The following is a 57,671-nucleotide window of genomic DNA, read 5'->3' as shown; positions in this document are numbered from 1 at the left end:
CAACTAAGTCGGTTTGGCGTACTAAAAATGCAGGGATTTGTAAAACATCTACATATTGTGCGGCTAAAGCAGCATCGGATATTTCATGAATATCGGTTACAGTAGGCACATCGAATTTTTCTGATACTTTTGCTAAAATTTCTAGCGCTTTCTCGTCGCCTATACCCGTAAAGCTATCAATTCTACTACGGTTTGCTTTTTTAAAACTACCTTTAAATATGTAAGGGATTTCTAATTTATTAGTAATGGTAATTACTTTTTCGGCAATACGCATAGCCATATCCTCGCCTTCTATAGCGCAAGGGCCACAAAGAAGAAAGAAATTGTTTGAATTAGCGTGCTTTATTTTTGGAATATCTTGAAGTATCATCGACTTAAATTTAGGCGACAAAGATAATCAAATTAAAAACGACTTCTAAGGCTGTTTTTTATTATCCACATGGCCATTATAAAGTTTGTAACCACAAATAACCCGGCAGTAAGCATTACACTATTTGAATTGAAGGCTAAATGACTGAAATCGATAATTTTAGACAAGTAAGCAATAATTAAATAGGATGATAAACAGACGAATGTGATGCCTAGGGCGAAATTTAATTTTTTATTAGGCTTTATGATTTGCCATAAAAAAGGAATTCCGAAGAGTAAAATAGGGTATGCCGTTAAGCCTTCGGTACGGTTAATTGTAGTGAACCAATACGCGGAAATGGCAATAAAATATAGGTAAGGGATGCTTTTAGTGATTCTATTAATTATGTGCATAGCAATTTGTTTTTGATGTTTATTTTGAGAGAATATTTCTTATAAAAATAACGAAAACAGGCATTTAAAATTATATTTGATTTTAATTATAACAAATTTTTAACTATATATGAAAATAACCCGTACCTTTGCAGGCTTAAAATAAGGCACTATAATATGGCTACTATTAAAAACATTGCAATTATTGCACACGTTGACCACGGTAAAACTACGTTGGTTGATAAAATTATGTATCACTGTCAATTGTTTCGTGAAAACGAAAATACAGGTGATCTAATTCTTGATAATAACGATTTAGAGCGTGAAAGAGGTATTACAATTACTTCTAAGAACGTTTCGGTTGTATATAAAGGCACAAAAATCAATATAATTGATACACCTGGTCACGCCGATTTCGGAGGTGAAGTAGAGCGTGTATTAAATATGGCTGATGGTGTTGTATTATTAGTTGATGCATTTGAAGGGCCAATGCCACAAACTCGTTTTGTATTACAAAAAGCTATCGATTTAGGTTTAAAACCATGTGTGGTTGTAAACAAAGTTGATAAAGAAAACTGTACTCCTGATGAAGTACATGAAAAAGTTTTCGATTTAATGTTTGAACTAGGTGCTGAAGAATGGCAGTTAGATTTTCCAACAGTTTACGGTTCGGCTAAGAATAACTGGATGAGTGACGATTGGAGAAATGAAACTGATAACATTGAACCATTATTAGATATGGTTATCGAGCATGTTCCTGCTCCTGTATTTCCAGAAGGAACAACTCAAATGTTAATTACATCTTTAGATTTCTCTTCTTTTACAGGTCGTATCGCGATTGGTAGAGTGCAAAGAGGAAACATTGTGGAAGGACAACAAATCGCTTTAGTAAAAAGAGATGGTACTATTACAAAAAGTAAAATTAAAGAGGTATTTATATTCGAAGGTTTAGGACGTAAACGTGTAGAGAGCGTTCAAACTGGTGATATTTGTGCTCTTGTTGGTGTAGAAGGTTTTGAAATTGGAGATACTGTTTCTGATTTAGAAAATCCTGAAGGATTAAAATCTATCGCTATCGATGAGCCTACAATGAGTATGTTGTTTACTATTAACGATTCTCCTTTCTTCGGGAAAGATGGAAAGTATGTAACATCTCGTCATATCAAAGATCGTTTAGAAAAAGAATTAGAGAAAAACTTAGCACTTAAACTAGGTGAAACTGGAAGTGCAGATAAATTCATGGTTTTTGGTCGTGGTGTATTACACTTATCGGTTTTAATTGAAACTATGCGTCGTGAAGGTTACGAGCTTCAAATTGGACAACCACAAGTAATCATTAGAGAAATCGATGGTGTTAAATGTGAGCCAATTGAAGAGTTAACTATTGACCTTCCAGAAACTGTTTCTGGTAGAGCTGTAGAGTTTGTAACTTTACGTAAAGGTGAAATGTTAAGTATGGAAGCTAAAGGAGATCGTATGGTTTGCGAATTCTTAATTCCTTCTCGTGGTATTATTGGTTTACGTAACCAATTATTAACTGCAACTGCTGGTGAGGCTATTATGGCACACCGTTTTAAAGAATACCAACCATTAAAAGGTGCAATTCCAGGACGTATTTCAGGATCTTTAGTGTCTATGGAAAACGGAACAGCAATTCCTTATTCTATTGATAAATTACAAGATAGAGGTAAGTTTTTCGTAGAGCCAGGTGAGAATATATATGAAGGCCAAGTAATTGGAGAAAACTCTCGTCAGGATGATATGAATATTAACATTACTAAAGCTAAAAAGCAAAGTAATGTACGTTCTTCTGGAGCAGATGATAAAGCGAAAATTGTGCCAGCAATTAAATTCTCTTTAGAAGAAGCTTTAGAATATATCCAAAAAGATGAATACGTAGAGGTTACACCAAACCACTTACGTTTACGTAAAATTTGGTTATCTGAAGTAGATCGTAAGAGAAACAAATCTATATAACATAAATGGAATTCTTAGGAATTTCAATTACAGATTGGGTAGGGTATGCCGCTATGGCTACTGTTTTAATATCCTTCTTAATGACGTCTGTAAATAAATTACGAATAGTAAACTCCGCAGGGTGTTTACTATTCGTGTTTTATGGCATTATGTTAATGCCATTGTCAAAGCCTATTGTTATTACAAATGGTGCTATTATTTGTGTTAATTTATTTTATCTATTAAAAGCTAAAAAATAATATTGTATTAGTGCTTAGCGAATTAACGATGGTAAATTAAATGATTTTGTATATTTGAAATGTTTTGCAAGAATAGCTAGCGTGAATAAGCATTAATACTTCAAAATATAACACCACAAAATTCATATTAATTGAAGAAATTAATAGATTACATTAAAAAGCATGTTTTAATTAAATTAATGTCGTTAAAAACGGTATTAGTGTTTGTTAAAGTTCTTGCTGGTATATTAACCTCTAAAGCTATTGCTTTAATTATTGGTCCTGTAGGGTTTGCTTTAATAGGTAATTTAGAAAATTTTGTAAGTGCGTTTCATAATATTTCCGTTTTAGGTTCTTACAATACTGTTGTAAAATATGTAGCACTATATAAAGAAGATACAAAGTCGTTAAGTAAAACACTTTCTACCGTGTTTTATGTAGGGTTTGTTAGCACGGTTATAGTTTCTATGTTGTGTTATTTAAATGCCGAAACTATCAATGATTTTATATTTCCGAAGTACAATAACTACGCAGATATAATTAAAATATTTGCAATAGCATTGCCCTTTTATGCTATAAATATGTATTCCTTTTCTATCATGAATGGTTTTGGGAAATACAAAAACATGTGCCAAATTAATATTATAGGTCAGCTTTTAAGCGTTGCGATTGCCTTAGTTTTAATTTATCAAAGTAAAATTGATGGAGCATTAATATCTGTAGTGATATCAGAATCCTTAATATTTTTAATCACACTTGTTGGTATTTTTAATAGGCGTAGTTTGGCAAACCTTGTTCAGGTAAAAAATATAAGTTTCAGTTTTTTTAAAAAAACCTGGCCTATATCCATTATGGCATTGTTTTCAGCGGTTCTTATGCCGCTTGTTGCTATTTGTATCCGTTCTTATATAATCGAGGGGTTAGGTTATAAGGAAGCGGGTTTATGGGAAGCCATGAATAGAATATCTAGATATTATTTAATGTTTGTAACCTCTATAGTCGGGATGTCTATTTTACCTCGATTGTCTAAAATTAACAATGTTAAAAAATTCAGGAAAGAGATTTCTAGCTATTACAAAATATTAGTTCCTATTTTGATTGGCGGTTTTTTAGTGATTTATGCATTGAAATCGCCTATTATAAGTCTTGTGTTTACCAATGAGTTTAGATCTGTTGAAGATTTGTTTTTATGGCAGTTACTTGGTGATTTTATTAAAATTCTTGCTGTAATTATTGCCTATCAATTTTTGGCGAAAAAAATGTTTTGGCATTATATTTTAACAGAGCTTTTCTTGGTTGTAATATTATACATTACAAGTGTTTATTTTATAGGTATATTCGATGGAGTAAAAGGTGCTGTATTTGCGCATTTTGTTAGTTATCTTATGTACTTTGGTATTGTTATTCTTTTGTTATGGAGTTCTTTATTTGGTCTTGATTCTAATGAGATTTCTTTAAGGAAAAAATAAAGAACTAATAACCTATGTAAATCTTAAGGATATTTTTTTTAATGACCGATATTAATATTGTTAGATATAACGTCTCAAATTATAGAGCATGGAATCAATTTGTAGCTAAAGCAAAAAATGCTACTTTTTTATTTCAAAGAGATTTTATGGATTATCATAAAGATCGATTTCAAGATTTTTCCTTACTCATTTACAAAAAAAATAAACTAGTAGCTGTTTTACCGGCAAATACGTTGGGTGATGAGATTTATTCGCATCAAGGCTTAACTTACGGTGGTCTTGTTTTTCAAAAGGAAATTAAATTTGAAAATGTACTTGCTATTTTTAAGGAACTTCTAAAGTATTTGAATTCAATTGGTTTTAAAAGCTTAGTTCTAAAACAAATGCCGGCTATATATACCGGTGTTTTTACTGAAGAAATAGATTATTTAATGTTTGTTTTGAAAGCCGAATTATTAAGGAAAGATACCTTGTCGGTTATTAATTTAAAAGGAGAACAATTAAAAATCTCGAATAATCGATTAGAGGGGTACAGAAGAGGTGTTAAACATCATTTAGATGTTAAGGAAGAAGACGATTTTGAGCTGTTTTGGAATTCAATTCTTATTAAAAATTTAAAAGATAAACACCATACTAAACCTGTTCATGGTTTAGAAGAAATTAGACTGTTAAAAAAACGTTTTCCGAAGAATATAAGGCAATTTAATGTTTATGATGATGAACAAATTGTAGCAGGAACTACTGTCTTTGAAACTGAGTTTGTGGCGCATTCTCAATACATCTCGGGTAATGAAAATAAAAATACGCAAGGCCACTTAGATTTTTTACATCATCATTTAATTAAAAACGTATTTAAAGATAAAGCGTATTTCGATTTTGGAACATCAAACGAGAATAATGGTTTGCATATTAATAAAGGCCTTCAATTTTGGAAAGAAGGGTTTGGGGCCAGAACGGTAACGCAAGATTTTTATAAAGTAAGCGTTATTAATTACTCCTTACTTAATAACGTTTTTATATGATTAAGTTTTTAGATTTAAAATTAATTAATAAGAATTTTGAAAAAGAATTCAAAGCACGATTTGACGCATTTTTAAATTCAGGACAATACATTTTAGGTGAAGAAGTTTTAAAGTTTGAAGAGCAATTTGCTGCCTATTGTGGAGTAAAGCATTGTATAGGTGTTAGTTCCGGTCTTGATGCACTTCAACTTATTTTTGAAGCGTATAAATTGCTAGGTAAATTAAAAGAAGGTGATGAAGTTATAGTGCCAGCAAACACATATATAGCAACTATTTTAGCTATTTCAAATACCAGGTTAGTGCCAGTTTTAGTAGAGCCTAATATTGATACTTATAATATAGATGTTAGTAAAATAGAGTCTGCTATTACAGAGAAAACAAAAGCTATTTTAGGTGTTCATCTATACGGGCAATTGTATAATGTAGAGCGTTTAGAAGAAGTTTGTAAAATAAATAATTTATTATTAATTGAAGATGCAGCGCAAGCACATGGTGCGCAATATATAGATGGTAGAAGAGCAGGGAATGTTTCTGATGCTGGAGCTTTTAGTTTTTATCCAACTAAAAACCTAGGTGCTTTAGGAGATGCTGGCGCAGTAACTACCAATGACACGGAATTAGCTGAAGCTATATTCAAACTTAGAAACTATGGCAGAACATCAACATACAGAAATGATATTAAAGGTTTTAATTGCAGGTTAGATGAGTTGCAAGCCACATTTTTAAGTGTTAAGCTGAAACATTTAGATAGTGATAATTTAAAGCGAAATAAACTGGCTAACTTGTACTTAAACAACATTAATAATTCTAAAATTACTTTACCTTATTTTTCAGGTGAAAAAGATCATGTTTTTCATCAATTTGTTGTTCGGTGTGAGGAAAGGGGAAAGTTTGTAGACTACACAAAGAATTGTGATATCCAAACTTCGGTACATTATCCTATTCCTCCTCATAAACAAAAAGCATTCTATGGTTATAACACGCTATCTCTTAGAGTAACAGAAAAAATGCATAAAACGGTAGTTAGTTTACCGTTACATCCTGCTTTGAAAATAAAGGAAATTAATAAAATAGTTAAAGCTGTAAATAAGTTTTAATTTAAAACAGTATCTATTTTATGACAGATAACCAAAAAGCATACAGACAAGTATTCAAGGGTGCGTCTTTGTTTGGAGGTGTTCAAATCATAAATATATTAGCAGGAATACTAAGGTCTAAATTTGCTGCAATATTTTTAGGTCCTGCTGGAGTAGGTATTATGGGAGTTTTGAATTCTACGATACACTTAATTACTAGCATCTTTAAATTGGGTTTAGATACAAGTTCTATTAAGGAAATAGCATTTGCAAATAAATTAGAAGATAAAAGAAACGTATCTAATGTTATTTATAATCTAAAACGATTATTATGGGTTACAGGTGTTTTGGGAACGGTCGTAACTTCAATATTATCTCCTTTTTTAAGTGAGATTGCTTTCCAAAGTAAATCTTTTACGTTTTCATTTATTTGGATTTCCGTAGCTGTCTTATTTAAACAATTGACATTTGGTAATATGGCTATATTACAGGGCTTACGGAAACTAAAGAAATTAGCTATGGTTAATTTATATAGTAGCGTATGTTCTGTTTTTATAGTAGTGCCTTTGTATTATTTTTTTGGTTTAGAAGCTATTATTCCAACTATTATTTTAACAACGTTTTTAGGATATTTAATATCAAAGTATTTTACGTTGTCGGTAGAAATTGAATCGGATCATAAATCATTGAAAAATGTATTTCATGAAGGAAAACCAATGATTAAACTTGGTGTAACATTAAGTGTTGGTAGCATCATTACTTTATTTGTAGCGTATTTAATTCAGGTATATATTACAAATGTAGGAGGTTTAACGGAAGTAGGGTATTATAATGTCGGTATGATAATTATAAATTCTTATGTGGGACTCATTTTTGAGTCTATGAGTAAAGATTATTTTCCTAGGCTATCTGAAATTATAAATGATATTAAAAGTGTTCAAAGAACGGTGACACAACAGACAATGGTAGTGGTGTTGTTAATTACTCCTGTAATTATTTTATTTTTAACCTTTGCAGAATATTTTATAGTAATTCTTTATTCGAAAGCTTTTCTACCAGTTTTATTATTTATAAATATAGCAATTATGGGTACTTTATTTAAAGCAGTTTCTTGGTCTTTGGGCTACGTTATTATTGCAAATGGTGACTCAAGTGTTTTTATAAAAACAGCAATAGGTTTTAATGTTTTACTTCTAGTAATAAATATTTTTGGATACTCAAACTATGGTTTGTTAGGATTGGGAGTTAGTTATATAATTTATTATTTTTTGCACCTTGTTATTATTTCTTTAATAATGAAATTTAGGTATAAATTTGTTTTTATTTCAGAGTTTATAAAGGTTTATTTTGTTTGCTTATTATTGGTGTTTTCTACTTTTTGCATTACTTACATAGGAGATGTGCTACTTAAAAGCTTTTTATTAGTTTTTCTAATTTTGATATCTAGTGTTTTTACGATATATAATTTAAACAAAAAATTAGATGTTAAATCTTTTATAAAAGAGAAATTTAATAAGTAATTATAAAATTGGTAGGGCCGGGTAATTCATGTTTAAATATTTACAGAAATGATTGGTAAAATAGTTTTTAGATTAGATAATTGGATTAAACGACTTATTTATAAGCAATACAGTAATAATCCAAATATACATGGTGATTACGAATCATTTCAGCCGATAGTTTTTAAGGGAAAAGGAGAGGTTAGAATGGGCGATAATGTTAAATTTGGAGTTGTTAACTCTCCTTTTTTTCATAATACATATGCATACGTTGAGGCTAGAACTAGTGTTTCTGAAATTACTATAGGGAGCAATACCCGCATGAATAATGCCGTTTCAATTATTGCAGAAAAAAAAATTATAATCGGTAGTAATGTGCTTATCGGTTATAATTGTAGTATTATGGATAGTAATTTTCACAATCTAGCTCCTGAAAAACGACATGAAAGTGATCCTAGACCTGAATCGGTTATAATTCATGATAATGTTTTTATCGGGAACGATGTAACAATTTTGAAAGGCGTTTGTTTAGAGGAAAATGTGGTTGTTGCCGCACGATCAGTAGTCACAAAAAGTTTTCCTAAAAATTCCGTTATTGGTGGTTGCCCTGCAGTAATTATTGGAAAGGTTTAGTTTTTTTGTGATTAGAGGTGATTATTTAATTTCTTAAAGTATTTTAACTTTATTTTCTAAATTTTAATTTGAGTAATAAAATATAATATTTTGCAATTAATAAAATGTTTAGAACTTTCCAGTTTTGTTTTACCTCCAAGTTTATTTTTTGAATAGAAGCTAAATCTTCCTCTTTGGTTAAATTCATTTTTAGCGTCTTTTTTACAATTAGGTAGGTAGAGTATTTAAATTGTAGCGCCTTTTTGTTAAATCTTTGGAAATTTATGTTTCCTAGAGAAGTCTTTAACTTTATTCTTTCTACTAAAACTTTATCTACGTATAGTATGCTGTATTTTCGTGCTACTCTCAGCCATAAGTCATAATCTTCATAAGCTAGATTTTCATCATAGCCTCCTAGTTTTTTAAATAAAGCAGTGTTGATTAAAGCGCTTACCGAGCAAATAGTGTTTGAGTGGTTGAGTATTTCTTTATAAATAAAACCATCTGTAGGTGAGGTTGTTTTTTTACTTTGAAAAAACTTATCATAATATATATATGATGTATTGTTGATTGTGTCCGTTACTTTTGCATTACCATAAACAATACCAATTTTATCTTGAGAATAAGCGTTGTATATTGATATTTGAGTTTCTATGCAGTGAGGTAGTAATACGTCGTCTCCAGCTAAATCTATAAAATATGTGCCTTCAACATTTTTGAAAGCAGAATTTACAGATTTTGTAAGGCCAAAGTTTTTTGCGTTTTTAATGAATAAGCCTGTTTTGTTTTTTAAGATCCACTTATCAATTATTTCAATAGAATTATCATTGCTACAATCATCAATTATTATCAATTGAATGTTTTTATAGGTTTGATTTATAACGGAATTTAATGCTTTTTCAATATAATCACTATGATTGTAGCAAGAACAGATTACAGTTACTAAAGAATTAAGGTTTAACATAGCACTGATTTATAATCAAAAAGACTAATTTTTTATTTTGTTTAATTTTAATTTAGTAAACTTACAAATATACTATGAGTTTTAGAGTTATAATTATATTTGTTAGCAAATTTGCAATACTAGAAAATGACCAAAAGTAAGATAAAGAGCGTATGCATTCTTGTAGATTGCTTAACAGGTGGAGGAGCAGAAAAAGCAGCTTCATTGGTGTCAAAATCTTTTCATGAAGCAAATTTTGATGTTTCTATTATTGCCATGCAAGGCGAGATAGATTATGATTTCAAAGGCGAACTTTACGATTTAAGTGGTATTATTCATAAAATCCCATTTTTTAAATCTCTAAAAAAAATGGTTGTTCTTAAAAAAACATGGAATAAAATAAATGCAGATTTCTATTTAGATTTCAGAATTAAAAGCAATTCTTTTAGAGAGCTTATGTTTCATTTTTTTATCTATGATATAAAAAAAACAGTTCTAACAATTCATTCTTCTAGAATTCATAATTATATGCCTAGGCATATTTTATTTTACAAATTATATAATAGAGCTAAGGCGGTAGTTACAGTTTCTGAAGGGATTTATGGAGCAACTAAGCAGTTGTTTGATTTTAAGAATTTGGTCTATATACCAAATTTTTACGATACAGATATTATTCTTAAAAGTAAAGAAAGGATTCAGCCATTAGACGGTAAATATATTGTCGCGGTTGGACGATTAAAAAATGAAGTAAAACAGTTCGATAAACTCATACTAGCCTATAAAGATTCATTGCCTGCAAAAAACGGTATTCCTCTTTTTATTTTAGGTAGAGGTAAGGATAAAGAAATGTTAGAGGGAATTATTTTAAAGAATAACTTAAGTAATATGGTTAAATTATTAGGCTTTAAAAACAATCCTTATCCATATATCAAGTCGAGTCAATTTCTATTGTTGTCGAGTAAATTAGAGGGTTTTGGAATTGTTTTAATTGAAGCATTAGCTTTAGGTGTTCCTGTAATTTCTTTTGATTGTAAAGTAGGGCCTTCAGAAATTATTCAAAATAAAAAAAACGGAATTTTAGTTAAAGATCAAGACTTTATCGCGCTTAAAAGAGCAATTGATAATATGTATTCTGATAAAGAACTGTATGCGATTTGTAAAGAGAACAGCAAGTCTTCAGTAGGAAAATATTCTGATAAAGAGGTGCTCAAGACTTGGGTGAAATTATTAAACAGTTCTTCAAAGAAATAAGATATTTTGGATAAAAAGAAAATTTGTGTTGTTGTAAACTCATTAGGAGGTGGAGGGGCTGAACGCTCTTCTGCCTTACTAACTAAAATGTTAGATAATTTGGGTTATAATGTGCACATTGTTTCTGTTTTAAAAGATGTTGATTACGAATATGCCGGATCATTATTAAATCTTGGTGAATTAAAAGAAAAAGATAACTCTATCAAAGGTAGGTTAAATCGGTTTTTTATTTTTAAAAATTATTTAAAAGAAAATCAATTCGATTTTATCATAGATAACAGGGTTAGACAGTCTATAATCATTGAGTTTTTTACTCGAAGAATTCTGTATAAAAATAAAAATATAATATATGTAATTCGGAGTAGAAAAATCACAAAATATTTTACTAAAAGTATGTTTTGGGGTAAGAGAATCTTTAGAAACGCTTATGCTTATGTTGGAGTTTCCGAAGAAATTAGAGATGAAATTAGTAACTCTTATAAGTTTAAAAATGTTATAAAAATTAATAACCCTGTAGAAATCGATGACAATAATTCTTCGACTGAAGAGGGAATAGATTTTACAGAAGATTATATTCTGTTTTATGGCAGGTTAAGTGACGAAGTTAAAAATGTTTCTTTATTGATAGATGCTTACAAAATATCTCAATTACCAGAGGAAAATATTAAGCTTTTAATCTTGGGGGACGGAAAAGATAAAGATATGCTTAAGTATAAAGCAAATAGTGACAATATAAATTTTAAGCCGTTTACTAATAATCCATTTCCGTATGTTAAACATGCTAGGTTTTGTTGTTTAACGAGTAGATATGAAGGTTTTCCAAGAGTATTAATAGAATCACTATCGGTAGGAACCCCTGTTTTATCTGTTGAATGTTCAGGAGTGTCTGAAATAGTTGTAAATGAATATAACGGGTTAATAGTTGAAAACTATAATAAACAAGCCTTGGCAGGAGCTATGAATAAATTTGTTTTGAATAAAGATTTATATACAACATGTAAACAAAACTCTAGGTTAAGCATAGAACACTTGAGTCTGTTAAAGGTAGGTGAAGAATGGAGTAATTTATTAAATGAAAAACGATGATTAATAAAACGATAAAAGATATTCGAATTATAGATATTCCTAAAATCACAGACCCAAGAGGTAATATTTCTGTAATAGAAAAAAGCACACTTCCTTTTGATATTAAGCGTGTTTATTATTTGTATGATGTACCATGTGATGCTAGTAGAGGAGGACACGCTCATAAACTACAGTTGGAAGCCCTTATTGCGCTAAGTGGCAGTTTTGAGGTGAAATTGAACGATGGTGAAAATGTTAAAACCATTATGCTTAACAAACCTAATAAAGGCTTGTTAATTCCTGTGGGTGTATGGAGAGAGCTAGAGAACTTTTCATCAGGTTCTGTGTGTTTAGTGATGGCATCAGATGTGTTTGATGAAGACGATTATATAAGAGATTATAACGATTTTAAATTATTTAAAAGAGGAAATATATAGTTTGTTTTTTAAAAGGAAAAAGTAAAATTTCTTCATTAAGATTGCTGAAAATCGTGGTGTTCTTAGTAGTGTTTTTTGCTTTAAGTTTAAAGGCTTTAAGTCAATCTCAGAGATTAATTTTTTGTAAAGCGCTTTGTTTCCTATTAGTTTGCACTGCATAGCAAGTGCGTAACGGTTTAGGTTTAAATATTTATTTAACGAAGCGTTTTGCGCTTCTTCGTCTTTAAAACTATTAACAATAGTGTATCTAATTTCTTGATATTTTTTTTTAGATAAACTGTTTTTTACAGTTTTATTGTAACAGCATGTTACTGTAGGATTAAAAACGATTGTTTTTCTTAGAGCAAACCGTATTAATAAATCTAAATCTTGTCCAGAAGTAAATTCGGGTACAAACTCACCAACATCATAAAAATCTTTTTTATTAAAACAAATGGCAGAAGTCCAGCCAATAGCATCTATTAAGCTTGCTTTAAAGTAATCTTTAATAATATGAGGGTGATCAACCTGTTCTATATTATAAGTTGCTTTTATTATGTAGTTGTCTGATGATTTTATATCATAAGCATTACAGAACAAAGCTCCATTGGGGAATTGTTTAATGGTTTTATAAAATAGTTCCAAATGGTTTGGTTTCCATTCATCATCTGCATCCAATAAAGTTATATAATCGCCTTTAGCATTTTTTATGCCGTTATTTCTCGCTATTGAGACACCTTGATTTTTTTGTTGAATGGTAATTATTCGATGATCTTTTATTGATTGTAGTTCTTTTAAACTATTGTCTGTACTACCATCATTAACAACAATAATCTCAAAATCTGTAAAAGTTTGATTAAGAACACTTTTTATAGTGTCTGCAATAAAATCTTCTTTGTTATACAGTGGTATTATGATTGAAAAGTAAGGCGTCATTAATTTTATCCGGTTTTAACAAAAATAAGGTATTTTGCATACTCAGTTTCTAAGCATATTGATTTAAATTTGTCTTTATGCATGGAAAAGCCATTCAAATAGTTTCATTTGATAATCCTTATCCTCCGAATTTTGGTGGAGTTATAGACGTTTTTTATAAAATTAAAGCGCTTAGTCAGTTAGGTGTTAAGGTCTATTTACATGCTTATTATGATGATAGAACAGATGTTTCCGGTTTAAAACCTTATTGTGAAAGTATTACATTTTACAAAAGGAATAAATCGTTTATTAAATTTATTTCAATACTTCCATATGCTGTAAATACGAGGTTGTCTAAAGACTTAGTTTTTAATTTGAAAAAACAAAATGCACCTATTTTGTTCGAAACAATAAAAACAACTGGAATACTAAAAAATAATGTTTTTAGAAACAAAGTAGCTGTTAGATGCCATAATATAGAACATAATTACAGTTGGGGCTTAGGTTATAGTGAAACTAATCTTATAAAAAAGATAGCTTTTTTTATTGAAGGGCTTAAGTTTAAACGATTTGAACCTATTCTAGAAAAAGCGGATGTTCTTTTTTCTTTGTCGATAGACGAATTTGAGTATTACAGTGCGAATTTTAAAAATGAATCTGTTTTTTTACCAGTATTTCAAGGAAATACAGAGGTGCTCGGGGAGGATGGATTTGGCAAATATGCCTTATATCATGGAGATTTAACAACATCGGATAATGTTAAATCGGCTTTATTCATAATTAATGTTTTTAAAGAATTAAGTCATCCTCTTATAATTGCAAGTTCGGTTTCTAATAAAATGCTTGTTAAGGAAGTGAGTAATTATAAAAACATATCATTTCAATTAATTGACGCAGGAGATGATTTGGATGTATTAATTAAAAATGCTCATGTAAACACTTTGTTTTCTTATCAAAAATCCGGGACTAAGCTTAAAGTTTTTAACGCTTTGTTTAAAGGCAAGCATTGCATCGTAAATAATAAAATGATTGATGAAATAAGTGTTCTTAGATTATGTGAAGTAGCAGAGAGTAAAGCTCAATATAAGGATGTAGTTAATAAAATATTTAAAATCCCATATACTAAAACAGAAAATCGAATTAGTGTGTTAAAAAATTACAATGCAAGCATTGTAGTCAGAGAATTAGTAAGTACTTTGTTTTGATACTAACTAAACTTTTTAATAACTATATTTACTTTTGATAGAACGGAATTATGTAAGTAACAGTACTGTTAATATGGATAGAAGAGAAATTTCAGAAATAATATTTAATCAAATTACATTTAAAAAAAAAGAGCTGATAAACCAGTATCAAAGCTCAAAAAATGAAATAGGGTATTTTTTTATTGATAATCTTTTGCCAGAAAAATTAGCGAATCAATGTTTTGATGCTTTTCCTGATAAATCTGAAATGCGTTGCTTAAACAGTATACGAGAATTTAAGCATGTTTCTGCGCAAATGGACAAACATAATCCTCTTTTAGAAAAAGTTTTGTACGCTTTTCAAGATGAAAGAATAATCGATTTAATTGGAGATATTTGTGATATTAAATCTTTATATGCAGACGATTCATTGTATGCTGGAGGTTTATCACTAATGGCTAAAGATAATTTTCTGCACCCACATTTAGATAATTCACATGATGCTAGTCGTGAGCGTTGGCGAGTTTTAAATCTATTATATTATGTAACCCCAAATTGGGAAAAAGAAAATGGAGGCCATTTAGAGCTTTGGCCAAATGGACCTAGAAAAGACCCGGTTTTAATAGAAAGTAAGTTTAATAGGTTAGTTATTATGGCTACACACGATCTCTCTTGGCATTCTGTAAATAAGGTGCAAATTGATAATAGTAGGTGCTGTATTTCTAACTATTATTTTAGTGATAATGCTTTAAAGTCTTCTGATAAGTTTCATGTAACTAAATACAGAGGACGCCCAGAAAGCACATTTACCAATCTAATCTTAGATTGTGACGCGAGTTTAAGGATGCTAATTAGAAAAGTGTTTAAGAAAGGGATTCGTAAAAACCCACACGTCTACAAAAAAAGGAATTAACTCTTACGTTGTACCACCTCGTAAACCGCATTCTCATCACATTTAAGTGTTTTGCTGGGGTATTTTAAAAGTAAAGCATAATCGTGCGTTGCCATTAAAATGGTGTTACCATTTTTGTTAATGTCTTGTAAAACTTCCATAACCTCAATACTCGTTTGTGGATCTAAATTACCGGTAGGCTCATCGGCCAAAATAAGTTCAGGGTTATTAAGTAAAGCCCGTGCAATTGCAACACGTTGTTGCTCGCCACCAGAAAGCTCATGCGGATATTTAAAACCTTTAGTTTTCATGTCTACTTTATTCAAAACCTCTTCGACACGAGTATTCATTTCAGCTTTTACTTTCCATCCTGTAGCCTTTAAAACAAATATCAAGTTGTCGTTTATAGTTCTATCTGGAAGTAATTTAAAATCCTGAAAAACCACACCTAATTTTCGGCGTAAAAACGGGATTTCTTTTTCCTTTAAAGTTTTCAAGTTGAAGTCAACAATATGGCCTTCACCTTTGGTAAGCGGTAAATCGCCATAAAGTGTTTTCATAAAACTACTTTTTCCGGTACCCGTTTTACCAATTAAATACACAAATTCCCCTTTGTTAATTTCAACATTAACATCAGAAAGCACTAAGCTTTCTCCCTGAAAAATAGACGCGTTTTTTAATTCTAAAATGGCATTCGACATAAAAGTAGATTTTTAAAGTGCTGTAAATGTATTATTAAAAACTGAAAAGTTGAAAAGTTAAGCACGAAAAATTTGAGAGACGTTTTTACCAGCGAACTTTAATTTTAATTTCTAGATAGATTGTTGGTAGGTTTTTTGAATTTTTAACACCTCTAATTATAATTATGGCACGATTATTTCGTTATAGATTTAATATTCAATTATCTTTGATTTTAAATTAAAAAACGAATTGTTAATGATTAAAAATAATATTTTTTCACTGCTGGTTGTCATTGGTTTTAGTTGTCAGGTTATGGCACAAAAATCGGCTGTTTACACTAGTAATTTGGTAGAGTATCAAAAAGCATTATCACTTTATAATAATCAACAATATCTAGCTGCTAAATCGCTGTTTACTAATGTTGAAAAAACGGCAGAAGAAGATGTTTTACAGTCCGACTGTGCCTATTATATAGCCAATTGTGCGGTAAGATTAAATCAGCAAAACGCCGATCAACTTATTGAGGATTTTGTAGACGATTATCCAACAAGTACCAAAAGAAACACCGCTTTCGTAGATGTGGCCGATTATTATTTCGTTAACGGAAAATACTCCTACGCTCAAAAGTGGTATCAAAAAGTAGATGTAAATGCTTTAGGTAAATCTGAAAAAGAAAAGTTTTACTTCAATAATGGTTATACCGCTTTTACAACAAAGCAATTTAAAGAAGCCAAAAAGTATTTAACTAAAGTAGAAAACTCTAAAGAGTATGGGTCGCAGGCCAAATATTACATTGGTTTTATGGCTTATGAAGGTGATGATTACGATAAGGCAAATGAATATTTTGAACAAGTAAACGACCAAGAGCGTTACAAAGAAAAATTATCATACTATCAAGCAGACTTACATTTTAAACTAGGTAAGTTTGAAGAGGCTATTAAATTAGCCAAAGCTCAATTAAGTAAAAGTGATGCAGATGAAGTGTCTGAGCTTTCTAAAATTATTGGTGAAAGTTATTTCAACCTAGAAAATTATGCAGAGGCTATTCCTTATTTAACGGCATATCAAGGAAAAAAAGGACAAAGAGATCGCGTAGGGAAGTGGAGTAATACCGATTATTACCAATTAGGTTATGCGTATTACAAGCAAGGTGATTTTGAAAATGCAGTGTCGGAATTCAATAAAATTATTGGAGGTAAAAACTCAATTGCTCAAAATGCATATTATCATTTAGGTGAAAGTTATATTAATTTAGGAAAAAAGCAAGAGGCTTTAAATGCTTTTAAAAATGCTTCGGAAATGGATTTCGATTTAAAAATCCAAGAAGATGCTTGGCTTAATTATGCTAAAATTAGTTACGAAATAGGAAACTCTTACCAATCGGCACCACAAGTATTAGCTGGTTATTTAGAGAAATACCCAAATACAAGTTATAAAGAAGAAGTGGAAACGCTTTTAATAGATTCTTACATTACATCAAAAAATTATACAGAAGCGCTTAAGTTATTAGAGGGGAAACGTAGTTTCGAAAACAAGGTAGCTTATCAAAAAGTAGCATTTTACCGTGGTTTAGAATTGTATAATGAAAATAAATTTAAAGAAGCGTCGGCGCTTTTTAATGGTTCATTAAAAGAACAACAAGACCAAAGATTTACAGCTAGAGCAACCTTTTGGAAAGCCGAAACCGATTATAATTTAACAAATTATGACGATGCTTTAATTGGTTTTAAACAATTTCAGCAACAAAACGAAGCGACATCTACTCCTGAGTTTGAAAACTTAGATTATAATTTAGCTTACACTTACTTCAAGCTTAAAAATTATGAACAAGCTACAAAGTACTTCAATCAATTTATTTCAAGTAAAAAAGATGATAAAGTAAGGTTGAATGATGCGTATTTACGTTTAGGTGATGGGCATTTTGTTTCAAGTCAATATAGCAGTGCTATAGATGCTTATAAGAATGCTATTAGATTAAATGAAATAGAATCTGATTATGCCTTTTTTCAAAAAGCAATAAGTACCGGTTATGCCGGAAATGCTTCTGGAAAAATAAGTGAGTTAGGTAATTTTATTTCAAAATATCCAAAATCTAAACTTCGTGATGATGCTATGTTCGAGCTAGGTAATTCATATGTAAAAGCGAATGAAACTGATAAAGCTATGCCGATTTACGATAGATTGGCAAACGAGTACCCAATGAGTTCGTTTGTGCCAAAAGGATTGTTACGTCAAGGTTTGGTGTATTATAACTCTAGTCAAAACGAGCAGGCTCTAGTCAAGTTTAAAAAAGTAGCAAACGATTATGCTGGTACTCCAGAAGCTGTGCAAGCGGTTGCAACGGCAAGATTAATTTATATCGATTTAGGTCGAGTAAACGAATATGCAGTTTGGGTTAAACAATTAGATTTTGTAGAAGTTACCGATGCCGATTTAGATAATGCCACTTACGAGGCGGCTGAAAAACAATATTTAGATAATAATACAGATAAAGCCATCACACAGTTTAATAAGTATTTAAGCGAATTTCCACGTGGATTACATGCTTTACAAGCACATTTTTATGTGGCACAACTTTATACAAAAAACAATTTGTTAGAGAATGCTGCTCCACATTATAAATATGTTGTAGATGCTTCTCGAAGTGAATACACAGAGGAGGCTTTAATGAAGTTGTCTCAGTTTTATTTAAGTTCTAAAAACTGGAACAAAGCGATGCCTATTTTAGCAAGATTAGAGAGTGAAGCGAATTTTCCTCAAAACGTCGTGTTTGCGCAATCTAATTTAATGAAAGCGAATTACGAATTGAATAATTATAACGAAGCCGTGTCTTATGCCGAAAAAGTGCTTAAGAATCCTAAAATCGATAATAAAATTCAAGCAGATGCTCAAGTTATAATTGCACGTTCGGCTATTAAAACAAATAATGAAGATTTAGCAAAAACGGCATACACTCAAGTAGAAAAAGTAGCTACAGGCGAAACTGCTGCCGAGGCTTTATATTACAACGCTTATTTTAAAAATAAGGAAGGTAAGCACGAAGCATCTAATGTTACGGTGCAGCAATTAGCTAAAAACTACTCGGGTTACAAATATTATAGTGCGAAAGGCTTAGTGCTAATGGCTAAGAATTTTTATGCTCTAAAAGATGCTTTTCAGGCCACATATATTTTAGAAAGTGTTATTACAAATTTTAAAGAATTTGATGATGTTGTAGCAGAAGCTAAAGCTGAATTAAGCAAAATTAAAAAAGAGGAATCTAAAACCAATTCATCTATTTTACCAGAAGATTAGTTTTATTCAAAAGCCATTTTAAGTAGGTTAGAATTTGAATCTTAGAATTTAATTAAGAAATAAAAATTATAAAATATGCGTAAGCACATCAATAGAATATTAACCGTTGCAACAACATGTATAGCAACACTTGGGTATGCACAAAGCAAACAGAATGATACTTTAAATACAGGTGTTATAGACGTTGTTAAACCATACGCGCCATCAATTTCCGATGCGTTTAAAGTAAAAGAAGCACCAACTTTAGACGATGCGACTACCGAAACTAAAAAAGAAATTAAATATAATATTTTTTCTTTTCCAGTAGCGTCAACCTTTACACCTTCAAAAGGTAAGGCGGCAGTTGTAGAAAAAGCAAAACCTGTAAAATTGTTTGATAATTACGCAACACTTGGTGTGGGTAGTTATACTACTATTTTAGGTGAAGTATATTTAAATCATGCCATAAGTCGAAATGAAAGTGTTGGTGGCTATGTAAGTCATCATTCTTCTGGAGGAAATATCGAGGGTGTAGAATTTGATGATGGATTTTCAGATTCAAAAATAAACGTGAATTATGCGAGTCGTATGCGCGATATGGCCTGGAATGTAGAAGGGGGTTTTCAATACTCAAACTACAATTGGTATGGTGTTCCAAACTCTCAAGTGGTTTTTGCGCAAGACGATAATATAAATGTTGGTCACGCATTTTATAATGCACATGTGGGAGGAGATATTAGTTTTGAAGATACTTACATCAACTCTGGAAGTGTATTGTTTAGACGTTTTGCTGATAATCAAAGTTCAGGAGAAAATCGTTTTATAGCAAAAGGGAAAGTAGATGTTCCTGTTAATGGAGAAGAGATTTCTACGGAAGTAAAAATTGATTATTTAGGTGGTGGTTTTAGTAACCTATATTCTGGTTTAGAAAGTATCGATTATGGTAATTTTCAGGTTGGTATTATGCCAAGCTACCAACTTATTAGAGACGATTTAACATTAAATCTTGGAGTTTCGGCCTATTATTTAAATGATACTGAAAGCGGATCAAACAACTTCTATATCTATCCAAATATTACAGCAACCTATAGAGTGGTTAGCGATGTGGTAATTGCTTATGGAGGTATTCAAGGTGATTTAGAGCAGAATTCTTATTACGATTTTGCTACCGAAAACCCATTTGTTTCTCCAACATTATTCATTACACCAACAGATAAACAATACAATGCGTATGTTGGTTTAAAAGGAAAACTTTCTAGTACTATGAGTTATAACGTTAACGGAAGTTATGAATCGAGCCAAAACAGAGCCTTATTTATATCTAACGAAATTACACGTTCTGGTGACGATTATACCTATGGAAACTCGTTTGGAGTTGTTTACGATGATATTAATACTTTTGGAGTTTCAGGTGAAATAAATGTTGATATTAACCGAAACTTTAACTTAGGTTTAAAAGCCGAATATTTTAGCTATTCTAGCGATACCGAAGCCGAAGCATGGAATTTACCAGATGTAAAAGGATCTATGTTTTTAGATTATCAAATTAATCAAAACTGGTTTGCAGGAGCTAATTTATTTTACACAGGCGAACGTAAAGATCAATTTTTCTTAACGACATCAACACCACAAACTGTTACTTTAGATAGTTATTTTGATGCTAACGCGCATGTTGGTTATCACGTAACAGAGCAAATTTCGGTATTTGCCAAAGCAAACAATATAGCCAATAATAATTACGAACGTTGGCAAAATACACCCGTTCAGGCTATTCAGTTTTTAGCAGGAGCAACATTTAAATTCGATTTTTAATATCCATTTTTGATGTTTCCGCGAAAGTGCGAAATGTTTTAAAACTATAATATTTAGAAAAGCTAAGGTTTCATTTTTGGAATTTTAGCTTTTTTTTATTGAATAAAAAGCAGATGTTAAAGTTTACGAGGTCGATTGTGATACGTTCTAATGTCGCTATGACAAAAACATTTAAAGAAGCATAATCGTTAGTCATTTCGACGTAAGGAGAAATCATATAAAGCTCAATGTTAGAATAGGCTTATGTGGTTTAAAATATTGAGTTAAACAACACCATAACTATTCAAAATGCGTCAATTGAGCCAAATAATCAAAATGTTCACCTTCTTTTATAATCTCGCATTTAAGGCCAACCGTTTCACAAGCCAATTTTAAAGTTTCAAAATCTAGGTATAACCATTTCATTGGGATTTCTTCCTCATTTTTATAAGATAGAAAATAATCTAATTCACCATAGTAGTTCGAGTTAGTATCCATCCAATAACCACCATCTTCATCTTGATACATGTATTTGATATCCGATGAATCCATTAAAATTTGTCCACCAGAATTAAGCAACCCTTTCAGGTGAGTTAAGTATTTTGAAACTTGAGATAACTCTTGAAAAATTCCGGTACCATTCATTAATAATAAAATGGTATCAAACGTTTCAGTTTCATCTAAAATATTTTTTATTTCAGCATTTACAACACCACGAAGTTTAGCAACTTCAATGGCGCCTTTAGAAACGTCGATAGCTTTAACTTTTTTATTGTTTTTTTGTAAATACAAACTATGGCTTCCTGAGCCACAACCAACATCTAAAATGTCTCCTTTTGCTAGTTTTAAAGCTTTTTGCTCTAGCTTCGGCATTTCTTCGAATTGGCGAAATAGATAAGGAATTGGCAAGGCATCATCATCAGAAATACTTGTAGATGTTATAATGTCTTCAGTATAGTTTCCGTTTTGGTAATCTAATAAGGCTTGTCCGAAAAGGTCTTTCATAAATAATACTTTGTTTATTCCTTTGAAAAAAAGGAAATCTCATTTTATTTCTACGCAAGTATAAATCTCGTAAATTATACTATTTTTGCGCCATGCAAGACATTATTAACAATCTTCCAAAGCAGGCCAAAGATAAGCATAACGAGAATAAAAAATTCTTCACAAAGCTAAAAAAGAAGCCGCCTAAAAATTTAGATTACGTTATGCAGGATTTGCATGAACAAGAGTTTAAACGTACCGATTGTTTGGGGTGCGCTAACTGTTGTAAAACCACTGGGCCGTTATTTACAGATAAAGATGTAGATAGAATTGCTAAGCATTTTAGAATGAAAACACAGCAATTTATATCGAAGTTTTTACGTGTAGATGATGAGAATGATTATGTTTTACAAAGTGTGCCGTGTACCTTTTTAGGAGCCGATAATTATTGCTCTATTTACGATGTGCGTCCAAAAGCGTGCCGTGAGTTTCCACATACAGATAGAAGTAAGTTTCAACAAATTTCGCATCTTACTTTAAAAAACGTGGCTATTTGTCCGGCTGCATTTAATATTGTAGAAGAAATGAAAAAGCGCATTAAGGTTTAGTTTTGAAGTCTGGTTGCTATTTTACTAGGCTTGGTATAATAACTTTTTTACTATATTGTAAAACAAAAACAACCACTCTTGCAAACATTTCTAAACTATTTCGAGACCATACCATCATCACACCGCAGTATAATTTTAGTTGGAGGCTTGGCCTTTTTCTGGCTTTTAGAAGGTGCGGTACCATTATTTAAATTCAATTATAAAAAGTGGGAGCATGCAGCTCCAAATATTTTTTTTACTTTAACTACAGTCGTTATTAATTTTGCCTTAGCTTTTTTACTGCTAAACTCGGCCGACTGGGTAATGGCTAACGATTTTGGAATTTTAAACTGGTTACCAGAAATGCCGCTATGGTTGTACATTATTCTAGGTGTATTTCTAATGGACTTTTTTGGAGCCTATTTAGCGCATTTTGTAGAGCATAAAGTACCTATGTTATGGATGGTGCATTTGGTGCATCATTCCGATCATAAAGTCGATACAACTACGGCTAATAGACACCATCCTTTGGAAAGTGTTATTCGTTTTATGTTCACGCTATTGGGGGTTTTTGTTATTGGTGCTCCAATTGGTATTGTTATGTTGTATCAATCGATGTCTTTGGTGGCTACGCAGTTTACACATGCTAATATTAAGTTACCCAAAAGTGTCGATAAAATAATGAGTTATGTATTGGTGTCGCCCGATATGCATAAGGTGCACCACCACTATATGTTGCCTTATACGGACTCTAATTACGGAAATATATTTTCGGTTTGGGATAGATTATTAGGTACTTATATGGATTTTGATCGTGAGAAGTTAATTTATGGCGTTGATGTTTTTCCAGATGAAAAAGCTAACGGAAACATAAAAGAACTCTTAAAACAGCCTTTTAAAAAATATGAAAGACCAACTATAATTTCTGAGAAAGACTAATCCTTTTTTATGTTGAAACATTTCAAGATTGATATTCAGGGGCATCGTGGTTGTCGCGGTTTGTTACCCGAAAATAGTATGCCGGCATTTTTTAAAGCATTAGATTTAGGTGTGGACACTTTAGAGTTGGATGTGGCAGTTTCTAAAGATAAAATAGTTGTTGTTAGTCATGAGCCTTATATGAATCCTGTGATTTGTTTAGACACTAAAGGTGACACTATTTTAGATGAAGACGCTAAGAAGTATAATTTGTATCAAATGACTTTAAATGATATTCAACAATTTGATTGTGGTTCTAAATATCATCCTAAATTCCCAAATCAGGAAAAAGTAAAAACATACAAACCATCTTTATCTGAAGTTTTAAAAGAAACTAAAATAATAAACCCGGCAATAAAATTCAATATTGAAATAAAATCAGATGCGGAGTATTATGACGTTTTTACTCCAAAACCTAAAGAATTTGTAGCATTAGTTTTAGATGTTCTAAATGAAAACAACGCTTGTAACGAAACCAATTTGCAAAGTTTCGATTTACAGATTTTAGAAGAAATAAAAATTCAATCTCCTAAAATGGAGGTTGCCCTTTTGGTAGAAGACAATGAAATTATTATAGAGAAACTTAATAAAATGAGTTATTCGCCAGCTATTATAAGCCCGTATTACAAGTTGCTAAATAAAGAAATAGTTAGTGATTTAAAAATTAGAGGTTTTAAAGTGATACCATGGACGGTTAACACCGAAAAGGATATAAAGCTCATGATAGACTATAATGTAAACGGAATTATTACCGATTACCCTGATAGGCTCATCAACATATTAAAACAATAGGTTTAAGGTTTACTCGTACATTAAATACTTCGAACGTGTTTTAGCAAAGGCATCTAAACCTGTTTTCCAAGTTGCTTTAATTTGATTAGCGCTTAATCCAGATTCAATTTGTTGTTGTAATTTTTTTGTTCCGGCGAGTTTCGTGAAAAACGAATTGAAGAACTCTGCCTTATTTCCCGTATTGTTGTAAGCTTTTATCAGCCAATTTAAATTAAGAGTATTTTGGTTTTCGGCTTCGGTTAAGTTTTTCCCATAACATAATTTATTTTCATATTTTGGATGCTTAGCACCATGATTGGGTTGCGGTGTAAACTGAAAAGAAAACTGAGTTTTATTTAAAAACGGACTCCCAAAAATCTGAAATTGCGTTTCCGTTCCACGACCAGCACTTACGTTTGTGCCTTCAAAAAAGCAAAGGCTAGGGTAAAGGTTTATCGATTTGTCGTTTGGTAAATTCGGGCTAGGTTTTATAGGTAAACTATATTCTAGGTTATGGTTATAGTTTTTCACGGGAATAACGTGTAAATCACAAGTGATACTTTGGTTTAGCCATTTTTCACCGTTAATCATTTTTGCATATTCTCCAATCGTCATGCCATGTACAGTTGGAATAGGATGCATCCCCACGAAACTTTTATGAGCTGTTTCTAAAATAGGGCCATCAAAATAATGTCCGTTAGGGTTCGGTCTATCTAAAATTAAAACAGGGATGTTCTGTTCAGCACAAGCTTCCATTACATAATGTAAGCTCGAAATGTAAGTATAAAAACGAGCACCAACATCTTGAATGTCAAAAATAACTAGGTCTAAGTTTTTTAATTGTTCTACCGAAGGTTTTTTGTTTTTTCCGTAGAGGGAAACTATAGGTAAGTTGGTTTTTATATCTATACCATCTTTAATAACCTCGCCGGCATCTGCTGTGCCTCTAAAGCCATGTTCTGGTGCAAAAACCGTTTTAATGTCAACGTTTAAGGCAAGTAGGGAATCTACTAAATGTGTATTGGTTTCTCCTTTAAAAATAACACTAGTTTGGTTGGCAACAATACCAACACGTTTGTCTTGGAGTATAGGTAAATAAAGAGCCGTTTGGTTGGCACCAACAGTGATGTTTTTTTTTGTTTCAGTTTGTTTTGGGCTCTCCTTATCTAAAAGCGTTAAGCTTTTCGACTTCGATTTCGTGACATTCCCACAAGAAATCATTACTAAAACAAATAATAAAACAGTATTTTTGAAAACATTTAATAGCATAATAAATTTTGAATTACGAGTTTTTTTTAGCCAAACGCATTATTGGTAGTAAAGCGTATAAAAGTAGTGTATCGGCACCAATAATAAAAATTGGTATTGCCGCTATTGCTATTGGTATTGTGGTCATGATGATTGCGATTGCTACAGGTATTGGTTTACAACAAAAAATTCGTGATAAAGTGGTTGCTTTCAATGGCCATGTTACCATTAGTAATTTCGATAGTAACAACTCACAAGAAAGTATCGTGCCAATCTCTAAAAATCAGGAGTTTTATCCAGAGTTTAAAGAGGTTGATGGTATAAAGCACGTACAAGCCGTAGCAACAAAATTCGGAATCATTAGAACAGAAACCGATTTCGAAGGTGCTGTTTTTAAAGGTGTCGGTCAAGATTTCGATTGGAGCTACTTTCAAGAATTTCTTATAGAAGGCAAACTACCAAGTTTTACCAAAAAATGGAGTGAAGAGGTTTTAATCTCACAATACTTAGCCGATAGATTAGGATTTAAAGTAGGTGAAAAGTTTCAAATGGTTTTCGCAAAAAACGATACTGAAAAAGCACCAAATATTATAACATTCAATATCGTGGGTATTTATAATTCCGGTTTTCAAGAATTAGACCAACAATACTTAATAGGGAATATTCGCCACATACAACGTATTAATAATTGGGAAGAAGATCAAATAGGGAACTTCGAAGTTTTTATTTCCGATTATTCACAACTCGATCAAAAAGGAATCGAAATTTATCAAAACACACCATCTACGCTCAACACTATCACGGTAAGCAATAAATACAGTTCCATTTTTGAGTGGATAAAAATATTCGACAAAAATATTTACGGCATTATCGGGATCATGATTCTAGTAGCAGGTATAAACATGATTACTGCGCTACTGGTTTTAATACTCGAGCGCACACAAATGATAGGGATTTTAAAAGCCCTAGGAAGTAACAATTGGAGCATCCGTAAACTTTTTCTATACAATGCATCTTACCTTATTTTACTTGGTTTATTCTGGGGTAATTTACTCGGTTTAGGGCTGCTGTTTGCACAAAAATATTTTAAACTGTTTCCGCTCGATCCAAGTGTGTATTACGTTTCCGAAGCCCCAGTATATATAAGTTTAAGTTATATAGTTGCTCTTAATATTGGTACGCTTATTTTATGTTTACTCATGCTTTTAATACCATCGTATATTATCACGAAAATATCGCCGGTAAAAGCCATTCGATTCCAATAAAATTTAATTTTTCGGGCGCTACCACAAGGGTCGGGCTTTCACTACTCGCTCCCTCCTAAGGTCGGGGAGCTCAAACAGGCCGTTCAATCCCTAGCGCATCATCAGCTAAGGTTTTGTTTCTTATTAGGCTTTGTATAGTTTGCTAGTGTTACTTATTGTTTTCGATATCACTAATATGGTGCTCTAAAGCCTTAACTGAAATTTGAATTTCAATAATTAAAAGCGATAACGAAGCTATTAACAAAAGTAGCGCCAAGCCAAATACCCAAACAGCAATAGCATTTTGCTGAATGTATATTAAAAACATAGTCATAACACATAATAGTAAACTCGAAATGCCGAAAATTTGCATACTTCGCGTTAAGTACAAACGCTTTTTTATATTCTGTATTTGTGCCATCAATACACTATCTTTTTTCTCAGTATACTTATCGTGCAAGTTTCTAATAGTTGCAGCGTAAGCTAAAAACCTATTGGTATATGCTAACATAATTAAGGAAATAGCCGAAAATAAAAGAGCAGGAGTAGTAAGCGTAAGTTGTTCCATAATGTAGTTTTATACTAGATTGCAAAGTTAATAATTTAATTAATCCTCAAGATTATTACCTCGTTGTGTTTTACTTTAATAGAATTCAATTTTTAATTTCATTTGGAAATTTTAAACTGGTATTCTATCTTTAAAAAATGCAAGAAGATTTTCTACACTACATCTGGAAATTCAAGAAATTTCAAACTCAAAGTTTAAAAACAGAAGCAAATCAATCTATAACTATTACTTCTGTAGGGCAACATAACTTTAATTCTGGTCCCGACTTTTTTAATGCAAAACTTACTATTGGCGAGCAACTTTGGGCGGGTAATGTAGAAATTCATATAAAATCATCCGATTGGTATTTGCACAATCACGAACAAGATCCAGCTTACGATGGTGTTATTCTACACGTAGTTTGGGAGCATGATACCGAGATTTTTAGAAAAGATAATACGCCTATTCCAACATTAGTGTTGCGCGATTATATCGATTTTACACTTTTAAACAATTATAAAAAGCTTTTTGCAAAACAAAACACATGGATTAATTGTGAAAATGATTTTGTTAGTACTAACGATTTTGTTTTAACCAATTGGCTAGAGCGTTTATATTTTGAACGGCTAGAACGGAAAGCTGATGCCATTGAACTGCTTTTGCAAGAATCTAAAAACGATTGGGAAGCAGTACTTTTTAAAATGCTTGCCAAAAACTTTGGACTAAAAGTAAACGGAGATGCTTTTTTTAGTTTAGCGCAATCGGTCGATTTTTCGGTGGTTAGAAAATCGCAATCTAATTTGCAAAGTTTAGAAGCCTTGCTGTTTGGACAAGCTAATTTATTGTCAGAATCTGTGGAAGATGCTTACTTTATAAGTTTATCAAAAGAATATAGTTTTTTAAAACAGAAGTTTCAGCTTAAAGAAAATCAAGTATTGCCGTTACAATTTTTTAGATTACGACCGCCAAATTTTCCAACCATACGGTTATCTCAATTGGCAAACCTATATCACGAGTATCAAAATTTATTCTCTAAAGTGATAGAAATAGATAAGCTCGAAGATTTTTATAAGCTGTTTAATGTTTCAACTTCCGAGTTTTGGAAAACACATTATACTTTTCAAAAATCATCTAAACCTTCAACCAAAGTTATTACAAAGGCTTTCACAGATTTACTATTAATAAACACTATTCTTCCTTTAAAATTCTGTTATGCTAAACAAAAAGGACAAGATATAGATGGCTCTATTTTAAAGATAGCTTCAGAAATCAATTCAGAAAAAAATAGTATTATCGATGCTTTTAATAAACTAAAAAAAGTGTCTAAATCGGCCTTTCAATCACAATCGCTTATTCAATTAAAAACAGAGTATTGCGATAAAAATAAATGTTTACAATGTGCCGTTGGAAATTCACTTTTAACGAAATAGTTATTGTTTTTCTAAGGATTTCAATATTTGACAGGGTATTGTTATTAATATTAAGAAAGCGTTAAATATTTCAACCTAATAGCTTTTAAACAAAAAAAGGAATCCTTAAATTGCAAGCATGAACAATATCTATAAACCCTTATTGTTTTTTCAGAAGCATGGTTATTACGTGTGTCAACGTATTGCCGATCGTTTTGGTATTCGTGCTAAAGTGGTGCGTACCTCCTTTATGTATGTAACGTTTGTAACGGTTGGTTTTGGCTTTGCTTTGTATTTATTTCTTGCTTTTTGGATGCGTATAAAAGATTTAATTTACACAAAACGCTCTTCGGTTTTCGACCTATAACTTATGAATCCATTAATAAGAATTTTTAGAACTAAAATATATACAGCCATATTTTTGCTGGTTCTTATTCTACTCGTTGGCGTGTTTGGTTACATGATGATATCGGATTATACCGCTATCGATGCACTTTACATGACGGTTATTACGGTAACCACTGTTGGTTTTGGAGAGGTTGTACCACTGGATAATAATTCCAAAATATTTACTATTTTTTTAATTTTAACTAGTATTGTAATTGTTGGTTACGCTCTATCTACCATTACCGAGTATATTTTAAGCAAAGACCACATTGAAGAATTAAAACAGAAAAAGATGCAAAAAAAAATTGATACGTTTGCCAATCATGTTATTATTTGCGGTTATGGAAGGAATGGAAAGCAGGCGGCTGTAAAATTGGCTGCGCACAACCGATCTTATGTTATTGTTGAGAAGAACAAAGAAATGATTGAGAAGTTGGAGTTAGACGGTGCACCTTATGTAATAGGTAACGCTAATGAAGATGAAACGCTTGTGCAGGCTGGTGTAGATCGAGCAAGTTGTTTTATATCTGCTTTACCTAGTGATGCTGATAATCTATTTGTAGTACTTTCGGCTAGACAAATTAACCCCAAAATTAATATAATAAGTCGTGCATCTCAAGAGTCGTCTTATAGTAAGTTGAAGTTTGCAGGAGCTAATAATGTTATTTTACCAGATAAAATTGGTGGAGATCATATGGCATCTTTAGTTGTGGTTCCTGGACTTATGGAGTTTATTGATAACTTATCTATTGTCGGGAAATCGAATATAAATATAGAAGAAGTAGCTGTAGAGAAATTACATAGTAATAATAAAGTTAAAACCATTCGTGATTTAGATTTACGTCGAAAAACGGGTTGTACCGTAATTGGCTATAAAGATGAAAATGGAGAATATATTGTTAACCCAGAAGCAGAATTAGAATTGGCTAAAAATTCTAAAATTATTGTTTTGGGACGTCCAGAACAAATAGAAGCATTAAATACAGAGTATAATATAGAGTAGTAATCATACGATTTTAGCGGTATTTTTTTTAAAATACCGTTTTTTTTTAGCATCTTGCTACTTTTTTGTGTCATTCTATAAGGGAATGAACTAGTTTTTTGAAATTTAATTAACCAACATAATATCTTATGAAGAAATATCTTCTTTCAATTTTTACATTAATAGCACCTTTTTTAACATTTGCACAAGAGACAGCCGAGCTAGGTATCGATCAGCAAATAGACCAGGCATTTAAACCGATTTCAGATTTTTTCTCAAACGTTATTTTCTTTCAAGTATTCGGTACGCCATTTGTTTTAATTCTTTTAGTAGTAAGTGCATTGTTTTTTACTATTTATTTCGGTTTTCCAAACATTAGATATTTTGGTAAAGCCATTAAAACCGTAAGAGGTAAGTATGAAGATATCGAAAAGCATGGCGCCAAAGAACTTTATGGTGAAGGTGGTGTTGCTCAAGGTGTAGATATTAATACTGTAGATGATATTGAAGAGCACCTCGTTAATGTTGAAAATGATTTAGCAGTAGATGGTGATATTGTTGATACTATTAGAGACGAAAGTAGTGAAGGAGAAGTAAGCCACTTTCAAGCATTGGCAACTGCAGTATCTGGTACCGTTGGTAATGGTAATATTGCAGGTGTAGCATTAGCGATTGCACTTGGTGGTCCAGGAGCTACCTTTTGGATGATTATTTGTGGTTTGTTAGGGATGTCTACAAAATTTGTAGAGTGTACTTTAGGCGTGCAATATAGAGATGTTGGAGAAGATGGTACGGTTTACGGAGGACCAATGTATTACTTAAAGAAAGGTTTAAAGGAACGCGGTTTTGCGAAACTCGGAAAAGTAGCAGCGGTTGTGTTTGCTATCTTTTGTATTGGAGGTTCTTTTGGTGGTGGTAACGCTGCACAATCTAACCAAGCTACAATTGTAATAAAAGATTTATTAGGATTAGAAAGTACAGGAGCAGGATTCTGGATTGGAGTTATATTGGCTTTTACTGTAGGTATCATTATTATTGGTGGTATTAAGCGTATTGCTTCGGTTACAGAAAAAGTGGTGCCTTTTATGGCATTATTATACATTATATGTTGTTTATACATTATTTTAAGTAATTTCACACTTATTGATGATGCTGTAGGTTTAATTTTTCAAGAAGCATTTAATCCAAAAGCAATTGGTGTTGGAGGGTTTATAGGTGTGTTATTAGTTGGTTTCAAGCGTGCTGCCTTTTCAAACGAAGCAGGAGCAGGATCTGCATCTATTGCTCATTCAGCGGTGAGAACAAAATATTCAGCTAGTGAAGGTTTGGTTGCCTTATTAGAGCCATTTATTGATACGGTTGTAATTTGTACAATGACGGCTTTAGTTATTATCATTTTTAACTTTGGTGGTTTCTTTGAGTATGGAGATGTTACAGGGCAAGGTGTTGCAATTATCAACGGCGAATCTTATGAGGGAGCAGGTATTACTGCAAAAGCCTTTGCAGAGTATATTCCTTATTCTAATGTGTTTTTAACTGTAGCAGTTGTACTGTTTGCGGTTTCAACTATGATCTCTTGGTCGTATTACGGATTACAATCTTGGAAGTTTTTATTTGGAAGAGGTAAAGCTGCAGATTTAACTTATAAAATATTATTTTTAACTTTCGTAATTATTGGAGCTGCTGCTAGTATGAAATCTATTTGGGATTTCTCAGATGCTATGATATTTGCAATGGTATTCCCGAATATGATTGGTCTTTACTTCTTATTCCCAGTTGTTAAAAAACAATTAAATAGATATTTAGGAGCTATAAAACTTAAAAAGGACGCGTTAGAAAACTAAAATCTAAAACTTTTATATATGAAATCCCATGTCACGTTTTCTAAAAACCAAAGGCATGGGATTTTTTTATTGTCTTTACTTATTATTGTGCTACAATGTGTTTACTTTTTTGTTGATTTTTCCGGTAAAGATATTGAAACTAACGATATGGAATTAGCGAAGTTTACCAAAGAAATAGATTCGCTTAAAGCTATAGAGTTAGAAGCCCGTAAACCAAAAATATTCCCTTTCAATCCTAATTTTATTACAGACTACAAAGGCGCTACTTTGGGTATGAGTAATCAAGAAATAGACAGGCTTCTTAATTTTAGAAAACAAGATCAGTGGATAAACTCATCCAAACAATTTCAAGAAGTTACTCAAGTATCAGATTCTTTATTAAAAAGAATCTCTCCGTATTTTAAATTCCCAGCATGGGTTACCAATCCTAAAACGGTTAAATCATTCTATAATAATTCATATAAAACCAAACCCAAAACGTTTGCTCAAAAGAAAGATTTGAATACAGCTACGGCTAAACAACTTCAAGCAGTGAATGGTATTGGAGAGGCTTTTTCAAAACGAATTATCAAATTCAGAAATAAATTTAAAGGCGGTTTTATAGCCGATGTGCAATTGCAAGATGTTTATGGCCTAACGCCAGAAGTTATTCAGAAATTACTATTGGATTTTACGGTAAAAACACCAAGACAAATTGAAAAAATAAATTTAAACACAGCATCGGTAGATCAATTGGTTACCGTGCAGCATATTGATTACGATTTGGCGCACCATATTATCGAGCAGCGTAACCTACGAGAAGGTTTTAGTTCCTTTTCAGAATTACTAAAAGTAAAAGACTTCCCAGTAAATAAAATCGGTATAATTGAATTATATTTGCAGATTGACAACACAAACTAATGAATAGCATGTATTTCACAGAAGAACACCAACTTTTTAGGAAAAGCCTTCAAGATTTTTTGCAAAAAGAAGTTGTTCCACATATTGAAAAGTGGGAGCAAACGGGTCTAATAGATCGTTTTATTTGGAAAAAAATTGGTGATATGGGATTCTTCGGAATTAAATATCCTGAAGCTTATGGTGGTTTAGATTTAGATTTATTCTACACTGTAATTCTGCTCGAAGAACTTCAAAAAATAAATTCAGGTGGTTTTGCTGCTGCTATTTGGGCGCATACTTATTTAGCTATGACGCATTTGAATGCAGAAGGAGACGAGGCAATAAAACAAAAATATTTAGTGCCAAGTATTACTGGAGATAAAATAGGATGTTTGTGTATTAGTGAACCTTTCGGCGGAAGTGATGTTGCAGGTATGCGCACCACTGCTGTTAAAAAAGGTGATAAATATATTATCAATGGTTCAAAAACATTTATTACAAATGGCGTTTTAAGCGATTACTTAGTAGTTGCGGCCAAAACAAGTCCAGAATTAGGTAATAAAGGCATTAGTATATTTGTTGTAGATCGTGAAACCAAAGGTTTATCTGCAACTAAACTTAACAAACTAGGATGGCGAGCATCCGATACAGGAGAAATAGCTTTTGATAATGTAGAAATCCCAGCAAATCAAATATTAGGCGAAGCAGATAAAGGTTTTGCATACATTATGCAGCACTTTGCTTTAGAGCGTTTAATAATGGGGATAAATGGCCATGCTCGTGCAGAATTTGCGCTAGAATATGCTTTAAAATATATGAGCGAGCGTCAAGCCTTCGGTCGTACTATCGATAAATTCCAAGCCTTACGCCATACCATTGCTGATTTATATACCGATATGGAAATGTGTAAAACATTTAACTACGCCGTAGCATATCGATTAAATAAGGGGGAATACGTAGTGAAAGAAGCTACCATGTCTAAGTTAAGGTCTACTAAAATGGCCGATGATGTTATTTATCAATGTTTACAATTTCTAGGAGGTTATGGCTACATGGAAGATTATCCAATGGCAAGACTCTTGCGCGATAGTCGTTTAGGACCAATTGGTGGAGGAACATCAGAAATTTTGCGAGAAATTCTAGCGAAAATTATTATCGACAAAAAAGAATACAAAGAAGCAACATAATTTATTTGGGCAAATTGCGCCTATTATAATTGTGTTTTTTAAATATAGAAAGCTTAATTTAAGGTGTAGTTTCTATTAAAACACAATGAGGTTTCGGCGCAAACACGCTTTCCGCTATATCTTTTTTGAGTATAATAAGGTTCAGTTTTATTAATACACTAAGCGAACATTTCAATTTTTCACATTAATTTATGTTTAGGTAAAGCATAAACAAGGATGCCGCATCAATCGTTTTTGCAGGCAAATCTGCTTTCTGAGTGCTAAAAGATAGCGTGTGGTATATCTGCATAAAACAATTCAAAAAAAATATTTTAAATTTTAATTATTATTTAGAAATTATTATATATTTGCACCCTGAAAATTCTAAAAGAGAGGAGGTTAAGACACTATGTTAATAATACCAGTTAAAGAAGGAGAAAATATAGATAGAGCGTTAAAGCGTTACAAACGAAAGTTTGTAAAAACAACGGTAAAAAACCAGTTAAACACGCGTAAGCAATTCAACAAACCTTCTATTGTACGTAGAGCTCAGGTTCAAAAAGCTCAATACATCCAAGGATTAAGAGACGCAGAAGAAGTATAGTTTCTGTTCTTTATAATATTAAATCCCGCAATTTGCGGGATTTTTTTTGTTTAAAAAAGTATCACGACATCAAGATGTTATGACGTTTATGTTCTTTTTTTGATGTTAAATCTTACTTTTTTATTTGTGTTTCACTTCGAAGTGATGAAAAAACATTGTATATTTAAAAACAAATCATACCCCAAAATACATGTCTTTTCAATCCTTTACCGATTATCTCCTACTGGAAAAGAATTATTCGGTATTGACTGTAAATGCGTATCAAGCAGATTTAAAAGCCTTTTCAAAATATATAGAAAAAGAATTTGAAGATGATTCTATCAAAAATGTAAACTATTCACAAATTCGTAGCTGGATTGTTTCTTTAGTAGAAAGTGGTATTTCCAATAGAAGTATAAACCGAAAAATTTCATCATTAAATACCTATTATAAATTTCTTTTAAAGGTAGGAGATCTTCAATTAAACCCATTAGCAAAACATCGCGCACTAAAAACAAGTAAAAAAATACAAGTACCATTTTCTGAAACCGAAATAGCAAACGTGTTAAACGAATTGAATTTCGGTACCGACTTTGAGAGCTTGCGTAATAAACTCATTATAGAGCTGTTTTATTCAACAGGCATTCGTAGAATAGAATTAGTGGAGTTGGAGCTGTCTCGATTTGATATAAGTAATAAAACACTTAAGGTTAAAGGGAAGCGAAATAAGGAGCGTATTATACCATTGTTACCATCGGTTATCGAAACCTGTAAAAGCTATTTAAAGGCTCGAAATGAGTTAGAAGTACTCGTAGATTCTAATAGGTTGTTTTTAACCCAAAAAGGTGTTAAAATATATGAAACACTTGTTTACAGAGTAATTAATGAGTATTTTAGTTTAGCATCTTCGAAGGTTAAAAAGAGCCCACATATACTACGGCATTCTTTTGCGACACATTTGTTAAACCAAGGTGCAGACTTAAATGCTGTTAAAGAGCTTCTTGGTCATTCAAGTTTAGCGGCAACACAAGTTTATACACATAATAGTATAGCCGAATTAAAAAAGGTGCATGTTAACGCGCACCCTAGGAGTAAAAAATAAAGTAAACTAAGCTGAAGTTTTTAATTTCAACTTTAATAATTGTTTAACCAAAAAAAACACAAGTATGAAAGTAAACACCCAATCCGTAAATTTTAACGCAGATCAAAAATTGATAGATTTTATCCAAAAACGAATGGACAAATTAGATTTGTTTTATGATAAGGTAATTAAATCGGATGTTTTTTTAAAGTTAGAAAACACCAGTGATAAAGAAAATAAAGTATTTGAAGCACGAGTAAGTGTACCAGGCGATAGTTTTGTAGTAAAAAAACAATGTAAAAGTTTTGAGGAAGGTGCAGATATGGCCATAGCATCATTAGAACGTCAATTAAAAAAACGAAAAGAAAAATTAAGAGCACATTTATAATATTTAGAACGATTTAATAGAAACAGCTTTGTTTTAGTAGGAAAAGAATGGGATGTATTGTTATTACTAAGGTGATCCTGATTTGTGAGGATGAAAAATGAATCTAAAACAGGTGTTTTTTCATAGGATTTAAAAATAGTTTTAAATCCTATGAAAAATTTATTGAAAAAATGTTTTGAATATTTAAATAAATCTATACATTTGCAGTCCGTTAGAAATAGCGGACTTTTTTTATGTGTAAAAAAAGAAAAAAGCCGATGTAGCTCAGCTGGCTAGAGCAGCTGATTTGTAATCAGCAGGTCGTGGGTTCGAGTCCCTCCATCGGCTCTTTTAAAATTTAAATTCTAATTATTTAGAAATAAGAGTTTTAGATTGAAATATTGAATTTAGGGGAGATACTCAAGCGGCCAACGAGGGCAGACTGTAAATCTGCTGACTACGTCTTCGCAGGTTCGAATCCTGCTCTCCCCACAATTTTTAAGGATTAAGCGATTAATCTAGAAAGTTTATTGAAATATTGATAATACCCTTTAAAGATTTTTGAATCTATAAAAAAGAATTCTACTTTTGTGGAAATTCTAAATCTAGATTTGAAATTTTTAATTAATGCGAGAGTAGCTCAGTTGGTAGAGCGTCAGCCTTCCAAGCTGAATGTCGCCGGTTCGAACCCGGTCTCTCGCTCAAAGTTCCTGCGAAATCAGGAATCTCTTCTTTTAAAAAATCTTTTTTTAAGGTAGATTGAAAGAATAGGGAATAAAAACTTTACGCCGGTGTAGCTCAGGGGTAGAGCGTTTCCTTGGTAAGGAAGAGGTCACGAGTTCAATTCTCGTCATTGGCTCTAAAGAAAAAATTAGAATACACTAATATTATTATATAACAAAGATTAAAATCATTTTAAAAACATGGCAAAGGCAACTTTTGATCGTTCAAAACCACACTTAAACATTGGTACAATTGGACACGTAGATCACGGTAAAACAACTTTAACTGCTGCTATTACTAAAGTATTAGCTGATGCAGGTTATTCTGAAGCAAAATCATTTGATCAAATTGATAATGCTCCTGAAGAAAAAGAAAGAGGTATAACAATTAATACATCTCACGTAGAGTATGCAACATTAAACCGTCATTACGCTCACGTTGACTGTCCAGGTCACGCGGATTACGTAAAGAACATGGTAACTGGTGCTGCACAAATGGATGGTGCTATCTTAGTAGTTGCGGCTACAGATGGTCCAATGCCACAAACTCGTGAGCACATCTTATTAGGACGTCAGGTAGGTATTCCTCGTATCGTTGTATTCATGAACAAAGTGGATATGGTTGATGATGAAGAATTAATCGAATTAGTAGACATGGAAGTTAGAGATTTATTATCTTTCTATGAGTACGATGGAGATAACGGACCTGTAATCGCTGGTTCTGCTTTAGGTGCACTTAACGGTGAACAAAAGTGGGTTGATACTGTATTAGAATTAATGCAAGCTTGTGATGACTGGATCGAAGAGCCATTAAGAGAAGTTGATAAAGATTTCTTAATGCCTATCGAGGATGTATTCTCTATTACTGGTCGTGGTACTGTTGCTACTGGTCGTATTGAAACTGGTATTGCAAATACAGGAGATCCTGTAGAAATCATTGGTATGGGTGCTGAGAAATTAACATCTACTATCACAGGTATCGAAATGTTCCGTCAAATATTAGATAGAGGTGAAGCTGGAGATAACGCTGGTATCTTATTAAGAGGTATTGAGAAATCTCAAATCTCTAGAGGTATGGTAATCGTTAAGCCAGGGTCTGTAACACCACACTCTAAATTTAAGGCTGAGGTTTATATCCTTAAGAAAGAAGAAGGTGGACGTCACACTCCATTCCATAATAACTACCGTCCTCAGTTCTACGTACGTACAACTGATGTAACTGGAAACATTGCGCTTCCTGATGGTGTTGAAATGGTTATGCCAGGAGACAACTTAACTATTACTGTTGAATTGATTAACACAATTGCAATGAACGTAGGTTTACGTTTCGCTATCCGTGAAGGTGGTAGAACAGTTGGTGCTGGTCAGGTAACTGAAATTTTAGACTAATATAGTCCAAAGCATATAAAGAAGTTGAGGTATTCCTTTTTGGAATACCTTGACTTTATTTACGGGCGTAGCTCAGTTGGTAGAGCACTGGTCTCCAAAACCAGGTGTCGGGAGTTCGAGTCTCTCCGCCCGTGCAAAATATTAGAGATTAATAAATCTCAATGAAGTGTTTACACTAAGCATCTTTTTAGGTGTTGTAAAAAAAAGTAAAAATGGCTGGATTTGTAAATTATATAAAAGAATCATTTGGAGAACTTAAAAACAATGTAAGTTGGCCAACATGGGCAGAAGCTCAAAGTTTAACTATTTTGGTTGCTGTGTTTTCAATTATATTCTCTCTTGCAATATGGGGAGTAGATACAGTATTTAGTAATGTTATATCATTTTACTTTGATCTAATTAAATAAAAAAAAATTATGTCTGAAGTAAGTGAGAAAAAATGGTACGTAGTTCGTGCTGTAAGTGGTCAAGAGAACAAAATTAAGACATATATCGAGAATGAAATTGCTCGTTTAGGTCTTACTGATTATGTAGACCAAGTATTAGTACCTACAGAACGCGTTATTCAAATCCGTAACGGAAAAAAAATCCATAAAGAAAAAGTATTCTTCCCAGGATACATTATGGTACAAGCAAATTTAACAGGTGAAGTTCCTCATATTATTCGTTCAGTAACAAATGTTATTGGGTTTTTGGGTGAAACAAAAGGAGGAGATCCTGTGCCATTGAGACAGTCTGAAGTAAACAGAATGTTAGGTAAGGTTGATGAGTTGGCTGTTGAAGAAAGTTCTGTAGTAGCAATACCATACACAAAAGGAGAAACTGTTAAAGTAATTGACGGTCCTTTTAATGGATTTGATGGAACTATCGAAAACATAAATGAAGAAAAGCGTAAGCTTGAAGTAATGGTAAAAATCTTCGGAAGAAAAACACCATTAGAGTTAAGCTATATGCAAGTTGAAAAAGTATAACAGTGTTACATTAAGATAGATTAAACTTCTCGCTTCCAAAAGAGAGGTTTTTTCGAATTAAATTATTAAAAATGGCAAAAGAATTAAGTAAAGTAGTTAAGTTACAAGTTCGGGGAGGTGCTGCGAATCCGTCGCCACCGGTTGGACCCGCTTTAGGAGCCGCTGGTGTTAACATCATGGAGTTCTGTAAGCAATTCAATGCTAGAACCCAAGATAAAGCTGGTAAAGTATTACCAGTTGTTATATCTGTTTACAAAGACAAATCATTTGACTTTGTAATTAAAACTCCTCCAGCAGCAGTCCAGTTAATGGAAGCAGCTAAGTTGAAGAAGGGTTCTGGAGAGCCAAACCGTAAAAAAGTAGCTAAAGTATCTTGGGATCAGGTTAAAACTATCGCTGAAGATAAAATGGTAGATTTAAATGCATTTACTATTGAGTCTGCAATGAAAATGATAGCTGGAACTGCAAGATCAATGGGAATAACTGTAACAGGGCAATTCCCTAATTAATCTATTAAAGACATTAGAAAATGGCAAGATTAACAAAAAAGCAAAAAGAGGCTTTAGCAAAAATTGAAAAAGGGAAAGTTTATTCTCTTAATGAAGCATCTGCATTAGTAAAAGAAATTTCTAATACAAAGTTTGATGCATCAGTTGACTTAGCAGTACGTTTAGGAGTAGATCCACGTAAAGCTAACCAGATGGTGAGAGGTGTTGTTTCACTTCCTCATGGTACTGGTAAAGATGTAAAAGTATTAGCATTAGTAACACCAGATAAAGAAGCCGAAGCAAAAGAAGCTGGAGCTGATTACGTAGGTTTAGACGAGTATCTTGATAAAATCAAGAGCGGTTGGACAGACGTTGATGTAATTATCACTATGCCAAGTGTTATGGGTAAATTAGGTCCTTTAGGACGTGTATTAGGCCCACGTGGTTTAATGCCTAACCCAAAAACAGGTACAGTAACTATGGATGTAGCAAAAGCTGTAACAGAAGTAAAAGCTGGTAAAATTGACTTTAAAGTTGATAAAACTGGTATTGTACACGCTGCTATTGGTAAAGCATCTTTTAGTGCTGATAAAATTGCAGGTAATGCAAATGAATTATTAACAACTTTAATGAAACTAAAACCAACAGCTTCTAAAGGTGTTTATGTAAAGAGCATATTTATGTCTTCTACAATGAGCCCAAGTATCGCGGTTGATCCTAAAATTGGTTAATTAAGTTAAAACTTTTATTATGACAAGAGAAGAAAAATCACAAGTAATTGAGGAGTTAACTGCAGAATTAGCCAACAATGCAAATATCTATTTAGCTGATATTTCAGGATTAAATGCAGATACTACTTCAAATTTACGTCGTGCTTGTTTTAAAGCAAACGTAAAATTAGCAGTTGTTAAAAATACATTACTTGAGAAAGCAATGGAAGCATCTGAAAGAGATTTCGGAAACCTTCCTTCTGTATTAAAAGGAAATACATCTGTGATGTATTCTGAAACAGGTAACGTACCAGCGAAGCTTATTAAAACATTCCGTAAGAAATCTGATAAGCCTTTATTAAAAGGTGCATTTATTGAGGAAGCTGTTTATATTGGCGATGATCAATTAGACATGTTAGTTGATATCAAGTCTAAAGAAGAGTTATTAGGAGAGATTGTTGGATTATTACAATCACCTGCTAAAAACGTTATTTCAGCACTTAAATCAGGTGGTGGGACAATAGCTGGACTTATAAAAACACTTTCTGAGAGATCAGAGTAGTATTAAATAGTACGCACTTTATTACATTATATTATTATTAAAATTTATTAAAACGATAGAAAAATGGCAGATTTAAAAGATTTCGCAGAACAATTAGTTAACCTTACTGTAAAAGAAGTAAATGAGTTAGCAACTATATTAAAAGATGAGTATGGTATCGAGCCTGCTGCTGCTGCTGCAGTTGCTGTTGCTGGTCCTGCTGGTGGTGGAGAAGCTGAAGAAGCTCAAACTGAATTTGATGTTATTTTAAAGGCTGCAGGTAGCTCTAAGTTAGCTGTTGTAAAATTAGTTAAAGAATTAACTGGTTTAGGTTTAAAAGAAGCTAAAGGTTTAGTTGACGATGCACCAAGTGCAGTTAAAGAAGGTGTATCTAAAGACGAAGCTGAAGCTTTAAAAGTATCTTTAGAAGAAGCTGGAGCAGAGGTTGAGTTAAAGTAAGCTTAACATCTCAAGAACATAACGGTTTAGGTCTGGAGCACGCGCTACCAGACCTAGACCATTTTGTGTATAATAGTATTTATACCAAAAGCAATACCCAAAACAACTCAAATTATTTGACTTGTTTTTTGCAGTTTAATTAGTGTTTTAAAGCACTATCATTATTTTTTTAATCATAATTCCGTCCATTGATGTTGTCAACACAAGCTGAAAGATTAAATTTCTCGTCTATTGTAAATAAGACAGATTATCCTGACTTTTTGGATATTCAGATAAAATCTTTTCAAGATTTTTTCCAATTAGAGACAAAATCTGAAGAAAGAGGTGATGAAGGTTTATACAATACCTTCATGGAAAACTTTCCTATCACCGATTCTCGTAATCAATTCGTTTTAGAATTTTTAGATTACTTCGTAGATCCACCAAGATATGCTATTGAAGAGTGTATTGAGCGTGGTTTAACATATAGCGTTCCGCTTAAAGCTAGGTTAAAGTTATATTGTACCGATCCTGAACACGAAGATTTTGAAACTATTGTTCAAGATGTTTATTTAGGAACTATTCCTTACATGACACCTTCTGGTACTTTCTGTATCAACGGTGCCGAGCGTGTAGTTGTATCTCAGTTACACCGTTCACCTGGTGTATTCTTCGGTCAATCTTTTCATGCTAATGGAACAAAATTATATTCAGCAAGGGTTATACCATTCAAAGGATCATGGATTGAGTTTGCTACCGACATCAACCAAGTGATGTACGCATACATTGATAGAAAGAAGAAATTACCTGTTACAACGCTTTTCCGTGCTATCGGTTTTGAGCGTGATAAAGATATTTTAGAGATTTTCGACTTAGCTGAAGAGGTTAAAGTATCGAAATCTGGATTAAAGAAGTACTTAGGAAGAAAATTAGCAGCTCGTGTTTTAAATACGTGGCATGAGGATTTTGTTGATGAAGATACTGGTGAAGTAGTATCAATTGAGCGTAACGAGATTGTGCTTGATCGTGATACTATTTTAGACAAAGACAACATAGAAGAAATTCTTGAAGTTGATGTTAAAACTGTTCTTTTACATAAAGAAAGTAATGAGCAAGGTGATTACGCCATTATTCATAACACACTTCAAAAAGATCCAACAAACTCTGAAAAAGAGGCTGTTGAACATATATATAGACAATTACGTAATGCTGAGCCGCCAGATGAGGAAACTGCTCGTGGAATAATTGATAAATTATTCTTCTCAGACCAACGTTATTCTTTAGGAGAAGTTGGGCGTTACAGAATGAACAAAAAATTACAGTTGGATATCGGTATGGATAAGCAAGTGCTTACCAAAGAAGATATTATAACTATTATAAAATACTTAATCGAGCTTATTAACTCTAAAGCAGAGATTGATGATATTGATCACTTATCTAACCGTCGTGTACGTACAGTTGGTGAGCAGTTATCTTCTCAATTTGGTGTTGGTTTAGCACGTATGGCTCGTACTATTCGTGAGCGTATGAACGTTCGTGATAACGAGGTATTTACACCTATAGATTTAATTAATGCTAAGACATTATCGTCTGTTATTAATTCTTTCTTCGGTACAAACCAGTTATCTCAATTTATGGATCAAACCAATCCATTAGCTGAGATTACACATAAGCGTCGTTTATCGGCTCTTGGACCAGGTGGTCTTTCGAGAGAGAGAGCAGGGTTCGAGGTTCGTGATGTTCACTATACACACTACGGCCGTTTATGTCCAATTGAAACTCCTGAGGGACCAAATATTGGTCTTATTTCTTCACTTTCAGTATTTGCTAAAGTGAATTCAATGGGATTCATTGAAACACCTTATAGAAAAGTAACTGATGGTGTTGTTGATATTCAAAATGAACCAACTTATTTAAGTGCAGAAGAAGAAGAAGAAAAATTAATCGCACAAGCAACTGTAAAGGTTGATGAAAACGGTAAAATTTTACATGATAAGGTAATTGCACGTATGGAAGGTGACTTCCCTGTTATCGAGCCATCAAGGTTAGATTATACAGATGTAGCGCCAAACCAAATTTCGTCTATCTCAGCTTCTTTAATTCCTTTCTTAGAGCATGATGATGCGAATAGAGCCCTGATGGGATCTAACATGATGCGTCAAGCAGTACCATTATTAAGAGTAGATGCTCCAATTGTAGGTACAGGTTTAGAGCGTCAAGTAGCTTCAGATTCTCGTGTTTTAATTAACGCAGAAGGAAGAGGTGAAGTTCTTTATGTTGATGCTAATGAAATTAAAATTAGATACGACCGTACTGAAGATGAAGCTAAAGTAAGTTTCGATAGTGATATCAAAACTTATAAATTGGTGAAATTCCGTAAAACGAATCAAGGTACTTCTATCAACCTTAAACCAATTGTGGTTAAAGGTGATATTGTTGCTAAAGGTCAAGTTTTATGTGAAGGTTATGCAACTCAAAAAGGTGAATTAGCTCTTGGTAGAAATATGAAAGTAGCCTTTATGCCTTGGAAAGGGTATAACTTTGAGGATGCCATTGTAATTTCAGAAAAGGTTGTTCGTGAAGATATATTTACATCTATTCATATTGATGAGTATTCTTTAGATGTTAGAGATACAAAATTAGGTAACGAAGAGTTAACTAATGATATTCCTAACGTTTCAGAAGAAGCTACTAAAGATTTAGATGAAAACGGAATGATTCGTATTGGAGCAGAGGTTAAACCTGGTGATATCTTAATTGGTAAAATTACACCAAAAGGGGAATCTGACCCAACTCCAGAAGAAAAATTATTGCGTGCTATCTTTGGTGATAAAGCTGGTGATGTTAAAGATGCGTCGTTAAAAGCGTCTCCTTCATTACATGGTGTTGTTATCGAGAAGAAATTATTTGCAAGAGCGGTAAAAGATAAGCGTAAAAGAGCTCAGGATAAAGATGATATCTTAGCTTTAGAAGCACAATACGATAGAAAGTTTGAAGATTTAAAAGATGTTTTAATCGAAAAGCTTTTCAATATAGTAAATGGAAAAACCGCTCAAGGTATTTTTAATGATTTAGGTGAAGAAGTATTACCAAAAGGTAAAAAATTCACGCTTAAAATGTTAAATGCTGTTGATGATTATGCGCATTTAGTGTCTGGAAAATGGACAACTGATGAGCACACAAATACATTAGTTGCCGATTTAATTCACAACTATAAAATTAAAGAGAACGATTTACAAGGATCTTTACGTCGTGAGAAGTTTACCATTTCTGTAGGTGATGAGTTACCAGCAGGAATTATCAAACTAGCTAAAGTTTACATCGCTAAAAAGCGTAAACTTAAAGTAGGTGATAAAATGGCAGGACGTCACGGTAACAAAGGTATTGTTGCTCGTATCGTTCGTCAAGAAGATATGCCATTCTTAGAAGATGGAACGCCAGTTGATATTGTATTAAATCCATTAGGTGTACCGTCTCGTATGAATATTGGTCAAATTTATGAAACAGTTCTTGGATGGGCAGGTCAAAAATTAGGTCGTACTTATGCAACGCCAATCTTTGATGGTGCAACTATAGAACAAATTAACGGATTTACAGATGAAGCTGGAATTCCAAGATACGGACATACTTATTTATATGACGGTGGAACAGGTAAGCGTTTCGATCAACCAGCAACAGTTGGTGTGATTTACATGCTTAAACTTGGTCACATGGTTGATGATAAGATGCACGCACGTTCTATTGGACCTTACTCATTAATTACGCAACAACCATTAGGTGGTAAAGCACAATTTGGTGGTCAACGTTTTGGTGAGATGGAAGTTTGGGCACTTGAGGCTTATGGAGCATCAAGCACCTTACGAGAAATTTTAACTGTAAAATCTGATGATGTTATTGGTAGAGCCAAAACTTACGAAGCTATCGTAAAAGGAGAACCAATGCCAGATCCAGGATTACCAGAATCATTCAATGTATTAATGCATGAATTGAAAGGTTTAGGATTGGATATCAGATTAGAAGAGTAAAAAAATAGTTGGCAGTTAACAGTCAACATTAAATAGACTATTTTTTAGACTAAATAATGTTGACTGAGAACTCAAACTGAAGACTTAAAAAACATGGCAAGAAAACAAGATAAGAATACAGTAAAGAGGTTTAATAAAATCTCAATTGGTTTAGCATCACCAGAATCTATTTTAGCAGAATCTAGAGGTGAGGTTTTAAAACCAGAAACTATCAATTATCGTACGCACAAACCAGAAAGAGATGGTTTGTTCTGTGAGCGTATCTTCGGTCCTGTAAAGGATTATGAGTGTGCTTGTGGTAAATATAAAAGAATACGTTACAAAGGGATTGTTTGTGACCGTTGTGGTGTAGAAGTAACAGAAAAGAAAGTACGTAGAGATAGAGTAGGGCACATTAACTTAGTGGTTCCTGTAGCTCATATCTGGTACTTCCGTTCTTTACCAAACAAAATTGGATATTTATTAGGATTACCATCTAAGAAGTTAGATATGATTATTTACTACGAACGTTATGTAGTAATTCAACCAGGTAATGCTAAAAATGAAGAAGGTGAACCATTGCAAAAAATGGATTTCCTTACGGAAGAAGAATACTTAAATGTTCTTGAGTCACTTCCGCAAGATAATCAGTATTTAGATGATGAAGACCCTAACAAGTTTTTAGCTAAAATGGGTGCTGAGTGTTTAATCGATTTATTAGCGCGTATTGATTTACAAGCTTTATCATATGAATTACGTCATAAAGCAAATACTGAAACGTCTAAACAACGTAAAACAGAAGCTTTAAAGCGTTTACAAGTTGTTGGAGCCTTAAGAGATTCTAATAAAAATAGAGAAAATCGTCCAGAATGGATGATTATGAAGGTTGTGCCAATTATCCCGCCAGAATTACGTCCTTTAGTGCCGTTAGATGGTGGTCGTTTTGCAACTTCAGATTTAAATGATTTATACCGTCGTGTAATTATTCGTAACAATCGTCTTAAAAGATTAGTTGAGATAAAAGCACCAGAAGTAATTTTACGTAATGAAAAACGTATGCTACAGGAATCTGTAGATTCGTTATTTGATAATACACGTAAATCATCTGCTGTAAAAACGGATTCTAATAGACCATTAAAATCATTATCCGATTCATTAAAAGGTAAGCAAGGACGTTTCCGTCAAAACTTACTTGGTAAGCGTGTTGATTATTCTGCACGTTCGGTAATTGTTGTTGGACCAGAATTAAAATTACACGAATGTGGATTGCCAAAGAATATGGCGGCAGAGCTTTACAAACCTTTCGTAATTAGAAAACTAATTGAAAGAGGTATTGTAAAAACTGTAAAATCTGCAAAGAAAATTATAGATAAAAGAGAACCAGTGGTTTGGGATATCTTGGAAAATGTTCTTAAAGGACATCCAGTATTATTAAACCGTGCGCCTACGTTACACCGTTTGGGTATACAAGCGTTTCAACCTACGTTAATCGAAGGTAAAGCGATTCAATTACACCCATTAGTATGTACGGCATTTAATGCCGATTTTGATGGTGATCAAATGGCGGTGCATTTACCACTTGGACCAGAAGCTATTTTAGAATGTCAGTTATTAATGTTGGCATCTCACAATATCTTAAATCCAGCAAATGGTTCGCCAGTAACAGTACCTTCTCAGGATATGGTACTTGGTCTGTACTACATGACCAAGCTACGTACGTCTACACCAGAAGTGAAAATTAAAGGTGAAGGTTTAACTTTTTATTCTCCAGAAGAAGTAGAAATTGCTTTTAATGAAGAAAGAGTAGACTTGAATGCTGGTATTAAAGTTAGAACTATCGACATTAATGAAGATGGTAAACTTGATAAAATGATTATTGAGACTACTGTAGGTCGTGTATTATTTAACCAACACGTACCACAGTCAGCTGGATATATAAATCAAGTATTAACTAAGAAATCTTTAAGAGATATTATTGGTGATATTTTAAAAGCAACTTCTGTTCCTGAAACGGCTGATTTCTTAGATGCGATTAGAACGTTAGGATTTAAGTTTGCATTCCAAGGTGGTCTATCATTCAGTTTAGGTGATATTATTATTCCACCTGAAAAACAATCAATGATTGATAAGGCTAACACGTTAGTTGAAGGTATTACAGGTAACTATAACATGGGACTTATTACTAACAACGAACGTTACAACCAAGTTATTGATATTTGGACTTCAACAAATGCTGAATTGACAGAATTGTCAATGAAACGTATTAGAGAAGATCAACAAGGATTCAACTCGGTGTTTATGATGCTTGACTCTGGAGCAAGGGGATCTAAAGAACAGATTCGTCAGCTTACAGGTATGCGTGGATTAATGGCGAAACCTAAAAAATCTACAGCAGGTGGTGGATCTATTATTGAAAATCCAATTCTTTCTAACTTTAAAGAAGGTCTTTCAATTTTAGAATACTTTATCTCTACTCACGGTGCTCGTAAAGGTCTTGCGGATACGGCTCTTAAAACCGCGGATGCAGGTTACTTAACACGTCGTTTAGTAGATGTTTCTCAAGATGTTATTATTAACACTGAAGATTGTGGAACATTAAGAGGTGTAGAAGTTGAACCATTGAAGAAAAATGATGAAGTTGTTGAGACTTTAGAAGAAAGAATCGTTGGTCGTGTATCTTTAAATGATGTTTATAATCCATTAACAGAAGAGTTGTTAGTTTCAGCTGGTCAGTTAATTGAAGATGATATAGCTAAAATCATTCAAGCATCTCCAATTGAGAGTGTAGAGGTACGTTCTGCATTAAGTTGTGAGGCTTTAAAGGGTATTTGTGCTAAATGTTACGGACGTAACTTAGCTACCGGAAAAATGGTACAACGTGGTGAAGCTGTAGGTGTAGTTGCTGCACAATCTATTGGTGAACCAGGTACACAGTTAACATTACGTACATTCCACGTAGGTGGTATTGCAGGTAACATTTCAGAAGAAAATAAGTTAATTGTTAAGTTTGATGGTATTGCTGAAATTGAAGATTTAAAAACAGTTAAAGGTCAAGATAACGAAGGAAACGAAATTGATGTTGTAATCTCTCGTACATCTGAACTTAAACTTATTGATAAGAAAACAGGTATTGTATTAAGTACAAATAACATTCCTTACGGTTCAACCATTATTGTTAAAAATGGTCAGAAACTGTCTAAAGGGGATGAAGTTTGTTCTTGGGATCCATATAACGGTGTTATTGTTTCAGAATTTGCTGGTAAAGTGAAGTATGAAAACATCGAACAAGGGGTTACTTACCAAGTAGAAATAGATGAGCAAACAGGTTTCCAAGAGAAAGTAATTTCTGAATCTAGAAACAAAAAGCTTATTCCAACACTTCATATTGAAGATTCAAATGGTGAAACAATGCGCTCTTACAACTTACCAGTCGGCGCTCACTTAATGATTGACGATGGTGAAAAAGTAATAGTTGGTAAAATTTTAGTTAAAATACCTCGTAAATCTGCTAAAGCAGGTGATATTACGGGTGGTTTACCTCGTGTTACTGAGTTGTTCGAAGCACGTAACCCATCTAACCCAGCGGTTGTTAGTGCTATTGATGGTGTAGTTTCTTTCGGAAAAATCAAACGTGGTAACCGCGAGATTATAATAGAGTCTAAAACAGGCGATATTAAGAAATACTTAGTTAAATTATCAAGTCAGATTCTTGTTCAAGAAAATGATTTCGTAAAAGCTGGTATGCCTTTATCTGATGGTTCTATTACACCGAATGATATTTTAAATATCAAAGGCCCATCTGCAGTTCAACAATACTTAGTTAACGAAGTACAAGAAGTATATCGTTTACAAGGTGTGAAGATTAATGATAAACACTTCGAGGTTGTTGTTCGTCAAATGATGCGTAAAGTTAGAATTATTGATTCTGGTGATACTATATTCTTAGAAGATCAATTGGCTCATAAAGCAGATTTCATATTAGAAAATGATGATATTTTCGGAATGAAGGTTGTTGAAGATGCAGGAGATTCAATTAACTTAAAACCTGGTCAAATTGTTTCGCCTCGTGAGTTAAGAGATGAAAACTCTATTTTACGTAGAGAAGATAAAACACTAGTTTCTGCTAGAGATGCGCAGCCAGCAACGGCTACACCAATACTGCAAGGTATTACTAGAGCATCACTTCAAACTAAATCGTTTATCTCTGCGGCTTCTTTCCAAGAGACAACTAAAGTACTTAACGAAGCAGCTGTAGCTGGTAAGGTAGATTCTTTAGAAGGCTTGAAAGAAAATGTAATTGTTGGACATAGAATTCCAGCAGGTACAGGTATGAGAAGTTATACTGATATCATAGTTGGTTCTAAAGAAGAATTCGACGAGATGATGCAAGTAAAACAAGAGTTAAATTATAACTAGTATTTGTTATTCCCGCGAAGGCGGGAATCTATAAAATAAAAGCCTTCATGCATTAAGTTGCTTGAAGGCTTTTTTATTAATAAAATTAATTAGGCTTCTTCCAAATAAGGAGTAAAAAATACAATTTCAATGGCAAACGAAAAAGAAGCTCCTAAACAAGGGCAAATAAATATTGAGTTAGATGAAAAAGTAGCAGAAGGTACTTACTCTAACTTAGCGATTATAAATCATTCGGTTTCCGAATTTGTAGTCGATTTTGTAAACATCATGCCAGGTGTTCCAAAGAGTAAAGTAAAATCACGTATTATTTTAACACCGCAACATGCTAAACGTTTATTGAAAGCGCTAAGTGAAAATGTAACACGTTTTGAGAGCGCACACGGTGAGATTAAAGACTATGAGCAACCTCCAATACCGTTGAATTTTGGTCCAACAGGACAGGCATAATTGATATTGATTCATGAAAAAAAAAGCAACTTATTTTAAGTTGCTTTTTTTTTGTTCCATAATTTCAGGTCTATGGGAACCTTATTTTTAGCCTGTTAACTTGTGCAAATCTTTTTTATTAAGATTTTTTTAAGGAAATGTGCTTTTTTATGTTATTTCTTGTAAGTTTTTATTTATTTTTAAGGTAGGTTAAAACGGTTTTTAATAAAGTGTTGTAGCTTTTAGACGATTGGTTTAATGATTGAATTAAAACCGTTCGTCTATACTTTTGAGTTACTGGTCGCCTCGTTGTTACTTTCAATAGAATTCCCTGAAAGTAACGTATTAAGGACATTTAAATTTGTAATACAATTGATTAAAATAACTACGTACCTTATGAAATCATTCATCCCTACTTCGCAGAAAGTCAAAGCATTTTATTGCTTTATATTTCTGCTTTTTGCTTTCACTCAATTTACCTCTGCCCAATGCATCGCTGTAGACGATTGTGATGGCGACGGTATATTAAACGTTGATGACTTAGATGATGATAATGATGGTGTTTTAGATACTGATGAAGGTGTTTGTACCTCTAATCCATCTGGTAATTGGGGTGGTACAACTGTTGATGTGTCACATACTTATAGTGATGGAGTTGTAGTACGATTGGTAAGCAACACTACAGCGAATTTTGTCTCTTTGGATAATTTTAATTCTGCTGGAGCTGGTTTTTGGTCGGAGAATTTGGCAGGAAATCCTTCAGTTGTGGGGAATTTTACATTTGGAGATATGATAACCGTGATTTTTGAAGATGGAGCTGGAAATCAAACTCAGGTAACAGACCCAATTATTCACTTCGATAACATTGGTGAATCTTCTAACAATGTACAAAATTCAGCAGAAGTTACATTAGGAAATGGCTTAACTTGGTCAAGGATAGGAGGAACAGATGATTTTTTAGCAACTTCTACCACTGTTAGAGATGGAGGTGCAGGTTCAACACCAGGAATATTTGCAAATGGTTATAGCACACAATCTACTCAGAATGATATAGACGGATCTGCAGCAGGGAGTTTACAAATTAATGGTACGGTGAGTACTTTTACATTAACATTTCCAATGGCTGAACCTACTGCAGGTGCAAGAGATTTTATTGAGATAATTGTTTCAACATGTAAACAATTAGATTATGATAATGATGGTACACCAAACTTTTTAGATGTAGATAGTGATAATGATGGTTGCCCTGATGCAATTGAGGGTAGTGCTAATTATGATTTTAATAGCATAGACGAGAACTTTGCACTTACAGCGGCCATAAATGGTACGGGTATTCCTGGGGGAACGTCTCAAACCGTCGGAACTTCACAAGATGAAACACAACAATCAGATGAGTGCAGTGAATGTTACCCTTCTCATCCTTCCTATGTAGATAGTGATGGTGATACAATTGCAGATTTCTGTGATTTAGATGATGATAATGATGGTATTTTAGATACGGATGAAATGCAGGTTCAAGCATGTAATTTTTACCCGACGTTAACTTTTAGTGGAGCAACTTTAGAATCTGGTACAGCTTTAAGTTCTGGTGCTATATATCGATTTTCTAATGTAACTACAAATATAGATGCCTTAGTTACTATTGTTTCATCAACACCAAACCCTGGTATAACTACTATTGATGATGATGCTTCTAATATAGCTAGCTTTCAACCTGTTTTAGGAGAAAATAATTCTTCAGTTGAATTTGAATTTCAGTTTGTAACCACTGGCACCTCTAATGTTACACAAATACCTCAATTTTATATTACGGCTATCGATGTTGACGGAGATAGTGCACAAGGTAGGGAGTTTGTCGAATTAGATGTTACAAATTCTTCTGTACATACTAGAGAAACCCCCAGTGAACTAGCCATTTATCCTACCGCTATAGGAACGATGTTTAAAAGTTCTTTACAAACAGCTCCAGGCATAGATAATACTGCGACTAATGTAATGTTTACAGCTAGATATTCTCAAACAGGTAAGTTCACAATAAAAATAGGAGCAGAACCAACTTCTGGTGTAAATCGTCTTTTCTCAATGAATTTTGATCCATGTACATATGATATTTATGCAAATCCAACTAATTCAGATTTATTACTTCAGGTTTTAGATACTGATAATGATGGTACGCCTGATCATTTAGATAATGATAGTGATAATGATGGTTGCCCAGATGCCTTAGAAGGTGATGCGGGTTTAGTATATGCCGATTTGAATACTAATGGAACTATAAATGCATCTGTAAATGATAACGGAATACCAATTGCTACAAACGTTGGTACCGCAGGAGCAGGAATATCAGGTCAAGATGATGTCTCTTCCACTAATAATACAGTACAAGCTGCAGAGTGCGATTCATGTAATAGTTCGAGTTCACTTTTTTCTGATAATGATAATGATGGTATTGGTGATGTTTGTGATTTGGATGATGATAATGATGGCATATTGGATATTGATGAGTTAGATTGTTCTCCAGGATTTGTTAGTTTAGGACAAACTTTTACAAATATTGATACAGGAACAAATGGAGGTACTACATCCGCAACTCTATCTAACATATATGCATATAATGGTGTCGATGTTGTAACGGCTACTTATGAACTACAAGGTTCTTCAACATGGAGCTCAGGGGTTAGTAGTACCAATAACGGAGGTATTTCGGGTGACTATATTAATACCCAACCTAATAATACAGATTTCCCAAATGGAGATGTAGCTGTTTATACCTATACTTTTTCTGAGCCAGTATATAATGTAGAGTTTAAATTTGGAGGGTTAGATAATGCTGATAGAGCAGATTTTTTAGCTAATAATGGAGCTGTTATTTCACCTGTAACATTAACAAATATTACATTACCTATAGGTGCTTTTTCAATTTCCGGTCAAACAGTTATAAGTAGTGCGAGTAGTGGGAATTCACCAAGTAATGCTATTCAGGTTTCTATTGCAGGGCCGGTTAGGGAGATAAGCATAACAGTAGGTAAGCAAGATGGTGTTGCAGGTAATGTTACCATGCAGTTTTATGAATTAGGATACTGTTTGGGTAAAGATACCGATGCTGATAATATACCAGACTATTTAGATAAAGACAGTGACAATGACGGTTGCCCAGATGCCTTAGAAGGCGATGCCGGTTTAGTTTATGCAAATTTAAACCCAGATGGAAGCATAAATGCAACGGTAAATGATAATGGAATACCTATTGCAACAAATGTTGGCACTGTAGGAGCAGGAACAACAGGTCAAGATGATGTATCTTCAACTAATAGTGCAGTACAAGCTGCAGAGTGTGATTCATGTAATAGTTCGAGTTCACTTTTTTCTGATAATGATAATGATGGAATACCAGATGCTTGTGATTTAGATGACGATAATGATGGTATTTTAGATGTAGATGAATACAATAAAAATTGTGGAGCAACTTCTTCTTCCAATATACATTTTACAGATTCATCATATAACCAAATAGCTGCAAATACTAATGATGGAGATTTAATAGCATATATAAAAGACTTTGATAGCGATGTAACAGCTGTCGCTACAACAAGACTAGGCTCGGGTAGTTTTGGAGCTACATCTCCTAATTATACGGATGGCACTATACAGGTTGATATGCAGAGTCGTAATTCAAATAATGATGTTACGGGTACTTCAACCGAAATTGTGTTTTCAGAACTTATATTATCATCAGAATTTAATGTAAGAAGCTTAGCAAGAAATGGTTCTGGTACTTATAATGAGAGTCAAAATATTAAATTTTATAACAATGGAGTTCAAGTTCAATTTCCTGCTGTTATTTATGCAACGTCAGGGACAATAGGTACAGGAGCTTCCTATGATCCAGTTACTGGAGATGCTATAGCAGCAATAATAGGAGGTGCGGCGCAAGAAGCAAATTTTAGATTTAATATTGATAGACCTATAGATAGAATTGTAATAGCTCAGGCATCTGATGCTAATGCTGATAATATTGGTTGGAGACTTAGTGTTTTATGTCCTTTTTATGGGGATACTGATAACGATGGTATCTATGATCATTTAGATCTTGATAGTGATAACGATGGGTGTTTTGATGCCCTAGAAGGCGATGCAGGTTTAGTATATGCTAATTTAAATAGTGATGGAAGTATAAACGCTGCTGTAAATGATAACGGAATACCTATTGCAACAAATGTTGGTACTGCGGGAACAGGAACAGAAGGTCAAGACGATGTATCTTCAACTAATGATGCGGTTCAAGCTGCGGAGTGCGATCCTTGTAATAGTTCTAGCTCACTTTTCTCTGATAGTGATTTGGATACTATTGGCGATTATTGTGATTTAGATGATGATAATGATGGTATTCTAGATAGTGTAGAGCAATCATGCGGAAATGGTACAGAAGCCATATCTGCTGCTGCGGTAAATGCATCAATTGATAATGTGGCATTACATGATGGTACAAATACACCACAGACATTAACCCAAAATTTTACAGTGCCTGGTTGCCCTGCTGATGGTGACGTTGTGTCTTACACTGTAACAGCTTTCCCTTCGAGAGCGGCATCTAATAATGTTAATATTTGTGCAGATGTAGATTCGTTTAAAGGATTTACAAATGCTACTTATGGTGATAATATTGGTATCGATAAACTTGCTGGTTGCGATGGAGGAATTAGATACCGAATTGAGTTTACTAGTGGTGCCGAAGTTTTAGATCTTTCAAGTCTTTCACACGGAAATTTAGCTGCAGATGAAGCTATTATTATAACTTCTAATGTGCCTTTATTTGGACAAACTTATAAAAGACCTGATTTTGATGCCAGTTCGGATAATACAGGAACTAATGGTGGACCAACAATTAGCGGAAGTGGAACAAATAGTGTTGCATTTGATAACGTTTCAGGTGGCTTCGGTGGAAATTTAAACGTTTGGGAAGTAAACTCAAACGGCGAAAAAGTAGAATGGGTAGAAATTGACTATTACAGAAGTTCAGGTTCTACAGCACTTTCATATGAATCTTTTACATTAAACCATGTAATTCCTTGCGATGCAGATTGTGATGGTATACCTAATTATTTAGATTTAGATTCTGATAACGATGGCTGTTTTGATGCCTTAGAAGGCGATGCCGGTTTAACATACTCAAATTTAAATAGTGATGGAAGTATAAACGCTGCTGTAAATGATAACGGAATACCTATTGCAACAAATGTTGGTACTGTAGGAGCAGGAACAACAGGTCAAGATGATGTGTCTTCAACTAATAGTGCAGTACAAGCTGCAGAGTGTGATTCATGTAATAGTTCGAGTTCACTTTTTTCTGATAATGATAATGATGGTATTGGTGATGATTGTGATTTAGATGATGATAATGATGGGATATTAGATACTGTAGAATGTGATATAACAAGTTATAGTGTTAATTTTGATTTAGATAATGAAGGGTGGATTATTGATAATAATAATTTAGATGGAAATGATGGAAATACCGTGCATTCAACAGCCACATTAACTAATTCAAATTGTGATTATTCTAGTATACCGGCCAGTCCATCAAATACTGATTATATTTTATGGACCGATGTAACTGCAGGGAATGTTTATTTCGAAAACGCTACAGATTTAAACCTCGATCTTTCAGCCTTAACCAATAATGGAACTTTAAGTTTTAATTGGATAAATGGTGTTTATGGGGGAACAACTCCAACTTCAAGCGATATGATTATTGTGTTAAATGGAGGAGGTAAATCTGTTACATATCCGCTTACAGGTGTAGTAGGAAGTCTTATAAATACAGGGACATGGCATGCGATATCTTTAGATTTAACTACAACCAATTTTGGAGTAGATCTAACAGATGTTTTGGCAGATTTAGATGTGATTTCTATTAAAGTTGAAAATATAAACAATAGACAAATTGGAGATTCAGGTACAGTATGTTCGGATGCAGAATATATGGCTTTAGACGATTTAGTTTTGACTAGTTTATGTATCGATACCGACGGAGATGGAACACCAAACTACTTAGATTTAGATTCTGATGCCGATGGATGTAGTGATGCCGATGAAGCTTATAATAATATAGATGCCGATGACAATGATACAGGAATTTATGGCCCAGATATACCAACATTAGCAAATGGAGGTGTTGATGCAAATGGATTAGTTGTTTTAGCTGGAGTTACCGGAAATGCATACAACACAATACCTACAACTACTGCAGGAGGATTAAATACTTTTGAAGAAGGGATGACCTTAGCTATAGATACAGCGCCTTCAAATGAAATAAAATGCGAAACAGAAACAGCGCAGTTTGATGCTGTTGCAAGTGCTGCACCAATAGGGACGAATGTACCAGTAGCTACAGCAAGTACAGATGTTACGTATCAGTGGTCTGTAAGTACTGATGGTATTAGTTATTCTAATTTAGCTTCCGAAACAGGTACCGTTGCAAGTGGAACAACAGTTTCACTTGAGTTAACAAATGTTACTAACGCCATGGATGGAAACATATATAGAGTCGTTTTTACAAATGAGGCTAATATTTGTTTCGCTGAGGCGGAAGCAACTTTAACTGTAAATGCATTAGAAGATGCTGGTTTTAGTTATGATGCAGGAGCGTATTGCGTAAGTGATTCAGATCCAACGCCAACGGTTTCAGGAACATCAGGAGGAACATTTAGTAGTATTCCAGGCTTAATTATTAATACTTCAACAGGAGCCATTGATGTGAGTGCGTCAACTCCTGCAACCTATACCGTTACGTATAGTGTTGGAGGAACTTGCCCAAATAGTTCAGATGTTTCAGTAACAATCAATGCTTTAGACGATGCCAGTTTCAGTTATGCTGCTGCTGCATATTGTGTAGATGCTAGCGATCCAACCCCAACAATTACAGGGTTATCCGGCGGAACCTTCTCAAGTGTAGCAGGTTTATCAATCAATGCTTCAACAGGAGAAATTGATGTGAGCGCCTCAACTCCTGCGACTTATACAGTAACATATACTACGGCGGGAACGTGTCCAAATAGTTCAGATGTTTCAGTAACAATAAATGATGTTCCTAATGCTCCAATTATTTCAGGAGACGGACTTCTGTGTAATACTGAAACAACAACTTTATCAACAACAGCCACAGGAACTATAGTATGGAGTTCAGATACTCCAGGAGTGGCTTCAATAGATTCTAGTACAGGAGAAGTTACGGCTATATCTGCAGGTACTACAAATATTACTTATACAGTATCAGATGGAAACGGTTGTTCAACAGAATCTTCTGTATTCACTATTACAGTGAGTTGTATCGATGCTGTTATCAACGACTTCACGGCAACTCCAGTAGATGGTGTTACAGGAGGAACCGCAGGCGATGTTACAGCCAACGATACCTTAAACGGAGCGGCAGTAGATGATACCTTAATCAACATCACTTTAGATAATGACGGTGGATTAACCGG

Annotated in this window: 46 protein-coding genes and 5 tRNA genes (1 of these 51 running past the window's edge); 43 read left to right on the top strand and 8 right to left on the bottom strand. The window is 33.1% G+C overall.

Annotation, left to right across the window (positions count from 1 at the left end):
* Window positions 1-370, bottom strand: the beginning of a protein-coding gene (kdsA, locus tag DFQ06_RS19045) for a 3-deoxy-8-phosphooctulonate synthase (protein ID WP_042499353.1). 449 nt of this gene lie to the left of the window's left edge; the window shows 370 of its 819 coding nt (coding positions 1-370); it begins with the start codon at window positions 368-370; its stop codon lies beyond the left edge, outside the window.
* Window positions 371-402: 32 nt separating this feature from the next.
* Complete coding sequence (locus DFQ06_RS19040; RefSeq protein WP_133969416.1) at window positions 403-762, bottom strand: hypothetical protein; 360 nt, start codon at window positions 760-762, stop codon at window positions 403-405.
* Between the two features lie 156 nt (window positions 763-918).
* On the opposite strand from DFQ06_RS19040, the gene typA reads away from it, so the two are divergent.
* The 7 genes from typA to DFQ06_RS19005 all read left to right on the top strand — a co-directional run bounded on the left by typA (window position 919) and on the right by DFQ06_RS19005 (window position 8,635).
* Window positions 919-2,718 carry a translational GTPase TypA gene (typA, locus tag DFQ06_RS19035; RefSeq protein WP_042499350.1) on the top strand — a complete coding sequence of 600 codons (1,800 nt, stop codon included), beginning with the start codon at window positions 919-921 and terminating at the stop codon, window positions 2,716-2,718.
* Window positions 2,719-2,723: 5 nt separating this feature from the next.
* Entirely contained in the window at window positions 2,724-2,957 is a 234-nt protein-coding gene (locus tag DFQ06_RS19030; protein ID WP_042499348.1) for a hypothetical protein, read from the top strand.
* 131 nt (window positions 2,958-3,088) lie between these two features.
* On the top strand, window positions 3,089-4,405 hold the full coding sequence (locus DFQ06_RS19025) for an O-antigen translocase (protein ID WP_074939887.1): 1,317 nt from the start codon (window positions 3,089-3,091) through the stop codon (window positions 4,403-4,405).
* Between the two features lie 41 nt (window positions 4,406-4,446).
* A complete protein-coding gene (locus DFQ06_RS19020) occupies window positions 4,447-5,427 on the top strand; it encodes a GNAT family N-acetyltransferase (RefSeq protein ID WP_133969414.1) in 981 nt (326 codons plus the stop codon).
* On the top strand, window positions 5,424-6,524 hold the full coding sequence (locus DFQ06_RS19015) for a DegT/DnrJ/EryC1/StrS family aminotransferase (protein ID WP_133969412.1): 1,101 nt from the start codon (window positions 5,424-5,426) through the stop codon (window positions 6,522-6,524). Before DFQ06_RS19020 ends, DFQ06_RS19015 begins: the two co-directional genes overlap by 4 nt.
* 20 nt (window positions 6,525-6,544) lie before the next feature.
* The gene (locus tag DFQ06_RS19010) at window positions 6,545-8,023 is read left to right on the top strand and encodes an oligosaccharide flippase family protein (protein WP_133969410.1); all 1,479 of its coding nucleotides are present in this window, start codon (window positions 6,545-6,547) and stop codon (window positions 8,021-8,023) included.
* 48 nt (window positions 8,024-8,071) lie between these two features.
* Window positions 8,072-8,635, top strand: a complete 564-nt coding sequence (locus DFQ06_RS19005) for an acyltransferase (protein ID WP_133969408.1) — start codon at window positions 8,072-8,074, stop codon at window positions 8,633-8,635.
* A gap of 49 nt (window positions 8,636-8,684) precedes the next feature.
* Here DFQ06_RS19005 and DFQ06_RS19000 read toward each other — a convergent pair whose 3' ends face one another.
* Window positions 8,685-9,578 (bottom strand): glycosyltransferase family 2 protein, encoded by an 894-nt coding sequence (locus tag DFQ06_RS19000; RefSeq protein ID WP_133969406.1) that lies wholly within the window; start codon window positions 9,576-9,578, stop codon window positions 8,685-8,687.
* Between the two features lie 126 nt (window positions 9,579-9,704).
* Here DFQ06_RS19000 and DFQ06_RS18995 point away from each other — a divergent pair, with 126 nt between their 5' ends.
* Genes DFQ06_RS18995 through DFQ06_RS18985 form a run of 3 tightly spaced genes read left to right on the top strand, consistent with a single transcriptional unit; the run spans window position 9,705 to window position 12,310 of the window.
* Window positions 9,705-10,808 (top strand): glycosyltransferase, encoded by a 1,104-nt coding sequence (locus DFQ06_RS18995; protein ID WP_042499335.1) that lies wholly within the window; start codon window positions 9,705-9,707, stop codon window positions 10,806-10,808.
* Window positions 10,809-10,814: 6 nt separating this feature from the next.
* Window positions 10,815-11,894: a glycosyltransferase gene (locus tag DFQ06_RS18990; protein ID WP_042505926.1), complete on the top strand. Its 1,080-nt coding sequence runs from the start codon at window positions 10,815-10,817 to the stop codon at window positions 11,892-11,894.
* Complete coding sequence (locus tag DFQ06_RS18985) at window positions 11,891-12,310, top strand: sugar 3,4-ketoisomerase (RefSeq protein ID WP_042499331.1); 420 nt, start codon at window positions 11,891-11,893, stop codon at window positions 12,308-12,310. The genes DFQ06_RS18990 and DFQ06_RS18985 overlap by 4 nt, the downstream gene beginning before the upstream one ends.
* Here DFQ06_RS18985 and DFQ06_RS18980 read toward each other — a convergent pair.
* A complete protein-coding gene (locus tag DFQ06_RS18980) occupies window positions 12,287-13,225 on the bottom strand; it encodes a glycosyltransferase family 2 protein (RefSeq protein WP_133969404.1) in 939 nt (312 codons plus the stop codon). The genes DFQ06_RS18985 and DFQ06_RS18980 overlap by 24 nt on opposite strands.
* Window positions 13,226-13,302: 77 nt before the next feature.
* Here DFQ06_RS18980 and DFQ06_RS18975 point away from each other — a divergent pair, with 77 nt between their 5' ends.
* Both DFQ06_RS18975 and DFQ06_RS18970 read left to right on the top strand, forming a co-directional pair.
* On the top strand, window positions 13,303-14,409 hold the full coding sequence (locus DFQ06_RS18975) for a hypothetical protein (protein ID WP_074939912.1): 1,107 nt from the start codon (window positions 13,303-13,305) through the stop codon (window positions 14,407-14,409).
* 73 nt (window positions 14,410-14,482) lie between these two features.
* Window positions 14,483-15,301 carry a 2OG-Fe(II) oxygenase gene (locus DFQ06_RS18970; protein WP_133969402.1) on the top strand — a complete coding sequence of 273 codons (819 nt, stop codon included), beginning with the start codon at window positions 14,483-14,485 and terminating at the stop codon, window positions 15,299-15,301.
* On the opposite strand, the gene DFQ06_RS18965 is transcribed toward DFQ06_RS18970, so the two are convergent.
* Window positions 15,298-15,981 carry a cell division ATP-binding protein FtsE gene (locus DFQ06_RS18965; protein WP_074939921.1) on the bottom strand — a complete coding sequence of 228 codons (684 nt, stop codon included), beginning with the start codon at window positions 15,979-15,981 and terminating at the stop codon, window positions 15,298-15,300. The genes DFQ06_RS18970 and DFQ06_RS18965 overlap by 4 nt on opposite strands.
* Before the next feature lie 235 nt (window positions 15,982-16,216).
* On the opposite strand from DFQ06_RS18965, the gene DFQ06_RS18960 reads away from it, so the two are divergent.
* A complete protein-coding gene (locus DFQ06_RS18960) occupies window positions 16,217-19,255 on the top strand; it encodes a tetratricopeptide repeat protein (RefSeq protein ID WP_133969400.1) in 3,039 nt (1,012 codons plus the stop codon).
* Between the two features lie 75 nt (window positions 19,256-19,330).
* Window positions 19,331-21,046: a TonB-dependent receptor gene (locus DFQ06_RS18955; protein ID WP_133969398.1), complete on the top strand. Its 1,716-nt coding sequence runs from the start codon at window positions 19,331-19,333 to the stop codon at window positions 21,044-21,046.
* A 279-nt stretch (window positions 21,047-21,325) separates the two neighbouring features.
* Here DFQ06_RS18955 and DFQ06_RS18950 read toward each other — a convergent pair whose 3' ends face one another.
* Window positions 21,326-22,030 carry a class I SAM-dependent methyltransferase gene (locus tag DFQ06_RS18950; RefSeq protein WP_074939935.1) on the bottom strand — a complete coding sequence of 235 codons (705 nt, stop codon included), beginning with the start codon at window positions 22,028-22,030 and terminating at the stop codon, window positions 21,326-21,328.
* Between the two features lie 92 nt (window positions 22,031-22,122).
* On the opposite strand from DFQ06_RS18950, the gene DFQ06_RS18945 reads away from it, so the two are divergent.
* From DFQ06_RS18945 to DFQ06_RS18935, 3 genes are all read left to right on the top strand, one after another.
* On the top strand, window positions 22,123-22,617 hold the full coding sequence (locus DFQ06_RS18945) for a YkgJ family cysteine cluster protein (protein ID WP_133969396.1): 495 nt from the start codon (window positions 22,123-22,125) through the stop codon (window positions 22,615-22,617).
* Window positions 22,618-22,695: 78 nt separating this feature from the next.
* On the top strand, window positions 22,696-23,535 hold the full coding sequence (locus tag DFQ06_RS18940) for a sterol desaturase family protein (protein ID WP_074939944.1): 840 nt from the start codon (window positions 22,696-22,698) through the stop codon (window positions 23,533-23,535).
* A gap of 9 nt (window positions 23,536-23,544) precedes the next feature.
* Window positions 23,545-24,366 carry a glycerophosphodiester phosphodiesterase family protein gene (locus DFQ06_RS18935; protein WP_133969394.1) on the top strand — a complete coding sequence of 274 codons (822 nt, stop codon included), beginning with the start codon at window positions 23,545-23,547 and terminating at the stop codon, window positions 24,364-24,366.
* 9 nt (window positions 24,367-24,375) lie between these two features.
* Here the strand turns inward: DFQ06_RS18935 and DFQ06_RS18930 are convergent, their stop codons facing one another.
* Complete coding sequence (locus tag DFQ06_RS18930; protein WP_133969392.1) at window positions 24,376-25,614, bottom strand: exo-beta-N-acetylmuramidase NamZ family protein; 1,239 nt, start codon at window positions 25,612-25,614, stop codon at window positions 24,376-24,378.
* Between the two features lie 8 nt (window positions 25,615-25,622).
* Between DFQ06_RS18930 and DFQ06_RS18925 the strand changes: the two genes are divergently transcribed.
* A complete protein-coding gene (locus DFQ06_RS18925; RefSeq protein WP_133969390.1) occupies window positions 25,623-26,858 on the top strand; it encodes an ABC transporter permease in 1,236 nt (411 codons plus the stop codon).
* 148 nt (window positions 26,859-27,006) lie between these two features.
* Here DFQ06_RS18925 and DFQ06_RS18920 read toward each other — a convergent pair whose 3' ends face one another.
* A complete protein-coding gene (locus tag DFQ06_RS18920) occupies window positions 27,007-27,405 on the bottom strand; it encodes a DUF2721 domain-containing protein (RefSeq protein ID WP_133969388.1) in 399 nt (132 codons plus the stop codon).
* Between the two features lie 137 nt (window positions 27,406-27,542).
* Here DFQ06_RS18920 and DFQ06_RS18915 point away from each other — a divergent pair, with 137 nt between their 5' ends.
* From DFQ06_RS18915 to DFQ06_RS18795, 25 genes are all read left to right on the top strand, one after another.
* Window positions 27,543-28,814, top strand: coding sequence for a DUF2851 family protein (locus tag DFQ06_RS18915; RefSeq protein ID WP_042499312.1), 1,272 nt, complete (start codon window positions 27,543-27,545; stop codon window positions 28,812-28,814).
* Window positions 28,815-28,932: 118 nt separating this feature from the next.
* Window positions 28,933-29,160 carry a PspC domain-containing protein gene (locus DFQ06_RS18910; protein WP_042499311.1) on the top strand — a complete coding sequence of 76 codons (228 nt, stop codon included), beginning with the start codon at window positions 28,933-28,935 and terminating at the stop codon, window positions 29,158-29,160.
* Between the two features lie 3 nt (window positions 29,161-29,163).
* Entirely contained in the window at window positions 29,164-30,183 is a 1,020-nt protein-coding gene (locus DFQ06_RS18905) for a potassium channel family protein (RefSeq protein WP_042505916.1), read from the top strand.
* Between the two features lie 128 nt (window positions 30,184-30,311).
* Window positions 30,312-32,006 carry an alanine/glycine:cation symporter family protein gene (locus DFQ06_RS18900; protein ID WP_042499309.1) on the top strand — a complete coding sequence of 565 codons (1,695 nt, stop codon included), beginning with the start codon at window positions 30,312-30,314 and terminating at the stop codon, window positions 32,004-32,006.
* A gap of 18 nt (window positions 32,007-32,024) precedes the next feature.
* Window positions 32,025-32,906, top strand: a complete 882-nt coding sequence (locus DFQ06_RS18895) for a ComEA family DNA-binding protein (protein WP_133969386.1) — start codon at window positions 32,025-32,027, stop codon at window positions 32,904-32,906.
* Window positions 32,906-34,072: an acyl-CoA dehydrogenase family protein gene (locus tag DFQ06_RS18890; protein ID WP_074939972.1), complete on the top strand. Its 1,167-nt coding sequence runs from the start codon at window positions 32,906-32,908 to the stop codon at window positions 34,070-34,072. Before DFQ06_RS18895 ends, DFQ06_RS18890 begins: the two co-directional genes overlap by 1 nt.
* Before the next feature lie 388 nt (window positions 34,073-34,460).
* Window positions 34,461-34,655 carry a 30S ribosomal protein S21 gene (rpsU, locus tag DFQ06_RS18885; RefSeq protein WP_042499307.1) on the top strand — a complete coding sequence of 65 codons (195 nt, stop codon included), beginning with the start codon at window positions 34,461-34,463 and terminating at the stop codon, window positions 34,653-34,655.
* 190 nt (window positions 34,656-34,845) lie between these two features.
* Window positions 34,846-35,736, top strand: a complete 891-nt coding sequence (locus tag DFQ06_RS18880) for a tyrosine-type recombinase/integrase (RefSeq protein ID WP_133969384.1) — start codon at window positions 34,846-34,848, stop codon at window positions 35,734-35,736.
* A 64-nt stretch (window positions 35,737-35,800) separates the two neighbouring features.
* The gene (gene hpf / locus DFQ06_RS18875; protein ID WP_042499303.1) at window positions 35,801-36,103 is read left to right on the top strand and encodes a ribosome hibernation-promoting factor, HPF/YfiA family; all 303 of its coding nucleotides are present in this window, start codon (window positions 35,801-35,803) and stop codon (window positions 36,101-36,103) included.
* A 253-nt stretch (window positions 36,104-36,356) separates the two neighbouring features.
* Window positions 36,357-36,430: transfer RNA gene (locus tag DFQ06_RS18870), tRNA-Thr, on the top strand.
* Between the two features lie 62 nt (window positions 36,431-36,492).
* Window positions 36,493-36,574 (top strand) — tRNA-Tyr (locus DFQ06_RS18865).
* A 137-nt stretch (window positions 36,575-36,711) separates the two neighbouring features.
* A tRNA-Gly gene (locus tag DFQ06_RS18860) sits at window positions 36,712-36,784 on the top strand.
* Between the two features lie 85 nt (window positions 36,785-36,869).
* Window positions 36,870-36,941 (top strand) — tRNA-Thr (locus tag DFQ06_RS18855).
* A gap of 64 nt (window positions 36,942-37,005) precedes the next feature.
* Window positions 37,006-38,193, top strand: coding sequence for an elongation factor Tu (gene tuf, locus DFQ06_RS18850; RefSeq protein WP_042499301.1), 1,188 nt, complete (start codon window positions 37,006-37,008; stop codon window positions 38,191-38,193).
* A gap of 61 nt (window positions 38,194-38,254) precedes the next feature.
* Window positions 38,255-38,327, top strand: a tRNA-Trp gene (locus DFQ06_RS18845).
* Window positions 38,328-38,405: 78 nt separating this feature from the next.
* Window positions 38,406-38,600, top strand: coding sequence for a preprotein translocase subunit SecE (secE, locus tag DFQ06_RS18840; RefSeq protein ID WP_042499298.1), 195 nt, complete (start codon window positions 38,406-38,408; stop codon window positions 38,598-38,600).
* 9 nt (window positions 38,601-38,609) lie between these two features.
* Entirely contained in the window at window positions 38,610-39,164 is a 555-nt protein-coding gene (gene nusG / locus DFQ06_RS18835; RefSeq protein ID WP_042499296.1) for a transcription termination/antitermination protein NusG, read from the top strand.
* Between the two features lie 71 nt (window positions 39,165-39,235).
* On the top strand, window positions 39,236-39,673 hold the full coding sequence (gene rplK / locus DFQ06_RS18830) for a 50S ribosomal protein L11 (RefSeq protein WP_042505915.1): 438 nt from the start codon (window positions 39,236-39,238) through the stop codon (window positions 39,671-39,673).
* A gap of 20 nt (window positions 39,674-39,693) precedes the next feature.
* Window positions 39,694-40,383, top strand: a complete 690-nt coding sequence (gene rplA, locus DFQ06_RS18825; protein ID WP_042499291.1) for a 50S ribosomal protein L1 — start codon at window positions 39,694-39,696, stop codon at window positions 40,381-40,383.
* 19 nt (window positions 40,384-40,402) lie between these two features.
* Window positions 40,403-40,924 (top strand): 50S ribosomal protein L10, encoded by a 522-nt coding sequence (rplJ, locus tag DFQ06_RS18820; protein ID WP_042499289.1) that lies wholly within the window; start codon window positions 40,403-40,405, stop codon window positions 40,922-40,924.
* Between the two features lie 63 nt (window positions 40,925-40,987).
* Complete coding sequence (gene rplL, locus DFQ06_RS18815) at window positions 40,988-41,362, top strand: 50S ribosomal protein L7/L12 (protein WP_042499286.1); 375 nt, start codon at window positions 40,988-40,990, stop codon at window positions 41,360-41,362.
* Window positions 41,363-41,553: 191 nt separating this feature from the next.
* Complete coding sequence (gene rpoB / locus DFQ06_RS18810; protein ID WP_133969382.1) at window positions 41,554-45,366, top strand: DNA-directed RNA polymerase subunit beta; 3,813 nt, start codon at window positions 41,554-41,556, stop codon at window positions 45,364-45,366.
* Between the two features lie 93 nt (window positions 45,367-45,459).
* Complete coding sequence (gene rpoC / locus DFQ06_RS18805; protein ID WP_042499284.1) at window positions 45,460-49,761, top strand: DNA-directed RNA polymerase subunit beta'; 4,302 nt, start codon at window positions 45,460-45,462, stop codon at window positions 49,759-49,761.
* Between the two features lie 129 nt (window positions 49,762-49,890).
* The gene (locus DFQ06_RS18800) at window positions 49,891-50,208 is read left to right on the top strand and encodes a DUF3467 domain-containing protein (RefSeq protein ID WP_042499282.1); all 318 of its coding nucleotides are present in this window, start codon (window positions 49,891-49,893) and stop codon (window positions 50,206-50,208) included.
* 375 nt (window positions 50,209-50,583) lie between these two features.
* A partial coding sequence (locus DFQ06_RS18795) for an Ig-like domain-containing protein (RefSeq protein ID WP_174564438.1) occupies window positions 50,584-57,671 on the top strand: 7,088 nt, incomplete at its 3' end.

The sequence above is a fragment of the Algibacter lectus genome, assembly GCF_004368925.1.
Lineage (GTDB): Bacteria > Bacteroidota > Bacteroidia > Flavobacteriales > Flavobacteriaceae > Algibacter > Algibacter lectus.
Note: the sequence above shows the minus strand (reverse complement) of the source record. Positions and strands in the feature narration are given on the sequence as shown.

What these genes read in the sequence shown, in the direction of transcription:
- DFQ06_RS19040 (WP_133969416.1), bottom strand. Translation starts at nt 762, where the DNA reads ATGCACATAATTAATAGAATCACTAAAAGCATCCCTTACCTATATTTT.
- typA (WP_042499350.1), top strand. Translation starts at nt 919, where the DNA reads ATGGCTACTATTAAAAACATTGCAATTATTGCACACGTTGACCACGGT.
- DFQ06_RS19030 (WP_042499348.1), top strand. Translation starts at nt 2,724, where the DNA reads ATGGAATTCTTAGGAATTTCAATTACAGATTGGGTAGGGTATGCCGCT.
- DFQ06_RS19020 (WP_133969414.1), top strand. Translation starts at nt 4,447, where the DNA reads ATGACCGATATTAATATTGTTAGATATAACGTCTCAAATTATAGAGCA.
- DFQ06_RS19015 (WP_133969412.1), top strand. Translation starts at nt 5,424, where the DNA reads ATGATTAAGTTTTTAGATTTAAAATTAATTAATAAGAATTTTGAAAAA.
- DFQ06_RS19010 (WP_133969410.1), top strand. Translation starts at nt 6,545, where the DNA reads ATGACAGATAACCAAAAAGCATACAGACAAGTATTCAAGGGTGCGTCT.
- DFQ06_RS19005 (WP_133969408.1), top strand. Translation starts at nt 8,072, where the DNA reads ATGATTGGTAAAATAGTTTTTAGATTAGATAATTGGATTAAACGACTT.
- DFQ06_RS19000 (WP_133969406.1), bottom strand. Translation starts at nt 9,578, where the DNA reads ATGTTAAACCTTAATTCTTTAGTAACTGTAATCTGTTCTTGCTACAAT.
- DFQ06_RS18995 (WP_042499335.1), top strand. Translation starts at nt 9,705, where the DNA reads ATGACCAAAAGTAAGATAAAGAGCGTATGCATTCTTGTAGATTGCTTA.
- DFQ06_RS18985 (WP_042499331.1), top strand. Translation starts at nt 11,891, where the DNA reads ATGATTAATAAAACGATAAAAGATATTCGAATTATAGATATTCCTAAA.
- DFQ06_RS18980 (WP_133969404.1), bottom strand. Translation starts at nt 13,225, where the DNA reads ATGACGCCTTACTTTTCAATCATAATACCACTGTATAACAAAGAAGAT.
- DFQ06_RS18975 (WP_074939912.1), top strand. Translation starts at nt 13,303, where the DNA reads ATGCATGGAAAAGCCATTCAAATAGTTTCATTTGATAATCCTTATCCT.
- DFQ06_RS18970 (WP_133969402.1), top strand. Translation starts at nt 14,483, where the DNA reads ATGGATAGAAGAGAAATTTCAGAAATAATATTTAATCAAATTACATTT.
- DFQ06_RS18965 (WP_074939921.1), bottom strand. Translation starts at nt 15,981, where the DNA reads ATGTCGAATGCCATTTTAGAATTAAAAAACGCGTCTATTTTTCAGGGA.
- DFQ06_RS18960 (WP_133969400.1), top strand. Translation starts at nt 16,217, where the DNA reads ATGATTAAAAATAATATTTTTTCACTGCTGGTTGTCATTGGTTTTAGT.
- DFQ06_RS18955 (WP_133969398.1), top strand. Translation starts at nt 19,331, where the DNA reads ATGCGTAAGCACATCAATAGAATATTAACCGTTGCAACAACATGTATA.
- DFQ06_RS18950 (WP_074939935.1), bottom strand. Translation starts at nt 22,030, where the DNA reads ATGAAAGACCTTTTCGGACAAGCCTTATTAGATTACCAAAACGGAAAC.
- DFQ06_RS18945 (WP_133969396.1), top strand. Translation starts at nt 22,123, where the DNA reads ATGCAAGACATTATTAACAATCTTCCAAAGCAGGCCAAAGATAAGCAT.
- DFQ06_RS18935 (WP_133969394.1), top strand. Translation starts at nt 23,545, where the DNA reads ATGTTGAAACATTTCAAGATTGATATTCAGGGGCATCGTGGTTGTCGC.
- DFQ06_RS18930 (WP_133969392.1), bottom strand. Translation starts at nt 25,614, where the DNA reads ATGCTATTAAATGTTTTCAAAAATACTGTTTTATTATTTGTTTTAGTA.
- DFQ06_RS18920 (WP_133969388.1), bottom strand. Translation starts at nt 27,405, where the DNA reads ATGGAACAACTTACGCTTACTACTCCTGCTCTTTTATTTTCGGCTATT.
- DFQ06_RS18915 (WP_042499312.1), top strand. Translation starts at nt 27,543, where the DNA reads ATGCAAGAAGATTTTCTACACTACATCTGGAAATTCAAGAAATTTCAA.
- DFQ06_RS18910 (WP_042499311.1), top strand. Translation starts at nt 28,933, where the DNA reads ATGAACAATATCTATAAACCCTTATTGTTTTTTCAGAAGCATGGTTAT.
- DFQ06_RS18905 (WP_042505916.1), top strand. Translation starts at nt 29,164, where the DNA reads ATGAATCCATTAATAAGAATTTTTAGAACTAAAATATATACAGCCATA.
- DFQ06_RS18900 (WP_042499309.1), top strand. Translation starts at nt 30,312, where the DNA reads ATGAAGAAATATCTTCTTTCAATTTTTACATTAATAGCACCTTTTTTA.
- DFQ06_RS18895 (WP_133969386.1), top strand. Translation starts at nt 32,025, where the DNA reads ATGAAATCCCATGTCACGTTTTCTAAAAACCAAAGGCATGGGATTTTT.
- DFQ06_RS18890 (WP_074939972.1), top strand. Translation starts at nt 32,906, where the DNA reads ATGAATAGCATGTATTTCACAGAAGAACACCAACTTTTTAGGAAAAGC.
- rpsU (WP_042499307.1), top strand. Translation starts at nt 34,461, where the DNA reads ATGTTAATAATACCAGTTAAAGAAGGAGAAAATATAGATAGAGCGTTA.
- DFQ06_RS18880 (WP_133969384.1), top strand. Translation starts at nt 34,846, where the DNA reads ATGTCTTTTCAATCCTTTACCGATTATCTCCTACTGGAAAAGAATTAT.
- hpf (WP_042499303.1), top strand. Translation starts at nt 35,801, where the DNA reads ATGAAAGTAAACACCCAATCCGTAAATTTTAACGCAGATCAAAAATTG.
- tuf (WP_042499301.1), top strand. Translation starts at nt 37,006, where the DNA reads ATGGCAAAGGCAACTTTTGATCGTTCAAAACCACACTTAAACATTGGT.
- secE (WP_042499298.1), top strand. Translation starts at nt 38,406, where the DNA reads ATGGCTGGATTTGTAAATTATATAAAAGAATCATTTGGAGAACTTAAA.
- nusG (WP_042499296.1), top strand. Translation starts at nt 38,610, where the DNA reads ATGTCTGAAGTAAGTGAGAAAAAATGGTACGTAGTTCGTGCTGTAAGT.
- rplK (WP_042505915.1), top strand. Translation starts at nt 39,236, where the DNA reads ATGGCAAAAGAATTAAGTAAAGTAGTTAAGTTACAAGTTCGGGGAGGT.
- rplA (WP_042499291.1), top strand. Translation starts at nt 39,694, where the DNA reads ATGGCAAGATTAACAAAAAAGCAAAAAGAGGCTTTAGCAAAAATTGAA.
- rplJ (WP_042499289.1), top strand. Translation starts at nt 40,403, where the DNA reads ATGACAAGAGAAGAAAAATCACAAGTAATTGAGGAGTTAACTGCAGAA.
- rplL (WP_042499286.1), top strand. Translation starts at nt 40,988, where the DNA reads ATGGCAGATTTAAAAGATTTCGCAGAACAATTAGTTAACCTTACTGTA.
- rpoB (WP_133969382.1), top strand. Translation starts at nt 41,554, where the DNA reads ATGTTGTCAACACAAGCTGAAAGATTAAATTTCTCGTCTATTGTAAAT.
- rpoC (WP_042499284.1), top strand. Translation starts at nt 45,460, where the DNA reads ATGGCAAGAAAACAAGATAAGAATACAGTAAAGAGGTTTAATAAAATC.
- DFQ06_RS18800 (WP_042499282.1), top strand. Translation starts at nt 49,891, where the DNA reads ATGGCAAACGAAAAAGAAGCTCCTAAACAAGGGCAAATAAATATTGAG.